Here is a 56342-nt window from a genome sequence, read left to right on the forward strand (position 1 = left end):
CTGCCTGCCGGTGCCTAGCGCTGGGTCAGCATCATGTACATCTGGACCACGACGTCCGGCGAGAACGTGAACGGCACCCAGCCGTAGCCCGTGTGACGGGCGACCAGCAGGCGGTCGCCGTTCGACTGCTTCTGCACGGCCATCATCGGGTTCTTCGTCGTCACGAAGCGCCAGCCGGCCGGGATGCCGGGCGGCGGCTCCGGCTGCATCGACGCCCGCGCATGCGCGAGTTCCTCGATCAACTGGCCCAGTTGCTCCGGATGCAGCGTGATCGATTCGCCGTTGATGGTCAGCGTGAGTTCGTTCTGCGTCGGACGCGACACGTGCAGCGTCGATTTGTCGGACGGCGCCGGCGTGTTGGCGGCGTCGGCTTCGACTTCGGCTTCGACTTCACTTTCAACCGGCGTCTCGGCTTGCGCCGTCGCGACGATTGCCGTCCCGGTGTCGGCCGTTGCCTCCGCCGCTTCGGCCACGGCCGGTGCGGGCGCGTTCACGGCCGGTTCCGCCGCGGGCGTGCCGGCCGGCGCGGGTTCGACGACTTCCGCCGCAACGGCCGTGGCGGCCACCGCGCTCGTCGCGGCTTCCTTGACGACGGCCTCGACCAGCGCCTCGGCGTCGGCGATGGCCTTCGCGTGGTGCTGCGCAGCCGCTTCGGCTTGTGCGATCGCTTCGGTATGGCGTTGCGTGACGGCTTCGGCCTCGGCGGTGGCGTCGGCGTGACGCTGCGCGGCGGCCTGCGCTTCCGCGATCGCCTGCGCGTGCTGCTGCGCGAGCGCTTCGGCTTCGGCGATCGCGGCCGTGTGGCGCTGAGCGGCGGCTTCGGCTTCCGCGATGGCGGCCGCGTGGCGCTGCGTGGCCGCTTCGGCTTCGGCGGTCGCGTCCGCGTGACGCTTCGCGGCGGCCTCGGCTTCGACGGTCGCGGCCGCATGGCGCTGCGCGGCCGCTTCGGCTTCGGTGGCCGCGGCGTGATGACGCTGCGCGGCGGCCTCGGCTTCGGCGATCGCTGCCGCGTGGCGCTGCGATGCCGCTTCGGCATCCGCGTGACGCTGCGCGAGCGCTTCGGTCAGCGCGGTGGCTTCCGCATGGCGTTGCACGGCGGCTTCGGCTTGAGCGGTGGCATCGGTATGACGCTGGGCGGCGGCTTCGGCGGCAGCGGTCGCGCTGGCGTGGCGCTGCTGCGCGGCCTCGGCTTCGGCGGCGGCGGCCGTATGGCGTTGCGCGGCGGCCTGCGCTTCGGTTTCCGCGGCGGCGTGACGCTCTGCCGCGGCCCGGGCTTCCGCTGCTGCGGCGCGCGCGAAGGCTTCCGCGCTGCGGGCCGCCTGTTGCGCGGCGTGGTGATCGTGGAGCAGCTGATCGACGCCCACGGTGAGCGAAGCGATCTGATCGTTCAGGTTCATGCGTGTCTTCTCTGCGTAAGACCCGCGATTTTAACCGCTGCGCCGGTGCCGGGCCGCGCGGGACGTGTAACAAAGTGCGCAAAGCAGCGTGAAGTACGCCGCTTTGTGTTACTTCAGGTAGCCCGCGGAGCCGAACCAGTCGAGCGCATCGCGCAGCCCTTCGCGGTACGGGCGCGCACGGTAGCCGAGCTCGCGCTCGGCCTTCGCGGACGTGAAATACATCTTGTTCTTCGACATCCGCAGCCCGTCCACGGTGACGAACGGCTCCTTCTTCGTGAACTTCGCGACCGCTTCCGCGCCGACTGCGAGTGGGTACAGCGGCCAGCGCGGCAGCGCGATCGTCGGCGCCTTGCGGCCCGTCATCTGCGCGATGTCGGCGAGCATCTGCTGCAGCGGCAGGTTCTCGCCGCCGAGGATGTAGCGCTCACCGATCCGGCCGCGCTCGAGCGCGAGGAAGTGGCCGTGCGCGACGTCGTCGACGTGCACGAGGTTCAGCCCCGTGTCGACGAACGCCGGAATCTTGCCGAGCGCGGCCTCGACGATGATGCGGCCGGTGGGCGTCGGCTTCACATCGCGCGGGCCGATCGGCGTCGACGGATTGACGATCACGGCCGGCAGCCCTTCGTCGGCGATCATCCGTTCGACCGCGCGTTCCGCGAGCACCTTGCTGCGCTTGTAGACGCCGATCGCCTGTTCCGCCGTGAGCGGCCGGTTTTCGTCGGACGGATCGCCGGCACTCGTCACCTTCAACGTCGCGACGCTGCTCGTGTAGACGATCCGCTCGACGCCTTCCGCGCGTGCCGCGCGCATCGTCGCGACCGCCCCCTCGAGGTTCGCGCGCTCGATCTCGTCGGGATCGGGTGCCCACAGCCGGTAGTCGGCCGCGACATGCAGCAGGTAGCGCACGCCGCGCAGCGCGGCGCGCATCGACGCCTCGTCGCGCATGTCGCCGGTGACGATCTCGGCGTCGAGATCCGCCACGTTCGTGCGCGGGCTGGTCGGGCGCACGAGCACGCGCACCGCATAGCCTTTCTGCTGCGCGATGCGCGCGACGGCCGAGCCGACGAAACCGGACGCGCCGGTGACGAGAACGAGATCGCGGGAGGTATCAGTCATGCGTTTCCTTCAGGGCCGCGCGCGGGCGGCGCGGCGGTTGAGCGTCGGCGAGATTGTACGTGGTCGGCGCGCGCGGCGACGCAAGGCCGCGACGGGTGCGGGCATGTACGAAGCGGCCGACGCGACTACAATGCCGGGCTTGAACGCAACGGGAGGACGACGCGATGAGCCGCAATGAACTGGACGAACGGATCGAGACCTACTACGTACGGGTGCGCGGCGTCGTGCAGGGCGTCGGCTTCCGGCATGCGACGGTGCGCGAGGCGCATGCGCTGAAGCTGCGCGGCTGGGTCGCGAATCTCGAGGACGGCACCGTCGAAGCGATGATCCAGGGCCCCGGCGCGCAGATCGACCGGATGCTCGCGTGGCTGCGCCACGGGCCGCCGGCCGCGCGCGTGACCGAGGTGACGTTCGAGGAACGCCGGACCGAGAAGCGCTTCGAGCGCTTCCAGCAGCAGTAAGCGGCACGGAACGATCATGACGGGGTATCCGGAGGCCGGGCGCGGCCTCATGCTGTCGGTGATGGCATCGACGCTGTTCGCGCTGATGTCCGCCTACGCGAAACTGCTCGCGCCGCTCACGGGGCTCGACATCTTCGCGTGGCGCGTGTTGTGGACCGCACCGGGCGCGCTCGCGCTGATCGCGCTGCGCGGCCGCTGGCCGGCGCTCGTCGACCTCCTTCGGCGCAGCGTGCGGGACTGGCGCCTGCTGATCGCGGTGCCCGTGAGCGCCGCGCTGCTCGGGGCGCAGTTGTGGCTGTTCCTGTGGGCGCCGTTGCACGGGCGCATGCTCGAAGTGTCGCTCGGCTATTTCCTGTTGCCGCTGACGATGGTGCTCGTCGGCCGCTTCTACTATCACGAACGGCTCGATCCGCTGCAATGGGCGGCGGTCGCGTGCGCCGCGCTCGGCGTCGCGCACGAAGTGTGGGCGACGCGCGCGTTCGCGTGGCCGACGCTCGTCGTCGCGCTCGGTTATCCGCCGTATTTCGTGCTGCGCCGGCGGATCAACGCCGATTCGCTCGCCGCGTTCGCGGTCGAGATCGTGCTGCTGTGCCCGGTTGCGTTCGCGATGGTCGCGACGAGCGCGACGCGCGTGGCCGGCCATCCCGTGCTGTGGGCCGCGCTGCTGCCGGGGCTCGGCGTGCTGAGCACGCTCGCGCTCGCGAGCTACCTGAAGGCCAGCCGGATGCTGCCGATGGCCCTGTTCGGGATTCTCGGCTACGTCGAGCCCGTGCTGCTCGTCGCGGTGTCGCTGTTGCTGCTCGGCGAAACGCTGAGCGTCGCGAAGCTCGCGACGTACGGGCCGATCTGGGTCGCCGTTGCGCTGACCGCGTGGCACAGCGCGATGCTGATGCGGCGCCTGCCCGCGCGCGGATAGGCGTCGATCGCGACGCGGCGGCGGCGCGGAACGTGGCGCAGATCGCATCGGCACCAGCATCAGCATCGCCATCGCCATCGCCCGGCGGTCGAACCCGTCGATGCTGACCGCAAACTGGCGTCGCGCTGTCGTGAATCTGGCGACGCCGCCTGCTTCGCATCACAAGGCTCGCGCGTGTAATCGAACAGAAGATTCGGTTGCACTTTGTTACTTAGGGTCTCCCCTGATCGGCCATTAGACTGGCCTCACCGACTTCCCTTCGTATGCAGCCTTTCAATGAACGGTCCTCTCCGTGCCTGGCCGGCCGGGTTGGCGCGATGCGGGCATACGCGTATCGCGGCTGATCCCGCGCGCCTTCTTCTTCCCGATCCATTCCCCGGTGCGTGCCGCACCGCTGTCGCGCGGGTGCGCTCATGTCGTTGAGCGTGCCGCCCGCCACGGCTCGGCCGCCGCGCGGCGGCCGCCTGATCGAAGTCGATTTCTTCCGCGGCATCGTGCTGTTGATGATCGTCGTCGACCACATCGGCGCGAGCGTGCTGTCGCGCGTCACGCTGCACGCGTTCGCGCTGTGCGACGCGGCCGAGGTCTTCGTCTTTCTCGGCGGTTTCGCGACCGCGAGCGCCTATGGCGCGATCGCCGAACGGCACGGCGCGCGCGCCGCGCAACGGCGGTTCGTGCGCCGCGCGATGCAGATCTACCGCGCGTTTCTCGCGACCTCGACGCTGATGCTCGTCGTGTCGGCCGTGCTCGACCATTACGGGATCGATGCGCCGAACCTCGCGCTCGACGACGTCAGCGTGATGCTCGCGTCGCCGCTCACGGGCCTTGCCGAGCTGCTGACGTTCCAGCGCCAGCCCTATCTCGCGTCGGTGCTGCCGATGTACGTGCTGTTCGCGCTCGCGTCGCCGGTGCTCGTGCCGTTCGCGCGCCGGCATCCGTGGCTGCTCGTCGCGCTCGGCATCGCGTCGTGGATCGCGGCGGGCTGGCTCGGCCCCGAGCTGCTGGACACCGACGGATTCCGCTGGAGTTTCAATCCGTTCGCGTGGCAACTGATGTTCGTCGCCGGCGTGCTGGCACGCTGCCAGCCGTTCTACCGGCGCATCGCGCTCGGCCGCTGGAGTGCCGCGGCAACCGGGCTGGCTTGCGCGGTCGTGCTCGGCTGCGCGAGCTACAAGCTGTTCTCGGGGCTGCCGCTGCCGGAAGGCGTGTTCAAGCGTGATCTCGCGCTGCCGCGCGTCGTGAGCTTCGCGGCCATCGCGTGGCTGATGGCCGATTGCGTGCGCTTCGGCTGGATCGCGCGGATCGCGCAGGGCGTGCGGCCGGTCGTGGCCGTGGGCCAGCGCGGGCTGATCTGCTTCGTCGCGGGCGCGGCGATCTCGCTCGTCATCGATTCGCTCCTGCACCCGGTCGTGGGCAGTGCCGACCTGCGGCACGTCGGCGTGGGCCTCGTGGCCGACGCGTGCGCGCTCGGGTTGATGATGGCCGTGGCCGGTTCGGGAACGTGGATCGCGCGGTGGCGCGGTGCGGCCGCGTGAGCGGCACGGAACGTGCGGCGCGGCGTCAGTGAGGTGAGCCGATACGGGAGCGGGGAACGGCGGTGGGGTCGTCGGATTCGGCGTCGTCGCGCTCGTCGGGCGCCGGATCGTCGCGTTCCGCGAGTACCGCGTCGGCTTCGGCTGCTGCCCGGGCGGCGCGCAGCGCAGTGCATCGCTGCGCGTACCGGATGTCCGAGAGGATCCGGAGGAGCCTCGTGGTCTTGCTTTTCATGGTCTTCTCCCGCCAGCGCGCATCGCGGCGGATGCACTGCTTTGCAACCAGTGTAGGACGCAATCGCGCAACCGGCGGGAGAATGTGGCGTGCAGGCCGCACGCCGAGGGATAGTCCTTACTGGGCCGTGGCGGCACCCTGCGCCTGCAGCGATTCCTCGCGGCGCTCTTCCGCACAACGTTGGTGCTGGCGCGACAGGCGGTTCATCAGCGGCAGCAGCAGCAGCGCGAGCAGCATGCCGATCGCGGCGAGCCAGCCGAGCTTCTCGAACAGCGACAGGTAGAGCGGCAGCGATTCGGTGGCCGGCAGTTCGTGCGACGGCATCTGCGCGAAGTTCGCGACGACGCTGCCCAGATACTGCGACACGCCCGTCGCGACGAAGTACGCACCCATCATGAAGCCGCTCATGCGCGCCGGCACGTAGCGGGCGATCATCGCGAGGCCGAGGCCGCTCACCAGCAGTTCGCCGAGCGAGTAGAGGCCGTAGCCCCACACCATGAACCACGACGACACGCGGCCGTCCACCGCAAAGCGGCCGCTGATCGTGAACACCAGGTAGCCCGCGGCCACTGCGCCGAAGCCGAGCGCGTACTTCGCGGCGACCGGCAGGTCACGGCCGCCCTTCGCGACGGCGTTGTAGACCCACACGAGCACCGGGCTGAGCAGCATGATCCAGATCGGGTTCAGCGCCTGGAACTGCGCGGCGCTCCACGTGAACAGCGTCGTGCCGAACAGCATGAAGCGCGGATCGACGTTGCGCAGCGCGAACAGCGTCAGCGACGTCGACATCTGCACGTAGAAGATGAAGAACAGGATCACCTGGCCGATCAGCACGAGCGCCGCGATCAGGCCGGCGCGCTCCGAGCGCTCCGATTTCGCGATCATGTACGCGAAGATCGCGAGGATCGCGAACGCTGCCGTCCACACGCTGGCGACGGCGAGCTGCTTGTGCTGCAGCACGTACAGCGTGACCAGCGCGAGCCCGACACCGCCCAGGGCGACCGCGCCGAGGCGCTTCCAGCGGATCGGCTGGTCGTCGGGCAGCGAGCCGACGTGTGCGAGCGTGCGATGCATCAGCATGAAGTTGAGGATCGCAAGCAGCATGCCGCCGCAGCAGACCGCGAACGCGGTGTGCCAGCCCCAGTGATCCTTGATCCACGGCGTCGCGAGCATCGACACCGTCGAGCCGATGTTGACCGCCATGTAGTAGATCGTGAACGCGCTGTCGATGCGCGCGTCGTCGCCTTCATAGATGCGGCGCACGAGGTTCGCCGCGTTGGCCTTGAACAGGCCGTTGCCGACGACGATCACGCCGAGCGACGCGTACATGTACGTCAGCTGGTCGTTCGGTACCGACAGCATCAGGTAGCCGGCGCAGAGCACGGACGCGCCGATGATCATCGTGCGGCGGGCGCCGAGCACCTTGTCGCCGATCCAGCCGCCGATCGACGGCGCGGCATAGACGAGTGCGGTGAACGCACCCCAGGTCAGGTTCGCATGGCTGTCGGTGAAACCGAGCCGGTCGACCATGAAGAGGACCAGGAGCGCGGCCATGCCGTAGTAGCCGAAGCGCTCCCACATTTCGATGAGGAAGACCGTCGTGAACGATCGGGTTTGTGAAACAGGTGGTTGCATCATCAATCTCGTTTGAAACGGACGGCACGGATCGCGCGTCGTCTTGGGGTCGAACTGGCGCCGATGCACAATGGGCCGGGTAAGCTTTGCGCTGGCGATGGAACAGTCGGGCGGTTAGCCCGGGCCGGAGCCTGACTCCGCCTGGTGTGGCGGGGAAGGGCCCCGACCGGCGCGCGCATGGTAACGGCTGCCGGTCCGGTGCGTCTGGTATCCGCCACTTAGGGAAACTCCTAATGTGGCAGTAGCTTTCAGGAACATTCGTCTCATCATTTACTTGTAAGCTTTCATGCCGGCTCTCCGAAGATTCCCGGAGAGCCGCTTGCAGCTTGCCTGTGAAGCCGGCGAGTCTGGCAAGATAGCGCGTCGTTTCGCTCGCTTCGTGTCCCGTTTAGTGCACCGGGCTCAACACCGAAGACGGGTGCGAACCCGAAGACTAAGCTATATCGTTCTAACTTAGTTATTTTCCATCAAACATTTTTTGACGATCACTTTTCGGCCTGCTATGGTTCCCCCCACTGAAAACTCGCGGTCCGCAGATGCTGCCGCCGCTCTGGGCAGCAAGATTCGCGCGTTGCGCCAACGACTCAAGCGCACGCTCGACGACACCGCTACCGCCGCGGGGATTTCGAAGCCGTTTCTGTCTCAAGTCGAACGCGGGCTCGCGTCGCCGTCGCTGACATCGTTGGCCGGTATCGCGCACGCGCTCGGTGTGACGGTGCAGTACTTCGTGGATACGCCGAGCGAGGAGCGCTCGGTCTGCCGAGGCGAGCAGCTGCGCTTCTTCGGGTTTGCCGATTCGGCGAACCTGTTCGCGAGGCTGACGAACGTGTCCGAAGGGCGCCAGCTGGAGGCGATCCTCGTGAGGATGCCGCCGGGGCAGAAGCGGTCCGAGGTGACGACACATGCAGGAGAGGAGTTCCTGTATGTGATTGAAGGGGAAGTGTCGCTGACGCTGGAAGGCAAGACGTTCGTCCTGCAGGCCGGTGACAGTTCGCACTATCAGTCGACGGTCCCGCACAGCTGGGTCAACACCGCGAAGATCGAGTCGGTGGTGGTCTGGGTGGGTACGCCGAGGCTGTTCTAACGCACAGGTATTCCTTCGTTTCGAAGACGGAATACCTGTCGAAAGAAACGTAAGGAATACTAAAATGCAATACGAGAATCACGGGCCTCCTCAATCGCTGCGCCCGTCAGCGTCTCACGCGTAAGCCGCGGCATCCGCCGCGCGACGCTCACCGAACAACCCTTCTCAAGACTGCCACGATGAAATCCTTGCATGCCATGTCGGCCGTGCTGGCCGCGCTCGCCCTGACGCCTGTCGCCCACGCCGTTTCCGTTCCGTCGAACGTCGCGCTCGCTCCCCAACAGGACCTGACGCGCCAGGTGCCCGCCGAAGTCGAGTCGCTCGACCCGGCGCACATCGAATCGTGGACCGGCAACACGATCGGCCTCGACCTGTTCGAAGGGCTGGCGCGCATCGACGCAGCCGGCCAGGTCGTGCCGGGTGTCGCGCTGTCGTGGGAACGCAAGACGCCGACGACGTGGATCTTCAAGCTTCGCCACGACGCGAAGTGGAGCAACGGCCAGCCGGTGACGGCCGCCGATTTCGTCTATGCATGGCAGCGCCTCGTCGATCCGAAGACGGGCTCGAAGTACACGATCCTCGTCGAGTTCGTGAAGAACTCGAAGGACATCATCGCGGGCAAGGCCGCGCCGTCGACGCTCGGCGTGCGCGCCGTCGACCCGTACACGCTGGAAGTGACGACCGACGTGCCGGTCGCGTTCTTCCCCGAGCTCACCGCGATGGTGCCGCTCGCGCCGGTGAACAAGGACACGGTGACGAAGCTCGGCGACGCATGGACGCGCCCGGGCAACATCGTCAGCAACGGCGCCTACCAGCTCGTCGACTGGCAGCCGAACAACCGCATCGTGATCTCGAAGGATGCGAAATACTGGAATGCGCCGAAGGTCGTGATCAACAAGGTCACGTACCTGCCGATCGAGAGCGACGAGACGGCGATGCGCATGTACCAGGCCGGCCAGATCGACTACAGCTACTCGATCCCGTCGGGGATCTTCCAGCAGGTCAGCAAGCAGTTCGGCGGCGAACTGCGCCAGGGCCTGCAGCTCGCGACGTACTACTACTACCTGAACAACAGCGATCCGGCACTGAAGGACAAGCGCGTGCGCCAGGCGCTGTCGATGGTGCTCGATCGCGACGTGCTGACCCAGAAGCTCACGCAGGCCGGCGAGAAGCCGATGTACGGCCTGATGCCGAACGGCACGAAGGGCGTGCAGCCGTTCACGCCGGACTGGGCGTCGTGGCCGATGGCGAAACGTGTCGCGACCGCGAAGGACCTGCTGAAGCAGGCCGGCTATTCGGACGCGAAGCCGCTGTCGTTCACGCTGACCTACAACACCAACGACCTGCACAAGAAGGTCGCGCTGTTCGCGGCGTCCGAATGGCGTACCAAGCTCGGCATCAACACGAAGCTCGAGAACGTCGAGTTCAAGGTGCTGATGAAGCAGCGCCATGACGGCAAGGTGCAGATCGCGCGCGACGGCTGGTTCGCCGACTACAACGACGCGATGACGTTCTTCGACCTGCTGCGTTGCGGCAGCGCGCAGAACACCGTCGGCTACTGCAACAAGCAGGCCGATGCACTCGTCGACGAAGGCAACCAGAAGCTCGACGACAAGGCGCGTGCCGCGCTGCTCACGCAGGCACACGATCTCGCTCTGAGCGACACGCCGATGGTGCCGCTGTTCCAGTACTCGGCCGACCGTCTCGTGAAGCCGTACGTCGGTGGCTATTCGCTGAAGAACGTGATCGACATGCGTGCGTCGCAGGACATGTACCTGATCAAGCACTGAGCGGAGCGATCATGCTGGCCTACGCATTGAGGCGTACGTTGTGGGCGGTGCCGACGATCCTCGCGGTCGTCACCGTCTGCTACCTGCTGCTGCACCTGACGCCCGGTGGCCCGTTCGATACGGAAAAGCAGCTGTCCGCGGCGACGCTCGCGAACCTGAACGCGAAGTATCACCTCGACCAGCCGCTGTGGAAGCAGTACCTGATGTACCTGAACGCGCTGCTGCACGGCGATCTCGGCCCGTCGTTCCGTTACGTCGACTGGTCCGTGAACGACCTGGTGCGCAAGGCGCTGCCGGTGAGTCTCGGCGTGGGCGGCCTGTCGATCCCGATCTCGATCGGGCTCGGCGTGCTGCTCGGCACCGTCGCGGCCGTGCGCCGCGACAGCTTCATCGACCGCATCGTGATGCTGATCGGCAACGTCGGCAACGTCGTGCCGCCGTTCGTGCTCGGCCCCGTGCTCGTGTGGATCTTCGCGATCCTGCTGAAGACGTCGGCCGGCAACGGCTGGCTGCCGGCGGGCGGCTGGGGCGACGGCGGCTGGCAGTACCGGCTGCTGCCGATCGTGCTGCTGACCTTCATCAACATGTCGCTGCTCGCGCGCGTGATGCGCGGCTCGATGATCGAGACGCTGTCGAGCAACTACATCCGCACCGCGCGCGCGAAGGGCCTGCCGGGCTCGACGATCGTGCTGCGCCACGCGCTGAAGCCCGCGCTGATGCCGGTCGTGTCGCTGGTCGGCACGGTCTGCATCTCGTCGATCACCGCGGCCGTCGTCACCGAATCGGTGTTCGCGCTGCCGGGCCTCGGCCAGCTCGTCGTGAACGGTGCGATCAACCGCGACTACACGCTCGTGCTCGGCCTCGTCGTGCTGACCACCGTCTGCGCCGTGCTGTTCAACCTGCTGGTCGACCTCGCATACGCGTGGCTCGATCCGCGCATCCGTTATTGAGCGAGGCACTGCGATGACTCCGACTACTCCCGTCGTCGGCCTGCCCGTGCAGACCGACACGCCGCCGCGTTCGCGCTCGCCGCTCGCGCTTGCCATGGCGCGCTTCCTTCACAACCGTGCGGCCGTGTTCAGCCTCGTGCTGCTCGCGCTGATCACGATCGCGTGTTTCGTCGGCCCGTGGCTGCTGACCGCCGATCCGGCCGCGAGCGACTGGGGTGCGATCAGCCTGCCGCCGACCTGGACCAACCAGCACTGGTTCGGTACCGACGAGCTCGGCCGCGACCTGCTCGTGCGCACGCTGATCGGCGGACGCGTGTCGATCGAGGTCGGCGTGCTCGGCACGCTCGTGTCGGGCCTGTTCGGCGTCGCGTGGGGCGCGACCGCGGGCTTCGCGGGCGGCCGCACCGATGCCGTGATGATGCGCGTCGTCGACATGATGTACGCGATCCCGTACCTGCTGATCGCGATCCTGATGATGACCCTGTTCGGCCGCTCGTTCATGCTGGTCGTGCTGACCATCAGCGCGTTCTCGTGGATCGACATGGCGCGTGTCGTGCGCGGCCAGACGCTGTCGCTGCGCAGCCGCGAGTTCGTCGATGCGGCGCGCGCGATCGGCGTGTCGCCGGCCACGATCGTGCGGCGCCACGTCGTGCCGAACCTGCTCGGCGTGGTCGTCGTGTACGCGACGGTCTCGGTGCCGGGCATCGTGCTGACCGAATCGGTGCTGTCGTTCCTCGGCCTCGGCGTGCAGGAACCGATGACGAGCTGGGGCGTGCTGATCCAGGACGGCGCGCAGAAACTGGAATCGATGCCGTGGCTGCTGCTGGCCCCGGCCGTCATGCTGTGCGTGACGCTCTACTGCGTGAACTTCGTCGGCGATGGCCTGCGTGACGCGCTCGACCCGAAGGATCGCTGAAATGGGTGCACTGCTGGAAGTAGACAACCTCGGCGTGCGCTTCACGCGCAAGGACGCGCCGCCGGTCGACGCCGTGAGCGGCGTGTCGTTCTCGCTCGAAGCCGGCAAGACGCTCGGCATCGTCGGCGAATCGGGCTCGGGCAAGAGCCAGACCGTGATGGCGCTGCTCGGCCTGCTGGCCGGCAACGGCACGACGTCGGGCACCGCGCGCTATCGCGGCGACAACCTGCTCGAGATGGATGCGCGCGCGCTGAACAAGGTGCGCGGCGACCGGATCGCGATGATTTTCCAGGACCCGATGACGTCGCTCAATCCGTTCCTGACGATCGAGCGGCAGATGACCGAGACGCTGCAGCTGCATCGCAAGCTGTCGCGCAGGGAAGCCACGAAGCGCGCGATCGAGGCGCTCGAATCGGTGCGTATCCCCGACGCGGCGCGCCGCATCCGCATGTATCCGCACGAGTTCTCGGGCGGGATGCGCCAGCGCGTGATGATCGCGATGGCGCTGCTGTCCGAGCCGGAGATCCTGATCGCCGACGAGCCGACCACCGCGCTCGACGTGACCGTGCAGGCGCAGATCATCGACCTGCTGCGCGAGCTGAACCGTGAGCGCGGCACGGCGATCGTGCTGATCACGCACGACATGGGCGTGGTCGCGGGCCTCGCGGACGACGTGATGGTCATGTATGCGGGCCGCACCGTCGAATACGCGCCGGCCGAATCGATTTTCGCGGCGCCGTCGCATCCGTACACGATCGGCCTGCTCAACGCGCTGCCGCGCCTGACCGACGCGGACGATGCGCCGCTCGTCGCGATTCCCGGCAATCCGCCGATGCCCGGCACCGCGCCGGCCGGCTGCGCGTTCGCGAAGCGCTGCACGTATGCGGAAGAACGCTGCGGCGCGGCGCGCCCCGCGCTCGAAACCTATGGCGCCGTGGGCGCGGTGCGCGCATGCCACCGGCCCGTGGCCGATATGACGGGAGGTCTGCGATGAGCGTCGATGAACGCCGCAATACCGGCGCGACGGACGACACGCTGCTGTCCGTCGATGGGCTGAAAGTGCATTTCCGTGTGCCGCTCGGCGGCTATCCGTGGTCGCCGAAGGGCACGCTGCGCGCCGTCGACGGCGTGTCGTTCGACGTGAAGCGCGGCGAGACCGTCGGGCTCGTCGGCGAATCGGGCTGCGGGAAGTCGACGCTCGCGCGTGCGCTGATCGGGCTCGTGCCGATGACGGCCGGCGTCGTGAAATGGCGCGGCGAAGCCGTCGCGCCCGATCACCTGCGCGGTACCGCGATGCGGCGCGAAGTGCAGATGATCTTCCAGGACCCGCTCGCGTCGCTCGATCCGCGCATGACGATCGAACAGGTCGTCGCGGAGCCGCTCGTCACGCACCAGGCCGGCCTCGGCCGCACCGAGGTGCGCCGCCGCGTGGTCACGATGCTCGAACGCGTCGGCCTGAACGCGCACCACCTGCTGCGCTATCCGCATGAATTTTCCGGCGGGCAGTGCCAGCGCGTCGGCATCGCGCGCGCGCTGATCAGCGAGCCGAAGCTCGTGATCTGCGACGAACCCGTATCGGCGCTCGACGTGTCGATCCAGGCGCAGATCGTGAACCTGCTGCGCGATCTTCAACGCGAACTGTCGTTGTCCTATCTTTTCGTTGCACACGATCTCGCCGTGGTGAAGGCGATCAGCCAGCGTGTGCTCGTGATGTATCTCGGCCGCGTGATGGAGTTCGGCACGCGGCATGACGTGTACGGCGTCCCTCAACACCCGTACACGAAGGCGCTGCTCGATGCGGCGCCGACGCCGGAGCCGGCGCGCGAGCGTGCTCGCCGCCCGATGCTGCTGGCGGGCGAGATGCCCTCGCCGCTCAACCCGCCGTCCGGCTGCGCATTCCGCACGCGCTGCCCGGTCGCGATCGACGCGTGCGCGCAGGACGTGCCGCTGCCGGAAGTTCGGCAGGGGTCGGCGGCGCGTGTCGCGTGCATCCGCGCGGGTGTGGCGTGAGCTGAAGTGACGCAGCAAACATAACCAAGGCAGGTCAACAGGGGTAGGTGCGGCGCGAACGATCTTCGCGCCGCGGGTACAGGCGCGTCCTTAACCGGGCGCGCCGGGGGGCCGGGAGCGGATCGCAGCCGGCGTGGACGATATCAACACAAGACGAGAATTACGATGAAAAAACAGAAAACGATCGGGACAGCATCGAAAATGCTGCTCGCATGGGGGCTGCCGGCACTCGCCGGTGTTTCGCTGACGGGCGTCGCGCACGCCGACGACGCGGCCCCCGCACCGCTGACGGTCGCACAGGCCGCACCGGGCACGACCGTTGCGCAGGCAACGACCCCGAACGCCGTCATCAACGCCGAAGCGAACCAGGCCGTCACGCCGCCCGACGAGCCGTCGGCGCAGTCGCAGTCGAAGGGCTTCATTGCCGACAGCCATCTCAACTTCCTGTTCCGCAACTATGCGGACGTGCTCGACGCCAAGGGCGGCCCGCATCGCCACGCGTGGGTCCAGGGCGCGATGGCGAACTTCGAGTCGGGCTATACGACGGGCCTGATCGGTATCGGCTTCGATGCGTCGCTGTATGCGGCGCTGAAGCTCGACGGCGGCCAGGGTGCCGGCAGCATGGTGCACATCGCGAAGGGCGGCGGTGGCGGCAACCAGCTCGCATGGGCCTATCCCGGCATCTACGACGTGAAGGCGCGCATCTCGAACACGGTGGTCAAATACGGTCTGCAGGCCGTCGACAACCCGTTCATGGAGCAGCACGACAACCGTGCGCTGCCGCCGACGTTCCTCGGCGCGACACTCGTCAGCAATGAATTCAAGAACGTGATGCTCGAGGCCGGCAGCTTCACGAAGACCGACGCGCGCGGTCACACGACGCTCACCAACCTGACGACGCAGTACGGCGGCACGCGCATCAATCGCCTGTCGTACGTCGGCGGCACGTGGGATTACTCGCCGAACGGCGAAATCGCGCTGTACGCGAACCAGGCCGACGACGTGTGGCACCAGTACTACGCGTCGGTTAAGCACAGCATCGGCAGCCCGCAGACGATCAAGTGGACGGGCTTCGGCAACGTCTACTCGACGCACGACACGGGCGATGCGCTGCAAGGCAAGATCAACAACAACGCGTACAGCCTGTCGCTGGCCGCGCAGCACGGCCCGCACGAGCTGCTGCTCGGCTTCCAGCAGGTGCTCGGCGACCAGTTCTTCGACTACCTGAACGAAACGAACGGCATCTTCCTGACCAACTCGATGGACGTCGACTACAACGCGCCGCACGAAAAGTCGCTGCAGCTGCGTTACACGTTCTACGGCAAGGAAGCGGGCCTGCCGGGCTTCAAGGCGATGGTCTGGGGCGTGACGGGCTGGGGCGCGGACGGCAGCGCGAGCGCGGCGCTCGACCCGAGCAAGTCGAGCATCTACTGGAGCAACGGCGCGCCGGTGCAGGGCCGTCACCACGAGTTCGGCTTCATCCCGTCGTACACGTTCCAGAGCGGCAAGCTGAAGGACACGAAGGTCACGTTCATCGCGATGTGGCACGCCGGTTCGGCGCACTACTCGGATGCGACGAACACCGAGTACCGCCTGGTCGTGAACCTGCCGCTGCACGCGTTCTGATCGAAGGGGGCATGCGCCCCCGCTTCGCACGGCCGGCTTTCGATCGAAACGATCAGGCCGGCTTGTGCAGCCCCGCGACCGGATCGTTCGCGGCCGGCATGTCTTCCACGAGCGACGTGAGCTGGCGGCCCGTATCGCGCCAGGCGTCGAGGCCGCCGCGCAGCGCGAGCGCATCGGTGAAGCCGGCGTCGAGCAGGCGCTTCGCCATCAGGGCCGCCGTCACTTCGTTCGGGCACGAGCAGTACACGACGAACTTCTGCGAGAGCGGATAGCGCGCGACGATGTCGCCGATCCGGCGATCGTCGGCGAATTGCGCGCCGGGGATCGTGAACGGGTCGAGCTTGCGGTGCTCGGGCGAGCGCACGTCGAGCACGACCGGCGCGGTGGCGTCGCGCAGCAGCAGGTCGAGTTCGTCGACGCTGATCCGCGCATTGGCGAGCTGGCGGATCAGCGCGCGGCGGCGCATCCAGCGGATGGCCGCATACACGGCGAGCAGCGCGACGATCACCAGCAGCACCGCGCGGCCGAGGTGGCTCGCGCCGGCGAACAGCCAGTCGATCTGCCGGTAGAACACCAGCCCGGCCACCAGGCCGACGATCGTCCACAGGGCGGCGCCGAGGGCATCGTAGCCGGCGAACGTGCGGTAGCGCGTGCCGAGCGCACCGGCCATCGGCACCGATACCAGCGACAACCCGGGAATGAAGCGCGCGACCGCGAGCACGCGCACGCCGTAGCGGCCGAAGAAGCGTTCGGTCTTTCTCACGCAGGTATCGCGCGACAGCGACAGCCGGCAGATCGTCTTCAGCGTCGTGCCGCCGTAACGGCGCCCGGCGACGTACCACACGGTGTCGCCGATCAATGCGCCGAGCACCGACAGCGCCACCACCGTCACGAGTTGCGAGCCGATCATCTCGGGATGCATCGCGGACATCGCGCCGAACAGCACGAGCGTCGGCATCGCGGGCACCGGCAGGCCGATGGCCGCCGCGAGCACGTTGGCGAAGACGAGAAGCGGCCCGTATTGGGCGACGAGGTCACGGAGCATGACGGCTGGCCGAAAAGGACATGCGTGGGCAGGAAACGCAGATGGGCCGATTATCGGCCTTTTTCAAGACAACGGCGGGAATGACGGAAAGCGCCTGACGGCGGCAGGGGCACGGTGAGCCGACGCGCTGCGAGCGGCTCACCGTTCGGAATCAGGAGGAGGTGCGGGCGAGCGACGCGGCGCCGTGGTTTTCGCCGGGCAGCTCGGCGCCGTGCGAGCGGATCGCCGCGATCAGTTCGGCCGGCGTGATCTCGTAGCGGACTTCGCGATGGATGCCGGGCTTGCGTTCGTCGATCTCGATCAGCAGCACGCTTTTGCCGTCGCCGGTTGCCTCGAGCCGGAGCGAGCGCAGTTCGCGGCCGTCGGCCGGGTCGTGTTCGGTGAGCAGGGTCATTGCCCCGGATGAGCCGGTAGTGCGCATCGAACCTATCCTCGTATCGTGGATGCCGTAGTGGCGAAGATGTCTTTGTTGAATGCAGCCTGACGCAGTTTAACGCGAACGGGCCGCAAGTCGGAGCATTTTCGCGCGCTGAAATGAGGGCTGAACCACCGATCCTTCTGATGTTTGAGCCGCGCGGGGCGGGCGTTTGCGCCGGATCGGGGCCGGCCGCGGCCGGCGCCCGAGCGTCGTTCGCGGCCGGCCCGGCGCGGGCGGCGACACGCGGCGCAACGTGGCGCAACGCGTGTCGCCGCGGCAGCATCAGAAGCGGTCGGCGAGCCCCATCGCCGGGTCGCTGACCGAGTGGCGGCCGGTTTCCACGCGGCCGGCGACGCGGCGCGAGAAACCCGGGTCGCTGTCCGCGGTGACGATGAAGTCGTACCAGTGGCCGGTCGAGTCGAGCTTCCAGTCCAGTTCGGCCTGGTCGCCGGCGCGTACCGTGACCGTCCACGTGGTACCGGTGCCGCGACCCTGGCCGTTGCCGTCCTCGATGCCATGGTCATGGCCGTGACCGTCGTGTGCGCCGCGGCCCGGGAGCGGCCCGTAGACCTGGTTCGACTTCACGGTGAAGCGCACCGTGCCGCCGCCGTGGTTGCGCAGCCGCAGGTGGAGGTTGCCGCTCGCGCCCGCATAGCCGACGCGGACTTCCGGATGGGGCGCGCGGGCACCGGCCAGGCGGCTCAGGTCGCCGGTGAAGCGGCGGTGATAGCCGTTCGGGCCCAGCACCCACAGGTCATATTTGCCGCCGTCGTCGGCGCGCGCCGCCCAGTCGCCGTGCAGCGTCTTGCCCGGTTCGACGACGTAGCGCCGCGGCAGGCGGTCGAGGTGCAGCTTGTCATAGACGTGGAACACGGCGGCGGCGCGGCCCGTATTCGCGAACTTCAGCGTGAGCGTGCCGTTGCCGGCATCGGCACGCGCGCTCGCATGCAGTTCGTAAGGCAGCGCGCGCGACGGGCGCACGCCGGTCGCCTGCGCCGGCAGCGACGGCGCGGCCGGCGGCACGATCTTCGGCGCGGCCTGCTGCGCGGCGCTCAGCGCGTCGACCTGGCTTTTCGTCGTATGGCCCGCGAGCGTCGGCAGCGGTTCGTTGTTCGGCGAGCGGAAGTTGAACGCGCTCGTCAGGTCGCCGCACACCGCGCGGCGGTACGCGCTGATCTGCGGCTCTGCGACGCCGAAGCGTTTTTCGAGGAAGAGCAACGTCGACGTATGGTCGAACACCTGCGAGTTGACCCAGCCGCCGCGGCTCCACGGCGACACGACCCACATCGGCACGCGCGGGCCGGGGCCGTACGGGCGGCCGTCGATCGCCGGCTGGCTCGACGTGGTCGGCGTGAAGTCGTGGTACTCGACCGCGACGTCGGCGTCCCGCAGCGTATGCCCGCCCGCGAGCGTGCCGTCGGCGTTGCGCGACGGCACGGCCGGCGACGGCATGTGGTCGAAGAAGCCGTCGTTCTCGTCGTAGTTGACCAGCAGCACCGTCTTGCTCCACACCTCCGGGTTCGCCGTCAGCGCATCGAGCACCGCCTGCACATACCAGCCGCCCTGCGCGGGGCTCGACGGCCCCGGGTGTTCGCTGTACACGGACGGCGGGATGATCCACGACACCTCGGGCAACTTGCCGTTGCGGATGTCGTCGCGCAACGTTTCGAGGAAGCCGTACGGCATCGTGTTGCCGAACCCCTTCGCGAGCGGGCTCAGCGGATCGTCGATCGCCGGATCGTAGAACGCGCCGGCCGCCGTCACCGGCTGCGTGATGTCCGTCGACGCGACGTAGGCGGGCCGGCGCGCGGGCGGCATCTGCTCGATCGCCGCGCGCCAGTGGCGGAAGCTCATCATCTCGTTGCAGCCGAAGTTGTCGATCAGGCTCTGGTAGACCTTCCAGTTCACGCCGGCCTGCTGCAGCCGGTCGGCGTAGGTGGTCCAGGTCCAGCCCTGGCTCGACGGGCCGATGTCGTTGCCGCCGTTGAACTGGTTGTTCAGCGCGGCGATCTTCACGCGGCTGCCGTCGGCCGGGCTGATGCCGTTCGGGCCGTTGGTGCCGCTCCAGTAGAACAGGCGGTTCGCGATCGTGCCCGTGTGCATCCCGCAGTGATAGTGGTCGCACAGCGTGAACGCATCGGCGAGCGCGCGCTGGAACGGGACTTCCGCCGCGTCGTAGTAGCCCATCGACAGCGGCGTCTTCGCGTCGGGCCAGCGGTTCATCCGCCCATGGTCCCAGGCGGCCTGCGCATCGGCCCACGTGTGCGGCGTGCCGCCCGCGCGCTGGGCGTTGCCCTGGCTCGCGTCGAGGTGATACGGCGTGACGGTGGCGGCGGGCGTCGGCTTCGTGTACGTCTGGTAGAACACGTTGCGGCCGTTCGGCGACGGCACCGCAAAGCGGTCGCCGTAGCCGCGCACACCCTTGAATGTGCCGAAGTAGCTGTCGAATGCGCGGTTCTCCATCATCAGCAGCACGACGTGCTTGACGTCCTGGATGGTCCCCGTTTCGTGAAACGCGGGAATCGCGAGCGCGCGGCGGATGCTCGGCGGAAACGCGGCGAGTGCGGCGGCGGCGAGGCCGGTAGTGGCGGTCTGCTGGAGGAATGTGCGGCGTGACGTCATGGCGTTCGGGTCCTGTGATGATGGGAGCGTTCGTGACTTCGTCCGGCGGTGCCCGTGCGTCGCCCGCCGGGGCGATGCGCGCGGCATGGGCGGCCGGGTGCGGCGGCCGCGCGTGGCGGAAGTGCGCGCATCGCGCACGATCCGTGGTGTCGCGCGGATGCCTGGGCCGGTGCCGCGATCCTGCGCGACGCGCGCTCGTGATGCGCGGGCCAGGACGTCGGCACGCACCGGCCCGGTACGTGCCGGATTGGGCGGCGCCCAGTCTAGGGAGCCGACGTGACGTCGACGTGATGAAGGCATGACATCGCGTGTCGCGCGCGTGACGTTGCGTGCGCAACGATCGATCGGGAAGCATCGGGAAGCGATGCGTGACGGAAGCGGGTAAGGAATTACCGGTCCCCGGTCGCCGGGCCGGTCAGATTTTCCCTGCGCGTGGAGGCGTGGCTTGAGCGCCGGTCGTTGCGGGTGCAACGGCATCGCATGACGCCGATGTTTCAAATGCGTGAAATCGGATAAGCTCGATCCGTTGCTGCGCATGTGCGCAGCCCGCGCCGCGGGCGCGACTTTTCGGAACCGGCCCACCCATGACCGACATCAAGATCCGGCACAGCGAGACGCACGACGTCGACGCGATCCGGCAGATCGCCGCGCACCCCGCGGTGTACATGTATACGCTGCAGTATCCGTTTCCATCGCTCGAAAAATGGCAGAAGCGGCTCGCCAACGCGCACGAGCGCGGCGCGAGCCTCGTCGCCGAAATCGACGGCGCGGTGGTCGGCCATCTCGGCCTCGAGTTCGAACCGAATCCGCGTCGGCGCCATGCGGCAGGGCTCGGCATGATGGTCGACGCGACACGGCACGGGCGCGGCATCGGCAGCCGGCTGCTCGCGGCCGCGATCGATCTCGCGGAAGGCTGGCTGAACCTCACGCGCCTCGAGCTGACCGTGTTCACCGACAACCGCGCGGCGATCGCGCTCTACGAGAAGCACGGCTTCCGGATCGAGGGCGAATCGCCGGGTTATGCATTGCGTGACGGCGTGCACATGTCCGTGTATCACATGGCGCGGATCAAGGGCCGAGAGTGAACGCGCGGCGACGATGCCGCGCGTCATATTCATTCAAGAATTCGTTCGTTTCCCGCCGGCTGCGCGGATCGTATCGTTGAAGGATTTGCCGGCCGCTTCGCGCGGCGTTGACGGTTGCCGCATCGATGCGCGCGGCTTGCGTCGGCGCACGCCGGCTTGCGCCGCGCCGCACGCCGGTGCGCTTCATCGCTTCATGAATCTCGCTGCATGGGCGTCGCTTCAGGTCGTCGCTTCCCGTCGTCGCCTGGCGCGCCACGCCTTCCCGCAACCTTCTTTTTCAACGGACCCGCTTCGATGAAAACCGCTCTCCGGAATCTGACTGCCGCCTGCCTGCTCGCTGCCGCCGCGGGTGCGGCGTTTGCCGCCGCCGCGCCCACGGGCACCCCGGTCGCGAGCGCATCGCCCGACGGCGCGCACCTGCCGCCCGGCATCGCGTGGCAGCACGGCGACGTCGACGCCGCTTTCGCGTTGGCGAAGCGCACCGGCAAGCCGCTGCTGCTCTACTGGGGCGCGGTGTGGTGCCCGTCGTGCAACCAGGTGAAATCGACGATCTTCAGCCAGCAGGCATTCAAGACCCGCTCGTCGTTCTTCGTGCCCGTGTATCTCGACGGCGATACCGAAAGCGCGCAGAAGCTCGGCGAGCGCTTCAAGGTGCACGGCTACCCGACGATGATCCTGTTCCGTCCCGACGGCACCGAAGTGACGCGGCTGCCGGGCGAAGCCGATCTCGACCGCTACATGCAGGCGCTGTCGCTCGGGATGACGGCCGCGCATCCGGTGCGGCAGACGCTCGCGACCGCGCTGAAGAACGGTGCGTCGCTGACGCCGGACGAATGGCGCCTGCTGGCCGACTATTCGTGGGATACCGACGGCGCGCTGCCGGTGCCGGCCGATCGCGTGGCCGAGACGCTGCAGTCGCTCGCGCAACGCGCGCGGGCGGCCGGCGCGAAGGCCGAATCGGCGCGCTTCGCGCTGAAGTCGGCCGTGGTCGCCGCGTCCGACGATCCGGCGCAGGCCGGCGCGCTGGACAAGACGGCGCTGGCCGATTCGCTGCGCACGGTGCTGCAGGATCCCGCCTTGTCGCGGGCCGATTCGGACGTGCTGGTCGCCGCGCCCGCGCGTGTGGTCGCGTATCTCGGTGGCGGCGACGCGCAGCGCGCGAAATTGCGCGGCGCGTACGACACGGCGCTTGCGCGCCTGTCGACCGACACCACGCTGTCGTCGATCGACCGGCTGATGGCGCTGCACGGCCGCGTGCTGCTCGCGCGCGGCGATGCACGCAAGGGCGCACCGCTCGCCGTGCCGGCGCTGGCCGACACGGCGCGCAAACAGATCCTGGCGTCGGTGCAGGGCGCCGCGAACGCATACGAGCGGCAGGCACTCGTCAGCGAAGGCGCGGACACGCTGACCGACGCGGGGCTGTACGACGAGTCGGATGCCTTGCTGAAGGCCGAGTTGCCGCGCTCGTCCACGCCGTACTACTTCATGTCCGGGCTGGCCGCGAATGCGAAGGCGCGCGGCGACAAGGCCGCGGCGCTCGACTGGTACCGCAAGGCATACGATGCGGCGAGCGGGCCGGCGACGAAGCTGCGCTGGGGCGCGACCTATTTCGCGAACGCGGTCGAACTGGCGCCGGACGATTCGGCGCGCATCGAAGGGATCGCCGCGAGCGTGCTCGCGCAGGCCGACAAGACGCGGGACGCGTTCTACGGCGCGAACCTGCGCGCGTTGACGAAGGTCGTCACGCAGTTGAACCGCTGGCGTGGCAGCGGTGCGCACGACGCATCGGTCAGGTCGATCGCGAAGCAGTTCGACGGCATCTGTGGGAAACTGCCTGCCGGCGATCCGCAGGCAAGCGCCTGCGAGCGCCTGATCCAGCCGGTCAAGGCATAGATCCGGTAGCACTGCGTGGGCTTTCGGGATGCCGGCCGGCGCATTTCCCGATACCGACGAGGCCACCGACCCCATGCCCCACCTGACGCTCGAATATTCCGCGAACCTCGACGGGTTCGACGCCGGCGCGACACTGCGCGCGCTCAATGTTGCGCTTGCCGCGTCCGGCCATTTCGACGAGCGCGATATCAAGAGCCGCGCGCTGCGGCTCGATACATTTGCGGTCGGCACGTCGCCGGCGCCTCGCGCGTTCGTCCACGCGAAGCTCGCGGTGCTGAGCGGCCGGCCGACTGACGTCAAGCGGGAATTCTCGGAGCGGGTGCTGGCGGAACTGAAGCGGCACGTCGTCGCGCCGCCCGGCATGCACCTGCAACTGTCCACGGAAATACTGGAACTGGAACGCGAGTCGTACGCGAAAGCGGGCATCGAGCCGCGCTGACCGTGCAGCGCGGTGCGCGCTGCACGCGCCGGGAACGCGGCGCTGACGCGAGCGCAGCCCGCTGGCTTGAAACCGGACTATTGGCCCGTGGCGGACGCGCCGCGATTGCCGTAGCCGGCGCCCGCGGCCCGCGGCGCACCTTGCTGCCGGGCGATCTTCGCTTCGGCGGCCTGGATGCTGGCAGGGTAGAACCAGTCGCTCGGCTGGAAGCCGGCTTTTCTCAGTGCAACCACTTCGGAATGCACTTCGGCGCGCGTGAGCGGCTGGGTGGCTTGCGCCTGCGCGGCGACGGGAGCGGCGAATGCGGCCACGAGGGCGAGTGTGCGGAGCAGCGGGTTCATGAGCGGATACCTCCAGGTTTTCGACGGCGCCGATCACGTACGGTGACCGTCGAAAGCAGTGTAGGCCTCGCCTGACGCGCGAAAAATGCCGCTGCGCCCAACGTAGTGTTCTCCGGAAGACAACAATGAGCGGCCGGCGCGCGCACCTGGACGGTGCCCGGCAAAAAGGGGAGGAGCGGGGGAGAAGCCGGCCGCAGCGACGTGGCCGGCGGCCGGCGGGCAGCGGCCCGGAGACGGGCCGCCGCATGCGGGGGTATTACACGAGGCCCGTCGTGTAGTACACGGCGATCACGAAGAACACCGCGAGCGTCTTGATGATCGTGACCGCGAAGATGTCGCGATACGACTCGCGGTGCGTGAGGCCCGTGACCGCGAGCAGCGTGATCACCGCGCCGTTGTGCGGCAGCGTGTCCATGCCGCCGCTCGCCATCGCGACGACCCGGTGCAGCACGTCCAGCGGGATATTGGCGGCCTGCGCGCCCTTGATGAACAGGTCCGACATCGCGGCGAGCGCGATGCTCATGCCGCCCGACGCCGAGCCCGTGATGCCGGCGAGCGAGCTGACCGACACGGCCGCGTTGACGAGCGGGTTCGGGATGCTCTTCAGGGCATCGCTGACGACGAGGAAGCCCGGCAGCGCCGCGATCACGCCGCCGAAGCCGTACTCCGACGCGGTGTTCATCGCGGCGAGCAGTGCACCGGCGACGGCGGCCTTCGAGCCGTCCGCGAAGCGCCCGCTGACGCGTTTGAACGCGGTCAGCACGACCAGCACGATGCCGAGCAGCAGCGCAGCCTCGACCGACCAGATCGCGACGACGGTCTTGATCGACGTCGTGACCGGCGCGTGCACGCCGGGCAGCACTTCCGGCGCGACCGTGTACGACGCGGCGCCGTACCACTGCGGAATCAGCTTCGTGAATGCGAAGTTCGACACGCCGACGAGGATCAGCGGCAGGATCGCGAGCGCGGGATTCGGCAGCGACTTCGCCTCGACGCGCTCCGGTTCGTTGACGAGCGACGTGCCGTAGCCTTCACCCTTTGCCATCGCCGAACGGCGGCGCCATTCGAGATACGTGAGGCCGACGACGATGATGAACAGCGAGCCGATCGTGCCGAGCGCGGGCGCGGCCCAGGCGGTCGTCTTGAAGAACGTGGTCGGGATGATGTTCTGAATCTGTGGCGTGCCGGGCAGCGAATCCATCGTGAACGAGAACGCGCCGAGCGCGATCGCGCCGGGCATCAGCCGTTTCGGGATGTTGCTCTGGCGATAGAGTTCGGCCGCGAACGGATAGACCGCGAACACCACGACGAACAGCGACACGCCGCCATAGGTGAGCAGTGCGCACACCGCGACGATCACCGCATTCGCGCGTGAGCGGCCGATGTAGCGGATCGCCGCATGGACGATCGACTCGGAGAACCCGGAGAGTTCGATCACCTTGCCGAACACCGCGCCGAGCATGAACACCGGGAAATACAGTTTGACGAAACCGACCATCTTCTCCATGAAGATGCCGGAGAAGACCGGTGCGACGGCGGCGGGTTCGGTCAGGAGCACCGCGCCGAGCGCGGCGATCGGCGCGAACAGGATCACGCTGTAGCCGCGATACGCGGCGAACATCAGGAACGCCAGCGCGGCGAGGACGATCACGAAAGACAAGGGAGTCTCCTAAAAGCTTGGAATGGCTTTGGTTGTTGTTCGATCGCGCGATGCGCCGCGGACCAGCTCAGGTTCGTGCAGGTTTCGTGCCATCGGCCGGATAGCGCCGCCGGACATGGGTCCGCCGGGGACCGGCGGGCCCGCGCCGGTCGTTGTCTGACGATTCTACATAAAACGTCTCCATCCGGAGACGTTTTGGCTATCCGGCCAAGCCTCGACATCGTGCAGGGCTTTACCCGACAACGTATTGCAGCGTGTCTCCGGAGTGAGATAATCCGTCTCGTTCCGGAGACAGCCGGTCGACGATACACGGAGACGAAGACACGATGATGAACGACTGGGCCCGCCTGCCCGTCAACTACGGCGACGTGCTGCGGCGCGCCGCCGAGTCGCTGTTCCGGACCTTCGAGGATTCGAGCGCGGGCACGGTGGTCGTCGATCGCGATGCACGCGTCGTGTGGATGAACGAGCGATATGCGGCGCGCTTCGGTTTCGCCGATCCGCAACAGGCCGTCGGCCTCGACTGCGAGGCCGTGATCCCGAACAGCCTGATGCGCGAGGTCGTGTCGACCGGGCAGCCGATCCTGCTCGACATCATGGAGACGGGCCGCGAGCCGCTCGTCGTCACGCGCCTGCCGCTGAAGAACGAGGCCGGCGAGACGGTCGGCGCGATCGGCTTCGCGCTGTTCGACCAGTTGAAGACGCTCACGCCGATCTTTTCCCGCTACGCGCAGCTTCAGCAGCAACTGATCGCGACGCAGCGTTCGCTCGCGCAGGCGCGCCGCGCGAAATACACGTTCGCGAGTTTCGTCGGCACGAGTGCGGCGAGTCTCGAAACCAAGCGCCAGGCGCGCCGCGCCGCGCAGGTCGATTCGCCGGTGCTGCTGCTCGGCGAGACGGGCACCGGCAAGGAACTGCTCGCGCATGCGATCCACGCGGCGTCGGCGCGCGCACTCCAGCCGCTCGTGACCGTCAACGTTGCCGCGATTCCCGACACGCTGCTCGAAACCGAATTCTTCGGCGCCGCGCCCGGTGCTTACACGGGCGCCGACCGCAAGGGGCGCGTCGGCAAGTTCGAGCTGGCTGATCGCGGGACGCTGTTTCTCGACGAGATCGGCGACATGCCGCTGCCGCTGCAGGGCAAGCTGCTGCGCGTGCTGCAGGACAAGGAGTTCGAGCCGGTCGGCTCGAACCGGATCGTGCGCGCGGACGTCCGGATCATCGCGGCCACGAGCGCCGACCTGCCGGCGCTGGTCGCGGCCGGGCGTTTTCGCGCGGATCTCTATTACCGTCTGAACGTGCTGACGATCCACGCGCCGCCGCTGCGCGAGCGCGCCTCCGACATCGCGGCGCTCGTCTACGCAACCCTCGAGGAACTGGCCGCGCAACACGGGCGCGCGGCCCATTGCGAGCTGACCGACGATGCGCTGCGGATGCTGTGTGCGTATCCGTGGCCGGGCAACGTGCGCGAGTTGCGCAATACGCTCGAGCGCGCGCTGATGCTGTCGGACCGGTCGGTGATCGATGCGCGTGCGCTCGCGCCGTTCCTTGGGCCGGTGCGCGTATCGACGGACGGCGCAGTACCGGCGCAGCCGGTGGCTGTGCAGACGGTCGAGCGGCGCGCGGGCGAAGTGCGGGCTGCGCCGGCAGCGTCGTATGCCGATGCATTGGCGGCGTGGGAGCGCCAGTTCCTGACCGATGCGCTCGCGGCTTGCGACGGCAAGGTGGTGGAAGCGGCCGCGCGCATCAGGATCGGCCGCGCGACACTGTACAAGAAGCTGGCGGCGCTGGGCATCGACCGGTAGGCCGATCGGCAAGGCCGATGCGGCCGGACGTGCGGCATCGAACAGGAGATCACGATGAAACGGATCGGCATCGCAGGATGGCTGACGCTGTTGCTGGCGAGCGCCGCGCTCGCGCAGTCCGGCGACGCCGACGCCCCCGAGGCACGGCGCAACTGGTACAACGATCCGTTCATCGCGCTGTCGCGGGACGTAGCCGAATGCCCGCTGCCGCTCGGCCCGTGGATGACCCGGGCCGAGATGACGGACGACGCGCATTACCGTGCCGAACGCGGCACCACGTGCTGGCTCGCGCACCGCTGCACGAAGCCGAACTCCTACATGTATGACGCACCGATCGCCGACGCCGTGAAGGCACACTTCGCCGGCTCCGATCGACTGCATGGCACGAGCCTGTGGATCACGGTGCAGCGGCGTTTCATCTACGTCGAAGGATGTGCCGATACGGCGTTCGACCGGCAGGCATTGCAACGTGAGCTCGAGGCGATTCCGGACGTCGAGCAGGTGTTCGTTCGCATCACCGACGATCCGCGCAAGCGCTTGCCGTACAAGGCGCGCGGGCAACCCGGGCGCACGCCGGACTGACGGAGAAAGGGCCGCGCATGGCATACTCGCGACATTCAAAAAAAGGTTGACGGGAAGAACAATGAAACACATGCTTGCGTCGGTCTGTCGGTGGCCTCGGGCGGCCGTTGTGCTGGGTCTGGTTGCCGGGCTCGGCGGGTGTGGCGGCAGCGCACCGCTGTTCACTTCGGACGGGCGTCCGACTACCCAGGTGCAATGCACCGGCAGCGACTGGAGCAATTGCACGGACAACGCCCGGGCGATCTGCAACGGGGATTTCGAAGTGCTTCAGCAATCGAGCGATGACGCCACGCGAAATCTTCTCTTCGCGTGCAAGAAAAAGAGCGGTTATTGACCTCGAAATAACCGGCTGAGGAGACCACGATCGGGCGAAGCGCTTTTCTGTTTGCTGAGAGTCACCTATTTTTCACGAATAACACTCACGGAGTCCCATCCATATGGCGACCTACAGGCAACTGACCGCGCAGCTTGAACGGCTTCAGCAAAAGATCGACAAGGAACGCGAAAAGGCGATTGCCGATGCGATTGCCGATATCCGCGCGAAAATCGAGGAATACGACATTACGCCGGAAGAGCTCGGGTTCCGTGCGGCAGGGGCGGCGGCTGCCGCCGCGAAGCCGAAGCGTACGTCGCCGCCGAAGTACCTGAACCCGAAGACGGGTGAAACGTGGAGTGGCCGCGGACGGTCGCCGACGTGGCTCGGCAAGAATCGCGCGCGTTTCCTGATCAAGGACTGACTCCCGAAAATTCTCACCTTTCGCGTGCCGACCGACGGTGCGAACGGCCATGCGGCCGTCGCACCGTTTTGTTTTTGTGCATTCCCGGCGCGATTCCCGACGGCGTATTGAACTGCGATGCCGCGCAATTAACGGATCCCGTTTTGCGAATTCGCTGCGATTCGGCTGCATATCGCGGCGATTTTCGGTAAACAGCGCCGCAATTTCACCGCATATCCGCATTGGCTCGCGCCATTCTCGCGGTGCACGCGCGCCGCGAATTCCGATCACCTTTCGCGTGTTTGCGCGTCGCGCCGTGCAATTCCCGAATTTACTCACCATAGCTCCTGTAAATCCTCACCTTTGACGAAGCGGACACAGCGGCGCGCCGAATGCGAACGCCGCCCGCGTCGAGCGAATGTGGACGCCCGGCGTGCGGCGACGGCTTTCGTGCTCGTGTCACAGGCCCATGGTGCGTGCGTTGACGTCTGTCGAATAGTCGGCCGTCCGGCATATAGGCAGCCGCATGCGCTTCGCCTATGCTTGGGGTTCGCGTCGATCGGTGTACGGCCTGTCCGTGCCGCATGCCGATCGGGTCGTCTTTCGTTACCGCAGGGAGCCGATGTGACCGTTCGCCATCTCGATGCGTTGTTCCAGCCCAAGTCCGTTGCGGTCGTCGGCGCGTCGTCGCGCGCGGGCAGTATCGGCGCGATGGTGTGGTCGCGCGTGCTCGACGGCGCGTTCCAGGGGCCCGTGTGGCCCGTCAATCCGAAGTATCGTGACCTGCACGGGCATGCGGTCGTTGCCGATGTCGACCGGTTGCCCGCACCGCCGTCGGTTGCCGTGATCTGCACGCCGCCCGCGACCTGGGCCGGCATCGTGCGCAAGCTCGGCGAGCTCGGCACGCGCGTGGCGGTGATCGTCGGCGAGGCGCGCACGGATGCCGATCGCGCCGCGCTCGATCGCACACTGAAGGCGGCGAAGCCGTTCGTGCTCCGTATCGTCGGGCCGGGCAGCCTCGGCGTGCTGTCGCCCGCACGGCATGCCCATTTCGGCGCGCCGGCCTATACGGCGCGATCCGGCGGTGTCGCGTGGGTGTCGCAATCGAACGCGCTGACGAACGCGGTGCTCGGCTGGGCCGACGCACGGGGCCTCGGGTTTTCACATGTCGTCGCGCTCGGCGGCGAGTCCGACGTCGATGCGGGCGACGTGCTCGACTATCTCGCGAGCGACCCCGGCACGCGCGCGATCCTGCTCGAACTCGATACCGTGCGCGCGGCGCGCAAGTTCATGTCTGCCGCCCGCGCGGCCGCGCGCAACAAGCCGGTGCTCGCATTGCGCACCGGGCGCGCCGATCCCGGCGACGCGCTCTATACGGCGGCGTTCCAGCGCGCGGGGATGGTGCGGGTCGATGCGCTCGACGATCTGCTCGACGAGATCGAGACGCTCGGCGTCGGCCGCGTCACGGCGCGCGGCGCGGCCACGCTCGTGACGAGCGATGCGGGGGTCGCGAAACTCGCGGTCGACGCGGTGTCCGAAGTGCGCGACGTACTGGCCGCCTGGCCGCCCGCCGCCACGTCGGCCGTCTCGGCCGCGCTGCCGCATCTCGCATCGCCCGGCAATCCGCTGACGCTGGGCGACGATGCGCGGCCCGAGCATTTTGCCGCGGCGGTCAAGGCGCTTGCGCCGTTCCCGCAAACGGGCACGCTGTTCGTCGTCCATTCGACTTCCCACAGCGCGCCGGCCGATGCGGTTGCGCACACGCTGATCGAAGCGCGGCAGCACGCGCATCGCGGCATCCTCGCGTGTTTCTTCGGCGCGGTCGACGCGGCGACGCGCGATGCATTGCATGCGAACGGCATTCCCGTGCACACCACGCCGCAGCGGCTCGCACGCGCGTATGCGCGTCTCGTCGACTACAACCTCGGGCGGCAACTGCTGATGCAAACGCCCGAGGGCACGCCGCTGCAGCCGGCCGAGTGCGTTGCATCCGCACAGGCCGACGCGCGCCGGATGGTCGAAGCCGGCGAGCATGAGCTGACCGGCGAAGCCGCGCTGGGCTGGCTGTCCCGTTTCGGCCTGCAGGGCGAGCAGGCCGCCGAGCCGGCCGGCACGAAAGTCGTCGATGTCACGGTCGACATGTACGACGATGCAAACTTCGGCCCGGTGTTTCGTTATGCCGTGCCGCCCGCGGACGGCGTATCGGCGCCGTTCGTCGTCTATGGCCTGCCGCCGCTGAACACCGTGCTCGCCCGCGCGGTGATGGAACGCTCGCCGTATGCACGCCGCACACCCGTCGAGCCGACGCTCGACGCATTGACGGCGCTGTCGCAGGTCGTCTGCGACGTGCGTGAAGTCGTTGCGATGTCGGTTACGCTGCGCGTGCTGTCCGACCGTGCGCAAGTGATCGCACCGCGTATCACGCTGGCCACGGGCCGCAGCCGGCTCGCGATCATGCCGTATCCGCGCCACCTCGAACAGACGCTCGAGTGGCGCGGCGAGACGGTGACGATCCGCCCGATCCGTCCGGAAGACGAGGCCGCGCACAACGAGCTGCTCGGCGCGATGACGCCGGACGATCTGCGGATGCGATTCTTCGGTGCGGTGCGCAGCTTCGATCATTCGCAGGTGGCGCGCATGACGCAGATCGATTACGACCGTGAGATGGCCTTCATCGTGTCGTTCACCGATGTGTCCGGGCGCGACCACACGCTCGCGGTGGCGCGCGCGGTGGCCGATCCCGACAACGAGACGGCGGAGTTCGCGATCGCGGTACGACCCGACCAGAAGGGCAAGGGGCTTGGCCGGCTGATGATGAACCGGATCATCGACTACGCGCGTTCGCGCGGAACCGCATGGATGATCGGCGAGGCGCTGCGCGAGAACTCGGCGATGATCGCGCTTGCGAAGTCGTGCGGTTTCGCCGTGTCGACGACGGAGGAGCCCGGTGTCGTCGGCTTCAGGATGAAGCTGCAGCCGTAGCGTCCGTCTGCGGCTCGGCGCGTACGGACGCCATATGCCGTCGATGTCCCCGGCTTCCCGGCACGCTGCGGATGTTTCCGGTCACGAATGCCGGGCATTCGAACCGGTCTTGTGAGCGAAACAACGGCGAACGTGTCGCTGCCTGTTCGCGATGGAAACAACGACGCGCATACGGCAGGTATCGCGAGACGCGTTTCGTTTACCGCGATATCGGTCCCGCGTAACAGTTTTCCGCGAGGTACCCACACGTATTTGCCGCTGTATTTGAGCCTCGAAAATTCGAGTCTACCCAAAAGGTGAGATTTTTCAGGAGCCGCCGGTGAGCTTCTCCGGGATGGTCGAGGTGAGCCGATACGGGAGCATTCGGTGAGCCTTCCCGGGAGTGGCCGGTGAGTACCTGCGGGAGGCGTCGGTGAGCCTTTCCGGGGCGCATCGGTGAGGGGCTGCGGGACGTGTCGGTGAGCACATCCGGGAGGCTTCGGTGAGAGTTTCCGGGAGCCTTGGTGAGCTTTTTCGGGAGGGGCGGGTGAGCGCTTGCGGGACGCCAAGGTGAGACTTTTCGGGAGTGTCCGGACGCACGGCTTGCGCAAGCGCAACGCCGGCCAAGGTCGGCGTCATGCAGGGCGCGGGCACGCATGAACCGTGCCCGCACTTACATTCAGGCAGCGAGTTTCGCCGCCGCGTCGTTCACCTGGTCACGCGAAATCGCGAGTTCCTCGAGGTGCGGATCGGCATAGACGGCGCCGGTTTCGCGCTCGAGGCGGGCGATCGTCAGTGCGCAGCGCGCGATGTCCTTCGGCATCGCGATGAAGCGCTTGACCGATTCGCCGGACGTGAATGCTTCGAACAGCGCGCCGCGCACGTCGTCCGGAAGCGTCTTGGTCCATTGGTACGGCTTGCCGTTGAACGTGATCGTCGGCGGCAGCGTGCGTTCCTTCTTGGTCGCCGTGATGAGCCCGTAGGTGCGGGCCGCGTCGCCGATCTGCTCGGGCGAGAAGAGCTCGTCGGGCGTGATGTCGAACTGCTCGATGTAGTTCTCGATCGCCTGCATCGCGGCGGCACGATCGTCGCGCTTCTTCTGCGCGCGCGCGACGATATCGCGCAGTTCGTCCGCCTCCTCGGGCGTGATCGTGAAGCTTGCCTGCTTCTGCTGAAGTTCGGAGAAACGCTGGAATTCTTGATCGTTCAGAAGTTTGGCCATGACATCCATCGGACACGACGGCCGCGACAACCGGCCGCCGTAGTTTTTGAGAGGGCCGCTATTTTAGCGTAGCGCCGTGGACGCACGATATGGCACCGTCCGTCGCGCCTCGCGCTTCGCACCGGCGTGATCGTGGGCGGCCGGGATCGGCGCGATCGCGCCGTACCCGGTGCGTTCCGACGAGCCTGCGTGTCGGCAGGGTCGGCTATGTCAGCAGGTTTCGGCGCGGCACATCGACAGATGGGCGGCCGTTTCGCGCAACCCTTCGACGACCGCGTCGACCGACGGCGCCATGTGCGCATCGATCCGGCGCATGTACGGGCAGGTCAGCACCGCGATCGCATGGCCGGACGGCCCGAGGATCGGCGCGGTCAGGTCGGTCACGCCGTACGCCTGGCGGCTGTCCTGGCGCAGGTAGCCGGCTTGCCGGATGGACTGGCACGCGTACGCGAGTTCCTGCTCGTTCAGCGGCGCTTCGCCCTTGACCTTGCGGTGCTCCGCGAGCATGTGCGCGCGCTGCTCGGCGCCCTGGAACGACAGCATGACCCGCCCCGATGCCGTATCGGCGAGCCCGATGCGCGAGCCGAGCCGGACCGACACCCCCCACGGGCCGGGCCCGTCGACTTGCGCGATCACGAGCAGGTTGCCGCGATCGTAGACGGACAGGTGGCACGATTGTTCGGAGGAATCGGCGAAGCGCTGCATCGGCGGCAGTGCCTCGGCGATCAGCCGGCTCATCGGCGGATGCCGGTGCGCGAGCGAGAACAGCTTGAGGCTGAGCGTATAGCGGTCGCCGCCGGTCGAGCGCATCACGTAGCGGCGCGCGACGAGGCGTTCGAGCATCCGGTAGATTTCGCTCGCGTTGCGGCCGAGTTCCTTCGTGATTTCGGTGCGGGTGAGGCCTTCTTTCTGCTCCGACAGGAGTTCGAGGATGTCGAGACCCTTGTCGAGCGCGGGTGCGCGATAACGGTCGATTGCGCCCATCGATTCCCGTGCGTCGCAGCCGGGAAGCAGGTCGTTGGTTGTTTGCATTGTCGGTGTGAGGTTGGGGGATGACTGTCGATCGATTGGCGACGCACGCTGACCGATTCTGCACTTCGCCTGTGTCGGGCTCGCGTGTGGCGACGCACGCCATCCGGTCGAGCTTAACAACAAACAATTAGTGTGCAATGCAGCGTCTTTTTACCGATCGTTACCTGACAAGAACGGATCAATTCGTTTTCAGGATGACAGGGAAGCCCCGAATACCCGGTATTCATGACAGGTGGCACCGGTTCAAGGTATTCGAAAGGAACTCGGGCGGCGGCGCCATCCGCGATGCTGCGCCGCAGCGCCCGCGGGCGCACCAATAGTCGGTATCCGTCGCGTGTCATTTCATCGTGCGCGGCCGATGGTACAAAGACTGGCGGGCCAGCGACGGTGCGGCCGCGCGTGACGCCGGCCGGTACGGGCCGGGCCATGTCGCGGGTGCCGGGCCGTCGTCGCCGATGCGCAGACCGGCGGCCGCCCGTTCGATGCGCGCCATACTTCCGTGTGGCGCCACGATCGCTGCGCCCGCGCGACCCTCGCGCGTCGAACGGCATGCCGGATGCGGCGCCGACGCGCGCAATCGACGATCGACAATCAGTCCGGCACGCGGCCGCGAAGGGCCGCGTTGGCCGGTATCCTGTCCCATTCGACAACAGAGGTTGAGCACGATGAAACTGCTTCGCTATGGCCCGTCCGGCCAGGAAAAGCCCGGTATTCTCGACGCGGACGGCCGGATTCGCGACCTGTCGGCGCATGTGCCGGATCTGTCCGGCGATGTGCTGTCCGACGCGGGTCTTGCGCGTCTGCGCGCAATCGATCCGGCCACGTTGCCGCTCGTGTCGGGCGAGCCGCGCATCGGCGCGTGCGTCGGCCATGTCGGCAAGTTCATCGGTATCGGCCTGAACTATGCCGATCACGCGGCCGAAGCCGGCATGCCGGTGCCGAAGGAGCCCGTCGTGTTCGGCAAGTGGACGAGCTCGATCTGCGGCCCGAACGACGGTATCGACATCCCGAAGGGTTCGGTCAAGACGGACTGGGAAGTCGAGTTGGGCGTCGTGATCGGCGCGACCTGCAAGGATGTCGACGAAGCGCGCGCGCTCGATTACGTCGCGGGCTACTGCGTCGTCAACGACGTGTCGGAGCGCGAATGGCAGATCGAGCGCGGCGGCCAGTGGGACAAAGGCAAGGGCTTCGACACGTTCGGCCCGATCGGTCCGTGGCTCGTCACGCGTGACGAGGTGCCCGATCCGCAGCGTCTCGACCTGTGGCTCGAGGTCGACGGCCACCGCTATCAGAACGGCAACACGCGCACGATGGTGTTCACCGTCGCGCAGCTGATCGCCTATCTGTCGAGCTGCATGACGCTGCAGCCGGGCGACGTAATCACGACGGGCACGCCGCCCGGCGTCGGGATGGGCATCAAGCCGTCGCCGGTGTTCCTGAAGGCCGGCCAGAAGGTACGCCTCGGGATCGACGGGCTCGGCGAGCAGTTGCAGAGCACGCGCAACGCGCAGTAAGCGCGTGCCCGGTGCGGGCGGATCGCGGGGCAATCAGCCGCGAGCCGGCCGCGCCGCCCGGCATCGGCGTGTTTGCCTGCGGCGAGCGTCGCGACCGAACCTCGATGCAGCATAAACAAGGACAAGGGCCCGATTCCGCGCGATGCGGAATCGGGCCCTTGTCGTTCACCCGCGTCGGTGCGAACCGGATCAGACGACGTTGTCCAGCTCGCAATGGGCTTCGAGCCGATATCCGTCGGGATCGACGACGAACGCCGCGTAATAGCCGGGGCCGTAGTGCTCGCGCTTGCCGGGCCCGCCGTTGTCCTGGCCGCCGTGCTCGAGCGCGGCGCGGTAGAACGCGTCGACCTCGACGGGCGACGCGGCCTTGAACGACAGGTGCAGCCCGGAGTCGGGATCGGCGGCGATGGGGCGAACCGCATGCTGCAACCACAGCACCGGCTCGGTCTCGCCGTACCCGATCGAGCCGTCGTCGCTATACAGCCGCTTGTAGCCGAGCGCGCCGAGCGTGCTGTCGTAGAACGTGCGGCTGCGGCCGATGTGGGCGACGCCGAAGGAAAGGTGATCGATCATCTGTGGGCTCCTTGAACTGAAGAGGGGACGTCAGTACGGCAAACCTGCCTACAAGCACCATGCCAGCCGCTTGTAGCGGAGCGCGCCGGGTGCGCTGTCGTCGAACACCCGGCTGCGGTCGTTGTGGATAACGCTGAAAAAAAGGCGATCGATCATCTGTGTCTCCTTGAACTGAAAGGGCGCAGTGCAGCCAACCGTTTTTTAACCACCATGCCGGTTATGTTAGAAAGCGTCCGGATGCTTGTCAACCGGCATGCTGGTTAGATACGATCGCGTCATGAGCAAAACGCAACCTTCCGTCACGACGGACTGCCTGATTCCGGCGCCGCCGGAAACGCTGAGCATCGATTTCGCGAATACGCTGTACTGGCGCGGCGCCGACACGCCGACGGAGACCTTCGGGACGCTGGACGACCTGTTGACGTGGTGCCGCGAGCAGGCGGGCGTACCGGCCGGCCTGGCCGACGCGTGTCGGGTGCGGGACAAGGATGACGAGCCGGCGATGCTCGCGCGCGCGCTCGCACTGCGCGAGGCGCTTTATCGGTTGTTTCATGCGCAGGCCGAGCAGCGCGAGCCGCACGCCGACGATCTGGCGCTGCTCGGCGGCTTCCTGGCGGAAGCGGCGCCGCGCGTTGCGCTGGCGCGCATCGACGGCGCCTATGCGTGGCGGATCGGCGGCGCGGGCGCCACGCTCGAGGCGCTGCTGAGCCCGGTACTGTGGTCGGCGATCGACCTGCTTGGCGGAGCGCGGCTCGCGAAGGTCAAGCGTTGCGCGAACGACGCCTGCCAGTGGCTGTTCATCGACGACAGCAAGAACGGTAGCCGCCGCTGGTGTTCGATGTCGTCGTGCGGCAATCGCGCGAAGGCGTATCGCCACTATCACAAGGTCGACTGACGTTCCTCGTTACGCAGGCGCGCGCCGGCGCGCCGCATCCGGCCTGCCTATTTCACCGACAACTTCCGCCACAGCGTCGTCTTGCTGATGCCGAGCATCGCGCATGCGCGATCGCGGTCGCCGCCGCACGCGTCGAGTACCGCGCGGATCTCGTCGGCTTCCGCACGACGGCGGCGTGCGTGCAGCGTCTGCACATCGTCGGCGTCGGCCGCGTCGGGCGGGGCCGCGAACAACTCGGGCGCGATCGCCTGCAGCGCGTCGGGATCGAGCGTGCCGCAGGCGGCGGCCGGGTCGTTTTCGTCGGCTTCCTCGGCCAGCTCCACCGCGATCCGCTCGATCACGTTCTGCAGTTCGCGTACGTTGCCGGGCCACCGGTAGCGCGCGAGCACGGCCTGTGTCGCGCCGAGCACGCGCGCGGCATCGTCGGCGTCGCGCAGGCGCTCGGTGAGCCGCGGTTCGCGTCGTGCGGCCTGCACGAGCAGCGTGGCCGCGAGCGCCGGGATGTCGGCGGCGCGCTCGCGCAGCGGCGGCAGGCCGACGTTCAGGATGTTGAGCCGGTAATAGAGATCCGCGCGGAACGTGCCGGCCTCGACGGCGGCGAGCAGCGGACGGTGCGTCGCGGCGATCACGCGCACGTCGATGCGGATCGGCTCGGTCGAGCCGAGGCGGATTACCTCGCGCTCCTGCAGCACGCGCAGCAGCCGGCTCTGCAGCGACGGCGGCATCTCGCCGATCTCGTCGAGAAACAGCGTGCCGCGGTGTGCGGCTTCGAACAGGCCGGTCTTGCCGCCGCGCCGCGCACCGGTGAATGCGCCTTCCTCATAGCCGAACAGCTCGCTTTCGAGCAACGCCTCCGGAAACGCGCCGCAATTGACCGCGACGAACGGGTAGCTGCGCCGCGCGGACAGCGCGTGCAGGCTCTGCGCGATCATTTCCTTGCCGGTGCCGCTTTCGCCGAGCACGAGCACGGTCGCGTCGGATTTCGCGTAGCGGCGCACGAGATCGCGCACGCGCGCCATCGGCGCCGATGCGCCGACCACGTCGTCGAGCGCGTAGCGCGCCGCGAACTGCTGCGTGGTGGGCTGCGAACGCAGTGCGCGGTCGAGGCGTTCGACCGCGCGCGATTCCTGGAACGTCAGCACGCTGCCCGACGTGACGCCGCGATCGACCAGCGGCCCGCGATGCACGACGTAGCGCACGCCGCGCACGGTCGCGAGCGCGTCGCCGTCCTCGCCGCGCAGCGTGCGCAGTTCGGGCCGCAGGTCGACGAGCGCGCGGCCGACGGCCGCCGCGGGTTCGACCCCGAGCGCCGACGCGAGCCGCTCGTTGATCGCCTCCACGCGGCCGCGCGCGTCGAGCGCGACCACGCCGTCGCGCAGGTGCTGGAGCAGGTTGTCGAGCCGCTGGCGGCGGAACGCCTCGGCATGCGTCGCGTACGCGACTTCGAGCGCCGTATCGACGGCCTTGCGCACCGACGCGTGCGAATACAGGAACACCGCGCCCATGCCGGCGCTGGCCGCGAGATCGGTGACGAGGCCGGGGCCGACGATCGTCTCGATGCCGCGGTCGCGCAGCTCGTGCACGCAGGCTTCCGCTTCCTGCGCGGTCTGATATGACGCAAACTGCACGTCGAGGCCGTATGCGGCGACGAAACGGCGCACTTCGGGCGGCGTTTCGCCGGCGCTGACGAGCGCGATCCGCGACGCGTCGCGCCGGGCGCGCGCGAGCGCCTGCATCACGTCGAAGCCGGTCGGCGACACGACCACCACGGGCACCTGCGCACGCGTCTTCAGGAAGCCGCCGTTCGAGCCGGCCGCGACGATCACGTCGGGCCGCGCGGTGCCGGCCTCGGCGATCGCGCTGAGCGCATCCTCATAGGCGCGCGTCACGATGCGCACGTCGGCGCGTTCGTCGAATTCGCCGGCGATCTCGCGAAAGAGTTCGCGCAGGCGGCTGATGCCCATCGCCCAGATGCGCGGGCGTGCCGCGCGATCCGCCGGGCCGACGGGCTTGGTCGAGGAGAGGTCCATGACGGTCGATTATGCGCGCGAGATTTCATTTTTGAAACTTGAAATTGCTGAATTGAAATCGCCGGGTGCCGCATCGCCCGTGCCGGTTGCTTAAGAATCAGTGGGTTAGCGACATTCCGCGGGCTGGCCCGGTCCTTGCTGTTATCAGGCATTCCATCAGGAGGCCGTTCATGAGCAATACGCATCTTCAGAGCGCCGGCGCGAAGTTCCGCGCGGCAGTCGCGGCGGAGCAGCCGCTGCAGGTGGTCGGCGCGATCACCGCGTACGCGGCCAAGATGGCGCAGGCCGTCGGCTTCAAGGCCGTGTACCTGTCGGGCGGCGGCGTCGCCGCGAACTCGCTCGGGATCCCCGACCTCGGCATCAGCACGATGGAAGACGTGCTGATCGACGCGAACCGGATCACCAACGCGACCGACCTGCCGCTGCTGGTCGACATCGACACGGGCTGGGGCGGCGCGTTCAACATCGGGCGCACGGTGCGCTCGTTCATCAAGGCCGGCGTCGCGGCCGTGCACATGGAAGACCAGGTCGGCCAGAAGCGCTGCGGCCACCGTCCGGGCAAGGAAGTCGTGCCGACCGACGAAATGGCCGACCGCATCAAGGCCGCGGTCGATGCCCGCACCGACGACCAGTTCGTGATCATGGCGCGCACCGACGCGGCCGCGGCCGAAGGGATCGACTCGGCGATCGAGCGCGCGGTGGCTTACGTCGAAGCCGGCGCGGACATGATCTTCCCGGAAGCGATGAAGACGCTCGACGACTATCGCCGCTTCAAGGCGGCCGTGAAGGTGCCGATCCTCGCGAACCTGACCGAGTTCGGTTCGACGCCGTTCTTCACCACCGACGAACTGCGCGAGGCGAACGTCGACATCGCGCTGTACTGCTGCGGCGCGTATCGCGCGATGAACAAGGCCGCGCTGAATTTCTACGAGACGGTGCGTCGCGACGGCACGCAGAAGGCGGCCGTGCCGACCATGCAGACGCGCGCCGAGCTGTACGACTTCCTCGGTTATCACGAATACGAGCGCAAGCTCGACGAACTGTTCGCGCAGGGCAAGAAGTAACGCGGCCCGCGTGCCGGGCACGATTCCCGGAACGACTTGCATGAAACCGGGCCGCGCGCACCCGTGCCGCGCCCGGCGGACATGACACCCCCGATACATATTGGAGAACGGAAAGATGAGCGAGACGAAAGACGCAGCAGCACCGGCCGCCGCAGGCGCATTCAAGCCGAAGAAGTCGGTGGCGCTGTCGGGCGTGACGGCCGGCAACACGGCGCTGTGCACGGTCGGCAAGACCGGCAACGACCTGCACTATCGCGGCTACGACATTCTCGACGTCGCCGAGTCGTGCGAATTCGAGGAAATCGCGCACCTGCTCGTTCACGGCACGCTGCCGAACCTGACCGAACTGGCTGCGTACAAGACCAAGCTGCGCGCGCTGCGCGGCCTGCCGAACGCGCTGAAGGCCGCGCTCGAGCAGATCCCGGCGTCCGCGCACCCGATGGACGTGATGCGCACGGGCGTGTCGGTGCTCGGCACCGTGCTGCCGGAGAAGGACGACCACAACCTGCCGGGCGCGCGCGACATCGCCGACCGCCTGATGGCATCGCTCGGTTCGATGCTGCTGTACTGGTATCACTTCTCGCACAACGGCAAGCGCATCGAGACGGAAACCGACGACGACTCGATCGGCGGCCACTTCCTGCACCTGCTGCACGGCAAGACGCCGTCGAAGTCGTGGGTCGAGGCGATGCACACGTCGCTGATCCTGTACGCGGAGCACGAATTCAACGCGTCGACGTTCACCGGCCGCGTGATCGCGGGCACGGGTTCGGACATCTACTCGGCGATCACCGGCGCGATCGGCGCGCTGCGCGGGCCGAAGCACGGCGGCGCGAACGAAGTCGCGTATGAAATCCAGAGCCGCTACAGCTCGCCGGACGACGCCGAAGCCGACATCCGCCGCCGCGTCGAGAACAAGGAAGTGGTGATCGGCTTCGGCCACCCGGTCTACACGATCTCCGATCCGCGCAACAAGGTGATCAAGGGCGTCGCGCACAAGCTGTCGAAGGAAGCGGGCGACCTGAAGCTGTACAACATCGCCGAGCGCCTCGAATCGGTGATGTGGGAAGCGAAGAAGATGTTCCCGAACCTCGACTGGTTCAGCGCGGTGTCGTATCACATGATGGGCGTGCCGACCGCGATGTTCACGCCGCTGTTCGTGATTTCGCGCACGTCGGGCTGGAGCGCGCACATCATCGAGCAGCGCATCGACAACAAGATCATCCGCCCGAGCGCGAACTACACCGGTCCGGAAGACCTGCAGTTCGTGCCGATCGAGAAGCGCTGAAACGCCCGCCGCGCGCGCCGGCGCCCGTGATGCGGGCTGCCGGCGCGCGCGGAACGTCTTACCCCGAATTCCGCCCCACATCATGAATACCGCCAACCGCAAACCCCTGCCCGGCACGTCGCTGGACTATTTCGACGCGCGCGCCGCGGTCGACGCGATCGCGCCCGGCGCCTACGACACGCTGCCGTACACGTCGCGCGTGCTCGCCGAAAACCTCGTGCGCCGCTGCGATCCGGCGATCCTCGCCGATTCGCTGAAGCAGATCATCGAGCGCAAGCGCGAACGCGACTTCCCGTGGTTCCCGGCGCGGGTCGTGTGCCACGACATCCTCGGGCAGACGGCGCTCGTCGACCTCGCGGGCCTGCGCGACGCGATCGCCGATGGCGGCGGCGACCCGGCGAAGGTGAACCCGGTCGTGCCCGTGCAGCTGATCGTCGACCACTCGCTCGCCGTCGAGTGCGGCGGCTTCGATCCGGACGCGTTCGCGAAGAACCGCGCGATCGAGGATCGCCGCAACGAGGATCGCTTCCACTTCATCGAGTGGACGAAGAAGGCGTTCGAGAACGTCGACGTGATCCCGCCGGGCAACGGCATCATGCACCAGATCAACCTCGAGAAGATGTCGCCGGTGATCCAGGCGCAGGACGGCGTCGCGTACCCGGACACCTGCGTCGGCACCGACAGCCACACGCCGCACGTCGACGCGCTCGGCGTGATCGCGATCGGCGTCGGCGGGCTGGAAGCGGAGAACGTGATGCTGGGTCGCGCGTCGTGGATGCGGTTGCCCGACATCGTCGGCGTCGAGCTGACCGGCAAGCGCCAGCCCGGCATCACCGCGACCGACATCGTGCTCGCGCTGACCGAATTCCTGCGCAAGGAAAAGGTGGTCGGCGCGTATCTGGAATTCCGTGGCGAAGGCGCGGCGAGCCTCACGCTCGGCGATCGCGCGACGATCTCGAACATGGCGCCCGAATACGGCGCGACGGCCGCGATGTTCTTCATCGACGGCCAGACGACCGACTACCTGCGCCTCACCGGCCGCAGCGACGAGCAGGTGAAGCTCGTCGAGACCTACGCGAAGGCGGCGGGCCTGTGGGCCGATACGCTGAACGATGCGCAGTACGAGCGCACGCTGACGTTCGACCTGTCGAGCGTCGTGCGCAACATGGCCGGCCCGTCGAACCCGCACAAGCGGCTGCCGACGTCCGACCTCGCCGCGCGCGGGATCGCCGGCCAGTGGGAGGAGAAGGCGGGCGAGATGCCCGACGGCGCGGTGATCATCGCCGCGATCACGAGCTGCACGAACACCAGCAACCCGCGCAACGTGATTGCGGCGGCCCTGCTCGCGCGCAACGCGAATGCGCGCGGCCTCACGCGCAAGCCGTGGGTGAAGAGCTCGCTCGCGCCGGGCTCGAAGGCGGTCGAGCTGTACCTCGAAGAAGCGAACCTGCTGCCCGAACTCGAGAAGCTCGGCTTCGGCATCGTCGCGTTCGCGTGCACGACCTGCAACGGGATGTCGGGCGCGCTCGACCCGAAGATCCAGCAGGAGATCGTCGACCGCGACCTGTACGCGACGGCCGTGCTGTCCGGCAACCGCAACTTCGACGGCCGCATTCATCCGTATGCGAAGCAGGCGTTCCTCGCGTCGCCGCCGCTCGTCGTCGCGTATGCGATCGCCGGCACGATCCGCTTCGACATCGAGAAGGACGTGCTCGGCCACGATCAGGACGGCAAGCCCGTCACGCTGAAGGACATCTGGCCGACCGACGCGGAGATCGATGCGATCGTCGCGTCGAGCGTGAAGCCCGAGCAGTTCCGCAAGGTCTACGAACCGATGTTCGCGCGCAGCGCCGATGCGGGCGAGCGCGCGGCGCCGCTGTACGACTGGCGCCCGCAGAGCACGTACATCCGCCGCCCGCCGTACTGGGAAGGCGCGCTGGCCGGCGAACGCACGCTGCAGGGCATGCGCCCGCTCGCGGTGCTCGGCGACAACATCACGACCGACCACCTGTCGCCGTCGAACGCGATCCTGCTGGACAGCGCGGCCGGCGAATACCTCGCGAAGATGGGCCTGCCGGAAGAGGACTTCAACTCGTACGCGACGCATCGGGGAGACCACCTGACCGCGCAGCGCGCGACCTTCGCGAACCCGACGCTGATCAACGAGATGGCGGTGGTCGACGGCGCGGTGAAGAAGGGCTCGCTCGCGCGCGTCGAGCCGGAAGGCAAGGTCATGCGGATGTGGGAAGCGATCGAGACGTACATGAATCGCAAGCAGCCGCTGATCGTCGTGGCCGGCGCCGACTACGGCCAGGGCTCGTCGCGCGACTGGGCCGCGAAGGGCGTGCGGCTCGCGGGCGTCGAGGCGATCGCCGCCGAAGGCTTCGAGCGGATCCACCGCACGAACCTGATCGGGATGGGCGTGCTGCCGCTCGAGTTCAAGCCCGGCACGAACCGGACGACGCTCGGCATCGACGGCACCGAAACCTTCGACGTGATCGGCGAGCGCACGCCGCGCGCCGACCTGACGCTCGTGATTCACCGCAAGAACGGCGAGCGCGTCGAGGTGCCGATGACGTGCCGGCTCGATACGGCGGAGGAAGTGTCGATCTACGAGGCGGGCGGCGTGCTGCAGCGTTTCGCGCAGGACTTCCTCGAATCGTCGCAGGCGGCCTGACGGGCGCACACAGGGATAACGCAAACATGGCTCACATTCCTCAAATCAGGATTCCCGCGACCTATATCCGCGGCGGCACCAGCAAGGGTGTGTTCTTCCGGCTGCAGGATCTGCCGGATGCCGCGCAGGCGCCGGGCGCCGCGCGCGACGCGCTGCTGCTGCGCGTGATCGGCAGCCCCGATCCGTACGGCAAGCAGATCGACGGGATGGGCGGCGCGACGTCGTCCACCAGCAAGACGGTGATCGTGTCGAAGAGCACGCGGCCCGGCCACGACGTCGACTACCTGTTCGGGCAGGTCGCGATCGACAAGGCGTTCGTCGACTGGACCGGCAACTGCGGCAACCTGTCGGCGGCCGTCGGCCCGTTCGCGATCAGCGGCGGGCTCGTCGATCCGTCGCGCGTGCCGCGCGACGGCATCGCGACCGTGCGGATCTGGCAGGCGAACATCGGCAAGACGATCGTGGCGCACGTGCCGATCACGAACGGCGCGGTGCAGGAGACGGGCGACTTCGAACTGGACGGCGTCACGTTCCCGGCCGCGGAAGTGCAGCTCGAATTCATGGACCCGGCCGCCGAGGAGGAAGGCGCGGGCGGGTCGATGTTCCCGACCGGCAACCTCGTCGACGATCTCGCGGTGCCGGGCGTCGGCACGCTGAAGGCGACGATGATCAACGCGGGCATCCCGACGATCTTCGTCGACGCGGAAGCGATCGGCTATACGGGCACCGAGCTGCAGGACGCGATCAACGGCGATGCGAAGGCGCTCGAGAAGTTCGAGACGATCCGCGCGCACGGCGCGCTGCGCATGGGCCTGATCGACACGCTCGATGAAATCGCGACGCGGCAGCACACGCCGAAGATCGCGTTCGTCGCGAAGCCGGCCGACTACGTCGCGTCGAGCGGCAAGCGCGTGAACGCGGGCGATGTCGACCTGCTCGTGCGTGCGATGTCGATGGGCAAGCTGCATCACGCGATGATGGGCACGGCGGCGGTCGCGATCGGCACGGCCGCGGCGATTCCCGGCACGCTCGTCAACCTGGCGGCGGGCGGCGGCGAACGCAACGCGGTGCGCTTCGGGCATCCGTCGGGCACGCTGCGCGTCGGCGCGGAAGCGCAGCAGCAGGAGAACGGCGAGTGGACCGTCACCAAGGCGATCATGAGCCGCAGCGCGCGCGTGCTGATGGAAGGCTGGGTGCGGGTGCCGGGCGACGCGTTCTGATCGTGGCCGGTGGTATCGGCGCGGATGCGGGCGGCTTCGGCCGCCCGCGTCGTTTTCGTCAGCCGTGCAGGAAGCGGCGCAGTGCGTCGTGGCTCAGGCGGCGCGCCGTTTCGGCGATGCGCGCGCCGGGCACGATGTCGAAACCGTGCACGCCGCCGGGCAGCACGTGCAGTTCGGTCGGCACGCCCGCGCGGAGCAGGCGCCGCGCATAGTCGAGGTTTTCGTCGAGGAACAGGTCGAGCGAGCCGACCGACAGGAACGCGGGCGGCAGGCCGTCGAGCCGCGTGGCGCGCGCGGCGGCCGCGTAGGGCGACACGCCGTCGATGCCCGGCGCGTGACCGAGCAGCGAGGTCCACCCGAACCGGTTGTTGGCCGCGTGCCAGACGAACTCGCCGGCATGCGGGTGCGGCGTGCGCGTGCAGGTGCGATCGTCGAGCATCGGGTAGATCAGATGCTGGAACGCGAGCCGGTATTCGCCGCGGTCGCGGGCCAGCAGCGCCAGCGACGCGGCGAGTCCGCCGCCCGCGCTCTCGCCCGCCACGCCGATCCGCGACGCATCGATGCCGAGCGTATCGGCGTGGCGGAAGACCCATGCGAGCGCCGCGTAGCAATCCTCGATCGCGCCGGGAAACACGGTTTCAGGCGCGAGCCGGTAGTCGATCGAGATCAGCGCGCAGCCGAGCTGCGTCACGAGCGACCGGTGCACCGCCTCGAGATCCTTCGCCTTGCCGCGCACGAAGCCGCCGCCGTGCAGGTGGACGATCGCCGGAAGTGGCCGCGCGTGATGGTCGGGCAGGTAGACGAGGACCGGGACGTCCGGCGCGCCGGCGGGGCCGGGTACCGTGCGGCGTTCGAGCGTGCTGCCGGCCAGGTCGGGCGGTGGCAGCGGCAGCACGCGTTCGCGCGACTGCGCGAGGTTGTCGATGCCGAGCGTGACGGTCGGCCAGGTCTCGAGCAGCGGGCGGATTTCAGGGTCGACGAGATGCAGGGTGTCCAACGCATGGCTCCATCGTGAAGGTGGGCGGTGCACGGCGGTCAGAGCGCGCTGCGCGCGATGACCCAGCGGTGCACCTCGGTCGGGCCTTCGAAGATGCGCATCAGCCGCGCTTCGCTGGCCATCTGCTGCAACGGCATTTCCTTCGTCATGCCCATCGCGCCGAGCGTCTGCATCGCATGATCGATGACGCTCGACGCCATTTCGGTGGCGAACACCTTGACCATCGAGATCTGCGTGCGTGCATCCTGGCCGGCATCCACGCGCGCGGCCGCTTCGTAGGTCATGAGGCGGCACGCGTGGATCTGCGTGAGCGCGTCGGCGACCCACCACTGGATCGCCTGGCGTTCCGCGAGCGGCACGCCGAAGGTCTTGCGCTGTTTCGCATGGTCGCACAGCATCGCGACCGCGCGCTCGGCGCGGCCGATGCACCATGCGGCCATTTCCAGACGCCGGTTCGCGAGCCGTGCCTGCATCGGCGCGAAGCCGGCGCCTTCCAGGCCCAGCAGTTGCGCGGCGGGAATGCGGCAGTCGTCCAGCACGATTTCGTAGGTCGACAGCCCGCCGATCATCGGGATCCGCCGTTCGATGATGAAACCGGGCGTGTCGCGGTCGACGATGAACGCCGACATGCCGCCGCGCTTGCCCTTGCTTCGATCGGTGAGCGCCATCACGATCGTCCAGTCGGCTTCGGGCGCATGGCTGATCCAGATCTTCCGCCCGTTCAGCACCCAGCTCTCTCCGTCGCGCACGGCCGTCGTCGACAGCGCGCCCGGGTCCGAGCCGGCGCCCGGCTCGGAGATCGCCATCGCGGCACGCGTGATGCCGCGTGCGTACGGTTCGAGATAACGCGCGCGCTGCGCGTCGTCGGCCACGTCGCACAGCATCCGCAGGTTCGGCGAATCGGGCGGCAGGATGTACGGCGTCACGGTCGTGCCGATCGCTTCGTTGACGCCCACCATCGCGACGGCAGGCAGGTCCGAGCCGCCGGCGTCGACCGGCGCGTCGAGGCCCCACAGGCCGAGCTGCAGGGAACGCTCGTCGAGATGTGCGCGTTCTTCGTCGAGCAGCCCGAAGCGCTGGCCATCGGCCTCGCGGGCCATGACCGCTGCTTCGAGCGGGATCAGCTCGTCCTGCACGAAACGTGCGACGAGGTCGCGGATCATCCGGTGTTCGAGTTCAAGGTCGAAATTCATGGGAGTCGATGAGGGTGGGTAAAGGGAGGTCGATGCCGTCAGCCGGCGTTCGTGCGCGACACCGCGCGGGTGCGCAGCGTGCCGAGCAAGGCGACGGCGCCGGCCGCGAGCAGCGCGGCGTTGAAATAGAGGCCGCCGCGCATCGACCCGGTGGCCGTGTTGAGCACGCCCATCAGGAACGGGCTCGCGAACCCGCCGATCGCGCCGGACATCGTGATCGCCGCGATCGCGACCGCCATCGAGCGCTTCGGCAGCGCGAGCCCCGGCAGCACCCAGAACGCGGGCAGCGCCGCGGCGTGCGTGGCGACCGCGACGCAGAGCGCGATCATCAGGTGAGAAGTGCCGGTGGTGCTCGCCAGCCCGGCGAGCGCGGCCGCGCATGCGAGCATCGCCGCTGCGCCGTGCCCGCGCCATTCGCGCCGCCGCTCGGTGCGCCAGCCCATCGCGAGCATGCCGACGATGCCGCACAGGTAGGGCAGCGCGGACAGCACCCCGATCCGCATCGCGCCATGCAGGCCGCCGCGATGCAGGATCACGGGCATCCAGAACACGAGTGCGTAGCCGGCGGCCGCGATCGCGAAATTGGCCGCGCACAGCAGCCAGAAATCGCGGTGCGCAAGCAGCGGCCGTGCCGCGTTCGCGTCCGGCGTGCCGGCTTCGGCGTGCGCGTGCGCGGCGCGCAGCGCGGCCTTGTCGGCGTCCGACAGCCAGGGCGCGTCGTCCGGCCGGTCGTCGAGAAAGCGCAGCGCGACGAGGCCGAGCACGCTGCTCGGCAGCCCTTCGACGAGGAACAGCCACTGCCAGCCGCTCAGGCCGGCGGCGCCGTCGAAGAACGAGAGGATGGCGCCCGACACGGGGCCGGCGATCAGCCCGGCGAGGTACAGCGCGGTCATGAACAGCGCGAACGCCTTTGCGCGCTGCCGCGGCGGATACCACGCGCCGAGATGGAACAGGATGCCGGGGAAGAAGCCGGCCTCGAATACACCGAGCAGGAAGCGGCACGCGTAGAACTGCGCGGGCGTCGTGACGAACATCGTCGCGGCCGAGCCGAGCCCCCACAGCACCATGATCCGGGCAATCGTCTTGCGTGCGCCGATCCGTGCCAGCAGCGCGTTGCTCGGAATCTCGAACGCCATGTAGCCGATGAAGAAGATGCCCGCGCCGAGCCCGTAGACGGCGTCGGAGAAGTGCAGTTCGGCGGCCATCTGCGCGTGCGCGAAACCGATGTTGATCCGGTCGATGAACGACAGCGTGTAGCAGAGGATCAGGAACGGCAGCAGCCGGCGCGAGATCCGGCGGTAGAGCGCCTGCGTCGCGTGATCGCCGGCGGCGGGCGCGTGCGTGGAAAGGGTCGGGGTCATGGGCACTCCGTCAGAAGCGGTGGGCGATGCCGAGCGCGAACACCTGCCCGGTGCCGCCCGGTTGCGGCTGCAGGCCGACGACGACCGTGTTGCGGGCGTCGCCGCCGTTCTTCACGTACAGATAGCGGGCGTAGAGCGACGTGCGCTTCGACAGCGGATGGTCGTAGCCGACGCCGAGCGCGGTCGCGTCGTTAGCCGAGCCTTTCACGTCGCGACGCACGACCGAGACGAGCACGCGATCGAGCGCGCCGACGTTGATCGACGCGCCGGCGCTCGCGGTCGAGAACGCCGGCAGGTGCGGCGCCGTGCCGACGCCGTACAGGAACGCGGCATACAGCTTGACGCGCGCGAATGCGTAGTTGGCCGCGAACACGTAGTGGCGCGTCGTCGACGGCGAGACGACGGGCGCCAGGTTGCCGGCCGACGTGTCGCCCTGGAAGCCGGCGCCGAGATAGAGCCCGCCGATCCGGTACTGGAGCCCGGCGCCGTAGTTGCGCCCGGCCTGCGTGGACAGCGCGTTGGGCGTCGGAAAGCCGTACGTGGCCATCACGCGCAGGCCGTTCCAGTCGGGGCTCAGATACGACGCCGCCTGGTTGAAGCGCGGAATCGGCGGCGTCGTGTTGCTCGTGATCGTGTCCGTCGACGTCGCGAGCAGCGCGAGCGGCGACAGCCGTTCGTTGAGCCCGAACGGGTCGCCGTCGTACACGATGTAGAACGCGGGCGTGTATTGGCGGCCGAGCCGAAGGTCGCCGTAGCGCGTGTTCTGCAGCGACACGTAGGCCTGCCGGTAGAACAGCGTGCCGCCCTGGAACGATCCGTCGGCCGGCGAGAAGCCGCTTTCCAGCACGAACTTCGTCGACGTGCCGCCGCCGAGATCCTCGACGCCCGTCAGTCCGATGCGGCTCGTCGACGATCCGCCGCCGCTTTGCCGCAGGCTCGACAGGCTGCCGATGCGGTCGAATTCGACGTAGCTGTCGACGATCCCGTACAGCGTGATCGACGATGCGTGCGCCGGCGTGGCGCTCAGCACGCACGCGCCGATCAGGAATGCTTTCCGTTGCATGAAGGTGTCTCCGTTCCATGTCTTGTTGTGGCGCGCCCGCGTTCTGGGAGCGGTTGCGCGCGGGGTGCTGCCGTTCGCGTCGGTTCAGCGCCCCTTGAATGCCGGCTTGCGTTTCTCGAGAAACGCGCGGGCGCCCTCGATCCGGTCCTCGCTCGCGTAGACGTCGGGGCCGACGTCCAGCCGCAGCGCGGCGGCCACCGGCAGCCCCTGGCTGCGTGTCGCGGTTTCCTTGATGCGGCGGATCGTGAGCGGCGCGTTTTCGGAGATCGTCTGCGCCAGTTCGCGCACGGTGTCGTCGAGTGCGGCGGCGGGGACGACGCGGTTCAGCAAGCCGATGCGCTGCGCCTCGTCCGCGTCGAAGCGGCGGCCCGTGAACAGCAGCTCCATCGCGATCGCGCGCGGCAGCAGGCGCGGCAACAGCACGCTCGCGAAATTCGCGCCCATCCCGACGCGCGCCTCGGGTAGCGCGAAGGTCGCGTGATCGGCGGCGATCCGCAGGTCGCACGCGAGCGCGATTTCAAAGCCGCCGCCGACGGCGAAGCCGTTGATGGCCGCGATGGTCGGCTTGCGCAGTTCCAGGATCAGCTCGTGCACGTTGCGGGCGAGCCCGCGCATCGGCCGCATCCCGCGTATTTCGGGATCGCCGAGATCCACGCCCGCGCTGAATGCGCGTTCGCCCGCGCCGCGGATCACGATGACGCGTATCGCCGGGTTGTCGTCGAGCGTGACCAGTTCGTCGCACAGGCGCCGGATCGCGTCGGCGGACAGCGCGTTGGCGACGTGCGGGCGATGGATCGTCAGCCACGCGATGCCGTCGTCGTCGTTGCGCAGGATCGACGGGGCGTCGTCGCCCGTCAGCGAGGAAAATGCGCCCGGCGTGGTCATGATGCGCTCCCGGCAGCATTCGCGCGCGTGTCGTGGAGCACGCCCGCCTGCCGCAACGCATCCCGACGGGCCGCGTCGATACCGAACGCGTCGAGCACGGCGTCGGTGTCGGCGGCGAACGGCTGCGGCGGCCGGCGTATCGATCCGGGCGTACGGGAAAGCTTGGCGGGGATGCCCGCGCCGGTGTACGTGTCGGTGTCGACGAACATCGCGTTGCGAGCGGTTTGCGGATGGCCGAACGCGTCGGCGACGGTGTTCACCGGCCCCGTCGCGACGCCGGCCTGCATCAGCCGCTCGACGACCTCGTCGGCGCGGAGTTCGGCGGTCAGTTGCCCGAGCAGCGTGTCGAGCGCTTCGCGATGCGCGACGCGCTGCGCGTTGGTCGCGAACCGTGGATCGCGAGCCAGCTCCGGCACGCCGAGCGCTTCGACGAGCCGCGCAAACGTGCGGTTGTTGCCGGCGCCGGTCGCGACCGGCTTGTCCTTGCACGGATAGACGCCGTACGGCGCGATTGCGCCGTACACGTTGCCGGTCGCGACGGGAACCTCGCCGGTCGCCATCCAGCTCGTGCTGACCGGATGCAGCATCGACAGCGCCGTGCTGAACAGGTCGATGTCGACGTGCTGGCCGAGACCGGAGCGCGTCCGCTCGACCAGCGCAAGCAGGACGCTCGATACGGCGCTCATGCCGGCCGCGAAGTCGACGACCGGAAACGGCACCTTGAGCGGCATGCCGCCCGGCTCGCCGTTGATCGACATGAAGCCGGCGAGGCCCTGCGCGACGGCGTCGTAGCCCGGAAACCGCGCGAGCGGGCCGTCGGTGCCGTATCCGGAGATCGAGCAGTGGACGAGGCGCGGAAAGCGCTCGCGCAGGCAGTCTGCGTAGCCGATGCCCCAGCGTTCGAGCGTGCCCTGCTTGAAGTTGTCGACCAGCACGTCGGCTGTCTCGAGCAGGCGGAACAGCACGTCGCGTCCGTCGGGATGCGACAGGTCGAGCGCGAGATTGAGCTTGTTGCGGTTGAGCCCCCAGTAGTAGCTGGAGAGGCCGTTCGGCATCGCGGGCCCCCAGTCGCGCGTTTCGTCGCCCTGCGGCGGTTCGATCTTGATGACGTCCGCGCCGTGGTCGGCGAGCGTCTGCGCGCAGAACGGCCCCGCATAGACGCGGCTCAGGTCCACCACACGCACGCCTGCGAGCGCGCCTTCGTTACTGCTGGTCATGACGATGTCTCCTTCGATGGGGATGCGATGCGCCGGCAGACCGGCACGCGCCGGCTGCACGGCCGTGATGCGTCGGGGTTCAGCCGCGTGCGGCAAAGAGTGCGTCGACCGCCGCGCGATGTTCCGGGGTCGCGTGCGCGAACGCCTGGTACGACGCCGACAGGTCGAGCACCGTGTCGAGGCTTGCATGGCGGCTTTCGCGCAGCAGGCGCTTGGTCAGGCGCAACGCGGTGCCTGAGTGGCGGGCGATGCGGCCGGCCAGTTCATGGGCGTGCGCGAGGAGGTCGGCGTCGGGCACGACACGCGACACGAGCCCGCAGCGCAGCGCGGCCTGCGCGTCCAGGGCATCGCCCGTGAACGACATTTCCGCGGCGACGGCGGCGCCGACGATCTGCGGCAGGAACCACGCGCCGCCGTCGCCGGGCACGAGGCCGAGGGCGATGAAGCTCTCGGCGAAGCGCGCGCGGTCGGCGGCGATGCGGATGTCGCACATGCACGCGAGGTCGGTGCCGGCGCCGATCGCCGGGCCGTTGACCGCCGCGATGGCCGGCACCTCGAGTTGCTGGAACGCCCGTGCAAGGCGCTGAATGCCGCGGCGGTAGCTGGACCGGATCGCGGCAGGATCGTGCGACTCCGATTCCATGAAGGCGCGCATCGCCTTCACGTTGCCGCCCGACGAGAACGTCGTGCCGGCGCCGGTCAGGACCAGCACGCGGATCGACTCGTCGCGGTTCGCGTCGTCGCAGCATTCGGTCAGCGCGTCGATCGCATCGGTGTCCGAAATGGCGTTGCGGGTTTCGGGACGGTTCATCGTGACGGTCAGGATCGGGCCCTGCCGTTCACGGATCAGAAAGGCTGCCATGATGTCTCCGTGTGTTCTGTGCCGCGGGGCTTCACGCCGCGGGCCGAAGCCTAGTATCGTCACGACGGTTGGCGGCGGGAAATTCCGTTCCACATATGTGGAAGGCCCGTCCCGGTTGCAGCGGAGAGGGCGGGATGAGCGGAAACGTGGTCAAGAGCGCGGCGCGCGTGTTCGAGGTGCTGGAACTCTTCAGCGCATTGCAGCGGCCGCTGAGCGTGCGCGAGATCGCCACGCGTTGCGGGTATCCGGGGTCGAGCGCGGCGGCGTTGCTGACCAGCATGAAGGCGCTCGGCTATCTTTCGTACGACGACGCAACCCACGCGTATGCGCCGACCGCACGGCTCGTCAACCTCGGCGAAGCGCTCGTCGATTCGGCGGCCGGCAGCCGGCGGCACTGGCATGCCGTCGCGAAACGGCTGGCGCTGCGCACGCACGAGGCGGTGGTGATCGCGGTGCAGAGCGACCTGTACGTGCAGTACATCGACGCGGTCGAGGGCTCGCATACGATTCCGATCCAGTTCTACGCGCCGATCGGCACGCGTCGCGAGATCTGCATGTCGGGGCTCGGCTGGGCGCTGCTGAGCCTTCAGCCGGACAGCACGATCCGCCGGCTCGTATCGCGCAGCATTCGCCGGATCGGGAAATCGGGCAGGACGATCGACGAGGACGTCGTGCTCGACAAGGTCGAACAGACGCGCCGGCTCGGTTATTCCTATTCGGCGCATACGGTCACGCAGGGCGCCGCGATGATCTCGATGGTGATCGCGGACGGCTGGAACGGCCTGCCGCTGGCCATGGGGGTGGCCGGGCCCGTCGAGCGGATCGGCGCGCGTCGCGACGCGATCGTGCGGGCGATGCGCGAGGCGCTGGACGCGCAGCGTCCGGATGCGGCGGCCGGCTAGCCGGACGAGGCCGGCGCGCGCTGGCATTCGCATAGAATCGGGCGGTTTCGCCGCTCTTGTCCCGACTGCATTTCAGCGAGGCTGTCATGTCATTGAACGCGCCGCTTTCCGGCATCCACATCATCGAATTCGAAGGTCTCGGCCCCGGCCCGCTCGCGGGCTGGATGCTCGCCGGGATGGGCGCACGCATCACGCTGATCGCGCGCCCAGCCGGCCGCACGAGTGCGCCGGACGCATTGAAGGCCCGCGACGGCGACCTGCTGCGCGAAGGCAAGACGATCGTCGAACTCGACCTGAAGTCGCCGGCCGGCCGCGAGGCCGCGCTCGACCTGATCGCGCAGGCCGATGCGCTGATCGAGGGCCTGCGGCCCGGCGTGATGGAGCGGCTCGGCCTCGGGCCCGAAGATTGCGCGCGCCGCAATCCGAAGCTCGTGTACGGCCGGATGACCGGCTGGGGCCAGCAGGGCCCGCTCGCGGCCGCGGCCGGGCACGACCTGAACTACGTCGCGCTGACGGGGCTGCTGTCGCTGTCCGCGCCGCGCGACGGCCGGCCCGGGTTGCCGCCGACCGTCGTCGGCGATGCGGGCGGCGCGCTCGGGCTCGCGTTCGGGATCGTCTGCGCGCTGTTCGACGTGCGCGGCGGCGGGCCGGGGCGGGTGGTCGACGGCGCGATCGTCGACGTCGTGTCGATGCTCGGTTCGCTCGCGCTGTGGGCGCGCGCGAACGGGCAGCTCGACGGCGCGCAGCCGAGCCTGTTCCACGATGCGCCGTTCTACGACGTGTATCGCTGCGCGGACGGCGAGTGCGTGACGATCGGCGCGCTCGAGCCCCCGTTCTACGCGCTGCTGGTCGAACGGCTCGGGCTGACCGACGTCGATCCGGCGTCGCAGTACGACCGCGCACGCTGGCCCGCGCTGAAGGCGCGTTTCGCCGACGTGTTCGCGCAGCAGCCGTCCGCGTACTGGCGCGCGCTGCTCGAAGGCACCGACGTGTGTTTCGCGCCGGTGCTGAGCGTGGCCGACGCGGTCGCGCATCCGCACAACGTCGCACGCGGGATCTATCGAACGGACGAGAACGGCAACGTGCGCGCGCGGGTGGCGCCGCGGTTTTTGCCGCTGACGGGGGATGAGGCCGAGTAGCGCGTCGAAGCGCGCGGTGAGGGAGCAAACCCGGCGTTATCTTGAGGGCGTTCAGGGCGGAGCCAAATCGGGTACCGAATAAGGTCTGGCGAAATAACGATCGAATCAGGAGCGGACATGCCCCACACCATTCTGGCCAGCGTGACGGCGAGCGTTTCGGAGCTGAAGCGGAACCCGATGGGAACGGTGGCAGCGGGGGAGGGCTTCCCGGTCGCGATCCTGAACCACAACGAACCGGCGTTTTACTGCATCCGGGCGAAGACGTGGGAGGCGATGGTCGAACGTCTCGAGGATATCGAAGGCAACGCGCTCGTCGATTCGCGCGCCAACGGGAACATCGTCAAGGTCAAGCTGGTTGACCTTTGAGTGCGCGTTGCTCGAACCTGCGTTGAAGGCGTGGAAGAAGCTCGACCGCACCGTTCGCGATCGGTTCGAGGCGAGACTTGCCGAACGGCTCGAAAATCCTCGCATTCCTTCGGCCAGGCCGCGCGGTCAACTGGAGCGCGACAAGATCGGGCTGCGTAGTGTCCGCTATTGCCTCGTGTACGAAGTGCGCGAGGCGGAGGTCGTCGTGCGGGTGGTCGCGATGTGGCGTCGCGAACGCGATGCGGTCTGTCTCGCCGCGATGAAATGCCAGTGCGACACGCGCTGTGGCCTCGGCGTTTCGCGGCTTGTCTCGTCGAACCGGCCGGTGCCGCCCGTCAGGCCGTCTCTTCCGGCGCATCCGGCATCTTCCCGTCGCCGACGCGGTTGATCGTGCCTTGCGCGATCGCGACGAGCCGTTCGTGATCGCCGTCGATGACGAACACGTGACACTGGCAGGTCGCCTGGTGCCGGCCCGCGTACACGAGCTTCGCGCGCGCGACGAGCGTGCCGTTCACGGCCGGCCGCAGGTAGTTGATCTTGTATTCGGCCGTAATCACGCGCGGGCCCAGCACGAGCGCGCCGGCGAACGTCAGCGCGTTGTCCGCCAGGTAGCTGATGACGCCGCCGTGCACGAACCCGTGTTGCTGCCGCAGTTCCTCGCGCACGGGCAGGCACAGCGACACTTCGTTGTCGCCGATATGCATCAGCTCCGTGCCCAGCAGCATGCTGAACGGTTGCGCGCGCAATGCGCCGCGCGCGTGATCCGTGATGTCGGTCATCGAACTTCCTTCGAAATGAGCGCCCGCTTGCGCTGAACTCTAGGAAGGGGGCTGCGGATAAGCAAGGAAATTCGTCCGCATTTCGTGCAAATTCCGGCGCGATGCAACGCGATTATTGCGTCGAATACCGAAGATCCCCCGGTTTGCCGGTGATTCCGCGGGAATGCACGAGCAACGTGAACTTTGCCGTCTCCCGGTCCTAAAGTCCGACGAAGAAATGCCGCTAATGCCGGGGCATTGCCTCATCGTCCGCTTTCCAGGAATCTCCCCCATGTTCGGAAAAATCAAGCTCGCGTCGGGTCTGCTCGGCGTGTTGACCGTGTTCTGCCTTTTCCTGTTCGCGATCGAGGCGCTCGGCTTCTGGGCGCTCACGTCGACGCGCAGCGGCGTCGACGACCTGTCGAACGTCGCGATCACGCAGGTCGGCGCGGCGAGCCAGGCCACCCAGCAGCTGCTCGACGCGCGCATCAACCTGTCGCGCGCCGGCACGCGGATGGTGCGCGGTGGCCCGAAACCGGACGACATCATCCGCCATGCCGGCGCTTCGCTCGCCGAAGCCGACAAGGCGTTCGCCGCGCTGACGGCTGAGCAACCGGTCGATGAGACCAACCGCGCGCGCGTCGCGGCGCTCACCGAGCGTTATCGCGCGCTGCGCGGCGCGCTGGGCGAACTCGTGCAGTTCCTCGACGCCGACAACATCCAGGCATTCCTCGACCAGCCGACGCAGAGCATCCAGGACGCCTATATCGCCGAGCTGCGCCGCTTCACCGACTACGGCGGCACATCGAGCCGCTCGGCGCTCGATACGATCGACGGCGGCATGCTGTG

The 56342-nt window shown here is 68.1% G+C and carries 51 protein-coding genes (1 of these 51 running past the window's edge); 29 read left to right on the forward strand and 22 right to left on the reverse strand.

All coding sequences use genetic code 11. The annotated features are described in order from the left end of the window. Positions 1-14 precede the first annotated feature (14 nt). Both DPV79_RS04440 and hpnA read right to left on the reverse strand, forming a co-directional pair. Positions 15-1397, reverse strand: a complete 1383-nt coding sequence (locus DPV79_RS04440) for a phage tail protein (protein ID WP_113044881.1) — start codon at positions 1395-1397, stop codon at positions 15-17. 108 nt (positions 1398-1505) lie between these two features. Beyond that, positions 1506-2513: a hopanoid-associated sugar epimerase gene (gene hpnA, locus DPV79_RS04445; RefSeq protein WP_011353724.1), complete on the reverse strand. Its 1008-nt coding sequence runs from the start codon at positions 2511-2513 to the stop codon at positions 1506-1508. Positions 2514-2677: 164 nt separating this feature from the next. On the opposite strand from hpnA, the gene DPV79_RS04455 reads away from it, so the two are divergent. The 3 genes from DPV79_RS04455 (at position 2678) to DPV79_RS04465 (ending at position 5425) form a co-directional block, all read left to right on the forward strand. After that, positions 2678-2974, forward strand: a complete 297-nt coding sequence (locus DPV79_RS04455; protein WP_006480292.1) for an acylphosphatase — start codon at positions 2678-2680, stop codon at positions 2972-2974. A gap of 16 nt (positions 2975-2990) precedes the next feature. Next, on the forward strand, positions 2991-3890 hold the full coding sequence (gene rarD, locus DPV79_RS04460; RefSeq protein WP_059487621.1) for an EamA family transporter RarD: 900 nt from the start codon (positions 2991-2993) through the stop codon (positions 3888-3890). A gap of 413 nt (positions 3891-4303) precedes the next feature. After that, on the forward strand, positions 4304-5425 hold the full coding sequence (locus tag DPV79_RS04465) for an OpgC domain-containing protein (protein ID WP_048023798.1): 1122 nt from the start codon (positions 4304-4306) through the stop codon (positions 5423-5425). 25 nt (positions 5426-5450) lie between these two features. Here the strand turns inward: DPV79_RS04465 and DPV79_RS04470 are convergent, their stop codons facing one another. After that, positions 5451-5657 carry a hypothetical protein gene (locus tag DPV79_RS04470; RefSeq protein WP_027790314.1) on the reverse strand — a complete coding sequence of 69 codons (207 nt, stop codon included), beginning with the start codon at positions 5655-5657 and terminating at the stop codon, positions 5451-5453. Between the two features lie 117 nt (positions 5658-5774). Continuing rightward, positions 5775-7295 (reverse strand): peptide MFS transporter, encoded by a 1521-nt coding sequence (locus DPV79_RS04475; RefSeq protein WP_027790315.1) that lies wholly within the window; start codon positions 7293-7295, stop codon positions 5775-5777. Between the two features lie 499 nt (positions 7296-7794). Between DPV79_RS04475 and DPV79_RS04485 the strand changes: the two genes are divergently transcribed. The 7 genes from DPV79_RS04485 to DPV79_RS04515 all read left to right on the forward strand — a co-directional run bounded on the left by DPV79_RS04485 (position 7795) and on the right by DPV79_RS04515 (position 15668). Continuing rightward, positions 7795-8376: a cupin domain-containing protein gene (locus tag DPV79_RS04485; RefSeq protein ID WP_021162455.1), complete on the forward strand. Its 582-nt coding sequence runs from the start codon at positions 7795-7797 to the stop codon at positions 8374-8376. Positions 8377-8555: 179 nt separating this feature from the next. Further along, positions 8556-10166, forward strand: a complete 1611-nt coding sequence (locus tag DPV79_RS04490; RefSeq protein ID WP_042977043.1) for a peptide ABC transporter substrate-binding protein — start codon at positions 8556-8558, stop codon at positions 10164-10166. A gap of 11 nt (positions 10167-10177) precedes the next feature. Continuing rightward, positions 10178-11116: an ABC transporter permease subunit gene (locus DPV79_RS04495; protein ID WP_021162452.1), complete on the forward strand. Its 939-nt coding sequence runs from the start codon at positions 10178-10180 to the stop codon at positions 11114-11116. Positions 11117-11129: 13 nt separating this feature from the next. Next, positions 11130-12032: an ABC transporter permease gene (locus DPV79_RS04500; protein WP_113044882.1), complete on the forward strand. Its 903-nt coding sequence runs from the start codon at positions 11130-11132 to the stop codon at positions 12030-12032. Position 12033: 1 nt separating this feature from the next. Next, the gene (locus DPV79_RS04505) at positions 12034-13026 is read left to right on the forward strand and encodes an ABC transporter ATP-binding protein (protein ID WP_059857142.1); all 993 of its coding nucleotides are present in this window, start codon (positions 12034-12036) and stop codon (positions 13024-13026) included. After that, the gene (locus tag DPV79_RS04510) at positions 13023-14042 is read left to right on the forward strand and encodes an ABC transporter ATP-binding protein (RefSeq protein WP_059495174.1); all 1020 of its coding nucleotides are present in this window, start codon (positions 13023-13025) and stop codon (positions 14040-14042) included. The genes DPV79_RS04505 and DPV79_RS04510 overlap by 4 nt, the downstream gene beginning before the upstream one ends. Positions 14043-14207: 165 nt before the next feature. Next, the gene (locus DPV79_RS04515) at positions 14208-15668 is read left to right on the forward strand and encodes an OprD family porin (RefSeq protein ID WP_113044883.1); all 1461 of its coding nucleotides are present in this window, start codon (positions 14208-14210) and stop codon (positions 15666-15668) included. A 52-nt stretch (positions 15669-15720) separates the two neighbouring features. Here DPV79_RS04515 and DPV79_RS04520 read toward each other — a convergent pair whose 3' ends face one another. The 3 genes from DPV79_RS04520 to DPV79_RS04530 all read right to left on the reverse strand — a co-directional run bounded on the left by DPV79_RS04520 (position 15721) and on the right by DPV79_RS04530 (position 19753). Beyond that, positions 15721-16713, reverse strand: a complete 993-nt coding sequence (locus DPV79_RS04520; RefSeq protein ID WP_059688056.1) for a DedA family protein/thiosulfate sulfurtransferase GlpE — start codon at positions 16711-16713, stop codon at positions 15721-15723. Positions 16714-16864: 151 nt separating this feature from the next. After that, positions 16865-17134, reverse strand: a complete 270-nt coding sequence (locus DPV79_RS04525) for a hypothetical protein (RefSeq protein WP_011353737.1) — start codon at positions 17132-17134, stop codon at positions 16865-16867. 279 nt (positions 17135-17413) lie between these two features. Next, positions 17414-19753 (reverse strand): phosphocholine-specific phospholipase C, encoded by a 2340-nt coding sequence (locus DPV79_RS04530; RefSeq protein ID WP_113044884.1) that lies wholly within the window; start codon positions 19751-19753, stop codon positions 17414-17416. 584 nt (positions 19754-20337) lie between these two features. On the opposite strand from DPV79_RS04530, the gene DPV79_RS04535 reads away from it, so the two are divergent. Then, positions 20338-20838: a GNAT family N-acetyltransferase gene (locus DPV79_RS04535; protein ID WP_113044885.1), complete on the forward strand. Its 501-nt coding sequence runs from the start codon at positions 20338-20340 to the stop codon at positions 20836-20838. Here DPV79_RS04535 and DPV79_RS04540 read toward each other — a convergent pair. Continuing rightward, a complete protein-coding gene (locus DPV79_RS04540; RefSeq protein WP_113044886.1) occupies positions 20822-21106 on the reverse strand; it encodes a hypothetical protein in 285 nt (94 codons plus the stop codon). The two genes, DPV79_RS04535 and DPV79_RS04540, sit on opposite strands and share 17 nt — an antisense overlap. 26 nt (positions 21107-21132) lie before the next feature. On the opposite strand from DPV79_RS04540, the gene DPV79_RS04545 reads away from it, so the two are divergent. Together DPV79_RS04545 and DPV79_RS04550 are read left to right on the forward strand one after the other, a co-directional pair. Then, positions 21133-22731, forward strand: a complete 1599-nt coding sequence (locus tag DPV79_RS04545) for a thioredoxin family protein (protein ID WP_060083836.1) — start codon at positions 21133-21135, stop codon at positions 22729-22731. A gap of 73 nt (positions 22732-22804) precedes the next feature. After that, the gene (locus DPV79_RS04550; RefSeq protein WP_113044913.1) at positions 22805-23170 is read left to right on the forward strand and encodes a 5-carboxymethyl-2-hydroxymuconate Delta-isomerase; all 366 of its coding nucleotides are present in this window, start codon (positions 22805-22807) and stop codon (positions 23168-23170) included. A 77-nt stretch (positions 23171-23247) separates the two neighbouring features. On the opposite strand, the gene DPV79_RS04555 is transcribed toward DPV79_RS04550, so the two are convergent. Then, on the reverse strand, positions 23248-23511 hold the full coding sequence (locus tag DPV79_RS04555) for a DUF4148 domain-containing protein (protein ID WP_059495163.1): 264 nt from the start codon (positions 23509-23511) through the stop codon (positions 23248-23250). Positions 23512-23767: 256 nt separating this feature from the next. Continuing rightward, complete coding sequence (locus tag DPV79_RS04560; protein WP_021159644.1) at positions 23768-25171, reverse strand: GntP family permease; 1404 nt, start codon at positions 25169-25171, stop codon at positions 23768-23770. Positions 25172-25497: 326 nt separating this feature from the next. On the opposite strand from DPV79_RS04560, the gene DPV79_RS04565 reads away from it, so the two are divergent. The 5 genes from DPV79_RS04565 to DPV79_RS04585 all read left to right on the forward strand — a co-directional run bounded on the left by DPV79_RS04565 (position 25498) and on the right by DPV79_RS04585 (position 31256). Next, on the forward strand, positions 25498-26976 hold the full coding sequence (locus tag DPV79_RS04565) for a sigma-54 interaction domain-containing protein (protein ID WP_113044887.1): 1479 nt from the start codon (positions 25498-25500) through the stop codon (positions 26974-26976). A gap of 54 nt (positions 26977-27030) precedes the next feature. Then, the gene (locus tag DPV79_RS04570; protein WP_021159648.1) at positions 27031-27558 is read left to right on the forward strand and encodes a BON domain-containing protein; all 528 of its coding nucleotides are present in this window, start codon (positions 27031-27033) and stop codon (positions 27556-27558) included. Between the two features lie 61 nt (positions 27559-27619). Further along, positions 27620-27892 (forward strand): hypothetical protein, encoded by a 273-nt coding sequence (locus tag DPV79_RS04575; protein WP_048023821.1) that lies wholly within the window; start codon positions 27620-27622, stop codon positions 27890-27892. A gap of 103 nt (positions 27893-27995) precedes the next feature. Continuing rightward, complete coding sequence (locus tag DPV79_RS04580; protein ID WP_027790329.1) at positions 27996-28295, forward strand: H-NS histone family protein; 300 nt, start codon at positions 27996-27998, stop codon at positions 28293-28295. Between the two features lie 603 nt (positions 28296-28898). Further along, complete coding sequence (locus DPV79_RS04585; RefSeq protein WP_113044888.1) at positions 28899-31256, forward strand: GNAT family N-acetyltransferase; 2358 nt, start codon at positions 28899-28901, stop codon at positions 31254-31256. 658 nt (positions 31257-31914) lie between these two features. On the opposite strand, the gene DPV79_RS04590 is transcribed toward DPV79_RS04585, so the two are convergent. Next, complete coding sequence (locus DPV79_RS04590) at positions 31915-32466, reverse strand: hypothetical protein (RefSeq protein WP_042975149.1); 552 nt, start codon at positions 32464-32466, stop codon at positions 31915-31917. 201 nt (positions 32467-32667) lie between these two features. Next, positions 32668-33489, reverse strand: coding sequence for an IclR family transcriptional regulator (locus tag DPV79_RS04595; protein WP_042975150.1), 822 nt, complete (start codon positions 33487-33489; stop codon positions 32668-32670). Positions 33490-34154: 665 nt separating this feature from the next. Between DPV79_RS04595 and DPV79_RS04605 the strand changes: the two genes are divergently transcribed. Beyond that, on the forward strand, positions 34155-35003 hold the full coding sequence (locus DPV79_RS04605) for an ureidoglycolate lyase (RefSeq protein WP_059487600.1): 849 nt from the start codon (positions 34155-34157) through the stop codon (positions 35001-35003). 189 nt (positions 35004-35192) lie between these two features. Here the strand turns inward: DPV79_RS04605 and DPV79_RS04610 are convergent, their stop codons facing one another. After that, positions 35193-35576 (reverse strand): VOC family protein, encoded by a 384-nt coding sequence (locus DPV79_RS04610; protein ID WP_059812065.1) that lies wholly within the window; start codon positions 35574-35576, stop codon positions 35193-35195. A gap of 253 nt (positions 35577-35829) precedes the next feature. Here DPV79_RS04610 and DPV79_RS04615 point away from each other — a divergent pair, with 253 nt between their 5' ends. Continuing rightward, positions 35830-36471: a CGNR zinc finger domain-containing protein gene (locus DPV79_RS04615; RefSeq protein ID WP_059676639.1), complete on the forward strand. Its 642-nt coding sequence runs from the start codon at positions 35830-35832 to the stop codon at positions 36469-36471. A 47-nt stretch (positions 36472-36518) separates the two neighbouring features. On the opposite strand, the gene prpR is transcribed toward DPV79_RS04615, so the two are convergent. Further along, positions 36519-38501, reverse strand: a complete 1983-nt coding sequence (prpR, locus tag DPV79_RS04620) for a propionate catabolism operon regulatory protein PrpR (RefSeq protein WP_113044889.1) — start codon at positions 38499-38501, stop codon at positions 36519-36521. A gap of 170 nt (positions 38502-38671) precedes the next feature. On the opposite strand from prpR, the gene prpB reads away from it, so the two are divergent. The 4 genes from prpB to prpF all read left to right on the forward strand — a co-directional run bounded on the left by prpB (position 38672) and on the right by prpF (position 44750). Then, a complete protein-coding gene (prpB, locus tag DPV79_RS04625; protein WP_048023832.1) occupies positions 38672-39565 on the forward strand; it encodes a methylisocitrate lyase in 894 nt (297 codons plus the stop codon). 115 nt (positions 39566-39680) lie between these two features. After that, positions 39681-40853: a bifunctional 2-methylcitrate synthase/citrate synthase gene (gene prpC / locus DPV79_RS04630; protein WP_031400290.1), complete on the forward strand. Its 1173-nt coding sequence runs from the start codon at positions 39681-39683 to the stop codon at positions 40851-40853. 82 nt (positions 40854-40935) lie between these two features. Continuing rightward, positions 40936-43530 carry a Fe/S-dependent 2-methylisocitrate dehydratase AcnD gene (acnD, locus tag DPV79_RS04635; RefSeq protein ID WP_113044890.1) on the forward strand — a complete coding sequence of 865 codons (2595 nt, stop codon included), beginning with the start codon at positions 40936-40938 and terminating at the stop codon, positions 43528-43530. 26 nt (positions 43531-43556) lie between these two features. After that, a complete protein-coding gene (gene prpF / locus DPV79_RS04640; RefSeq protein WP_113044891.1) occupies positions 43557-44750 on the forward strand; it encodes a 2-methylaconitate cis-trans isomerase PrpF in 1194 nt (397 codons plus the stop codon). Positions 44751-44808: 58 nt separating this feature from the next. Here the strand turns inward: prpF and DPV79_RS04645 are convergent, their stop codons facing one another. The 7 genes from DPV79_RS04645 to DPV79_RS04675 form a co-directional block, all read right to left on the reverse strand. Then, positions 44809-45747: an alpha/beta hydrolase gene (locus DPV79_RS04645; RefSeq protein WP_113044892.1), complete on the reverse strand. Its 939-nt coding sequence runs from the start codon at positions 45745-45747 to the stop codon at positions 44809-44811. Between the two features lie 38 nt (positions 45748-45785). Continuing rightward, a complete protein-coding gene (locus tag DPV79_RS04650; RefSeq protein ID WP_113044893.1) occupies positions 45786-46940 on the reverse strand; it encodes an acyl-CoA dehydrogenase family protein in 1155 nt (384 codons plus the stop codon). Positions 46941-46978: 38 nt separating this feature from the next. Then, positions 46979-48301 (reverse strand): MFS transporter, encoded by a 1323-nt coding sequence (locus DPV79_RS04655; RefSeq protein WP_113044894.1) that lies wholly within the window; start codon positions 48299-48301, stop codon positions 46979-46981. Between the two features lie 10 nt (positions 48302-48311). After that, positions 48312-49364, reverse strand: a complete 1053-nt coding sequence (locus DPV79_RS04660; protein WP_113044895.1) for a porin — start codon at positions 49362-49364, stop codon at positions 48312-48314. An 84-nt stretch (positions 49365-49448) separates the two neighbouring features. Beyond that, a complete protein-coding gene (locus DPV79_RS04665) occupies positions 49449-50249 on the reverse strand; it encodes an enoyl-CoA hydratase/isomerase family protein (protein WP_113044896.1) in 801 nt (266 codons plus the stop codon). Next, the gene (locus DPV79_RS04670; RefSeq protein WP_113044914.1) at positions 50246-51466 is read right to left on the reverse strand and encodes a CaiB/BaiF CoA transferase family protein; all 1221 of its coding nucleotides are present in this window, start codon (positions 51464-51466) and stop codon (positions 50246-50248) included. The genes DPV79_RS04665 and DPV79_RS04670 overlap by 4 nt, the downstream gene beginning before the upstream one ends. 79 nt (positions 51467-51545) lie before the next feature. Then, positions 51546-52328: a crotonase/enoyl-CoA hydratase family protein gene (locus tag DPV79_RS04675; RefSeq protein ID WP_059622095.1), complete on the reverse strand. Its 783-nt coding sequence runs from the start codon at positions 52326-52328 to the stop codon at positions 51546-51548. A 134-nt stretch (positions 52329-52462) separates the two neighbouring features. Between DPV79_RS04675 and DPV79_RS04680 the strand changes: the two genes are divergently transcribed. The 4 genes from DPV79_RS04680 to DPV79_RS04695 all read left to right on the forward strand — a co-directional run bounded on the left by DPV79_RS04680 (position 52463) and on the right by DPV79_RS04695 (position 55123). Further along, entirely contained in the window at positions 52463-53230 is a 768-nt protein-coding gene (locus DPV79_RS04680; RefSeq protein ID WP_059586168.1) for an IclR family transcriptional regulator, read from the forward strand. Between the two features lie 86 nt (positions 53231-53316). Next, the gene (locus tag DPV79_RS04685; RefSeq protein ID WP_113044897.1) at positions 53317-54369 is read left to right on the forward strand and encodes a CaiB/BaiF CoA transferase family protein; all 1053 of its coding nucleotides are present in this window, start codon (positions 53317-53319) and stop codon (positions 54367-54369) included. A 117-nt stretch (positions 54370-54486) separates the two neighbouring features. Then, positions 54487-54735: a type II toxin-antitoxin system Phd/YefM family antitoxin gene (locus DPV79_RS04690; protein ID WP_113044898.1), complete on the forward strand. Its 249-nt coding sequence runs from the start codon at positions 54487-54489 to the stop codon at positions 54733-54735. A 7-nt stretch (positions 54736-54742) separates the two neighbouring features. Continuing rightward, positions 54743-55123, forward strand: coding sequence for a type II toxin-antitoxin system RelE family toxin (locus DPV79_RS04695; protein ID WP_060219981.1), 381 nt, complete (start codon positions 54743-54745; stop codon positions 55121-55123). Here the strand turns inward: DPV79_RS04695 and DPV79_RS04700 are convergent. Continuing rightward, positions 55071-55514 carry a PaaI family thioesterase gene (locus DPV79_RS04700; RefSeq protein ID WP_011353771.1) on the reverse strand — a complete coding sequence of 148 codons (444 nt, stop codon included), beginning with the start codon at positions 55512-55514 and terminating at the stop codon, positions 55071-55073. The genes DPV79_RS04695 and DPV79_RS04700 overlap by 53 nt on opposite strands. A 271-nt stretch (positions 55515-55785) precedes the next feature. Between DPV79_RS04700 and DPV79_RS04705 the strand changes: the two genes are divergently transcribed. After that, positions 55786-56342 carry the beginning of a methyl-accepting chemotaxis protein gene (locus DPV79_RS04705; RefSeq protein WP_059708818.1) on the forward strand. It continues 1063 nt past the right edge of the window, so the window shows 557 of its 1620 coding nt (coding positions 1-557); its start codon is at positions 55786-55788; the stop codon falls past the right edge of the window.

Source organism: Burkholderia reimsis (assembly GCF_003294055.1).
Classification (GTDB): Bacteria; Pseudomonadota; Gammaproteobacteria; order Burkholderiales; family Burkholderiaceae; genus Burkholderia; species Burkholderia cepacia.

What these genes read in the sequence shown, in the direction of transcription:
- prpB (WP_048023832.1), top strand. Translation starts at nt 38,672, where the DNA reads ATGAGCAATACGCATCTTCAGAGCGCCGGCGCGAAGTTCCGCGCGGCA.
- DPV79_RS04615 (WP_059676639.1), top strand. Translation starts at nt 35,830, where the DNA reads ATGCTGGTTAGATACGATCGCGTCATGAGCAAAACGCAACCTTCCGTC.
- DPV79_RS04475 (WP_027790315.1), bottom strand. Translation starts at nt 7,295, where the DNA reads ATGATGCAACCACCTGTTTCACAAACCCGATCGTTCACGACGGTCTTC.
- DPV79_RS04665 (WP_113044896.1), bottom strand. Translation starts at nt 50,249, where the DNA reads ATGACCACGCCGGGCGCATTTTCCTCGCTGACGGGCGACGACGCCCCG.
- DPV79_RS04555 (WP_059495163.1), bottom strand. Translation starts at nt 23,511, where the DNA reads ATGAACCCGCTGCTCCGCACACTCGCCCTCGTGGCCGCATTCGCCGCT.
- rarD (WP_059487621.1), top strand. Translation starts at nt 2,991, where the DNA reads ATGACGGGGTATCCGGAGGCCGGGCGCGGCCTCATGCTGTCGGTGATG.
- DPV79_RS04575 (WP_048023821.1), top strand. Translation starts at nt 27,620, where the DNA reads ATGAAACACATGCTTGCGTCGGTCTGTCGGTGGCCTCGGGCGGCCGTT.
- DPV79_RS04580 (WP_027790329.1), top strand. Translation starts at nt 27,996, where the DNA reads ATGGCGACCTACAGGCAACTGACCGCGCAGCTTGAACGGCTTCAGCAA.
- DPV79_RS04510 (WP_059495174.1), top strand. Translation starts at nt 13,023, where the DNA reads ATGAGCGTCGATGAACGCCGCAATACCGGCGCGACGGACGACACGCTG.
- DPV79_RS04505 (WP_059857142.1), top strand. Translation starts at nt 12,034, where the DNA reads ATGGGTGCACTGCTGGAAGTAGACAACCTCGGCGTGCGCTTCACGCGC.
- DPV79_RS04565 (WP_113044887.1), top strand. Translation starts at nt 25,498, where the DNA reads ATGATGAACGACTGGGCCCGCCTGCCCGTCAACTACGGCGACGTGCTG.
- DPV79_RS04470 (WP_027790314.1), bottom strand. Translation starts at nt 5,657, where the DNA reads ATGAAAAGCAAGACCACGAGGCTCCTCCGGATCCTCTCGGACATCCGG.
- acnD (WP_113044890.1), top strand. Translation starts at nt 40,936, where the DNA reads ATGAATACCGCCAACCGCAAACCCCTGCCCGGCACGTCGCTGGACTAT.
- DPV79_RS04520 (WP_059688056.1), bottom strand. Translation starts at nt 16,713, where the DNA reads ATGCTCCGTGACCTCGTCGCCCAATACGGGCCGCTTCTCGTCTTCGCC.
- DPV79_RS04685 (WP_113044897.1), top strand. Translation starts at nt 53,317, where the DNA reads ATGTCATTGAACGCGCCGCTTTCCGGCATCCACATCATCGAATTCGAA.
- DPV79_RS04500 (WP_113044882.1), top strand. Translation starts at nt 11,130, where the DNA reads ATGACTCCGACTACTCCCGTCGTCGGCCTGCCCGTGCAGACCGACACG.
- DPV79_RS04550 (WP_113044913.1), top strand. Translation starts at nt 22,805, where the DNA reads ATGCCCCACCTGACGCTCGAATATTCCGCGAACCTCGACGGGTTCGAC.
- DPV79_RS04690 (WP_113044898.1), top strand. Translation starts at nt 54,487, where the DNA reads ATGCCCCACACCATTCTGGCCAGCGTGACGGCGAGCGTTTCGGAGCTG.
- DPV79_RS04655 (WP_113044894.1), bottom strand. Translation starts at nt 48,301, where the DNA reads ATGACCCCGACCCTTTCCACGCACGCGCCCGCCGCCGGCGATCACGCG.
- DPV79_RS04485 (WP_021162455.1), top strand. Translation starts at nt 7,795, where the DNA reads ATGGTTCCCCCCACTGAAAACTCGCGGTCCGCAGATGCTGCCGCCGCT.
- DPV79_RS04595 (WP_042975150.1), bottom strand. Translation starts at nt 33,489, where the DNA reads ATGCAAACAACCAACGACCTGCTTCCCGGCTGCGACGCACGGGAATCG.
- DPV79_RS04440 (WP_113044881.1), bottom strand. Translation starts at nt 1,397, where the DNA reads ATGAACCTGAACGATCAGATCGCTTCGCTCACCGTGGGCGTCGATCAG.
- DPV79_RS04605 (WP_059487600.1), top strand. Translation starts at nt 34,155, where the DNA reads ATGAAACTGCTTCGCTATGGCCCGTCCGGCCAGGAAAAGCCCGGTATT.
- DPV79_RS04465 (WP_048023798.1), top strand. Translation starts at nt 4,304, where the DNA reads ATGTCGTTGAGCGTGCCGCCCGCCACGGCTCGGCCGCCGCGCGGCGGC.
- DPV79_RS04680 (WP_059586168.1), top strand. Translation starts at nt 52,463, where the DNA reads ATGAGCGGAAACGTGGTCAAGAGCGCGGCGCGCGTGTTCGAGGTGCTG.
- DPV79_RS04660 (WP_113044895.1), bottom strand. Translation starts at nt 49,364, where the DNA reads ATGCAACGGAAAGCATTCCTGATCGGCGCGTGCGTGCTGAGCGCCACG.
- DPV79_RS04535 (WP_113044885.1), top strand. Translation starts at nt 20,338, where the DNA reads ATGACCGACATCAAGATCCGGCACAGCGAGACGCACGACGTCGACGCG.
- DPV79_RS04590 (WP_042975149.1), bottom strand. Translation starts at nt 32,466, where the DNA reads ATGGATGTCATGGCCAAACTTCTGAACGATCAAGAATTCCAGCGTTTC.
- DPV79_RS04675 (WP_059622095.1), bottom strand. Translation starts at nt 52,328, where the DNA reads ATGGCAGCCTTTCTGATCCGTGAACGGCAGGGCCCGATCCTGACCGTC.
- DPV79_RS04530 (WP_113044884.1), bottom strand. Translation starts at nt 19,753, where the DNA reads ATGACGTCACGCCGCACATTCCTCCAGCAGACCGCCACTACCGGCCTC.
- DPV79_RS04525 (WP_011353737.1), bottom strand. Translation starts at nt 17,134, where the DNA reads ATGCGCACTACCGGCTCATCCGGGGCAATGACCCTGCTCACCGAACAC.
- DPV79_RS04610 (WP_059812065.1), bottom strand. Translation starts at nt 35,576, where the DNA reads ATGATCGATCACCTTTCCTTCGGCGTCGCCCACATCGGCCGCAGCCGC.
- DPV79_RS04670 (WP_113044914.1), bottom strand. Translation starts at nt 51,466, where the DNA reads ATGACCAGCAGTAACGAAGGCGCGCTCGCAGGCGTGCGTGTGGTGGAC.
- DPV79_RS04650 (WP_113044893.1), bottom strand. Translation starts at nt 46,940, where the DNA reads ATGAATTTCGACCTTGAACTCGAACACCGGATGATCCGCGACCTCGTC.
- DPV79_RS04490 (WP_042977043.1), top strand. Translation starts at nt 8,556, where the DNA reads ATGAAATCCTTGCATGCCATGTCGGCCGTGCTGGCCGCGCTCGCCCTG.
- DPV79_RS04515 (WP_113044883.1), top strand. Translation starts at nt 14,208, where the DNA reads ATGAAAAAACAGAAAACGATCGGGACAGCATCGAAAATGCTGCTCGCA.
- DPV79_RS04545 (WP_060083836.1), top strand. Translation starts at nt 21,133, where the DNA reads ATGAAAACCGCTCTCCGGAATCTGACTGCCGCCTGCCTGCTCGCTGCC.
- DPV79_RS04495 (WP_021162452.1), top strand. Translation starts at nt 10,178, where the DNA reads ATGCTGGCCTACGCATTGAGGCGTACGTTGTGGGCGGTGCCGACGATC.
- DPV79_RS04570 (WP_021159648.1), top strand. Translation starts at nt 27,031, where the DNA reads ATGAAACGGATCGGCATCGCAGGATGGCTGACGCTGTTGCTGGCGAGC.
- hpnA (WP_011353724.1), bottom strand. Translation starts at nt 2,513, where the DNA reads ATGACTGATACCTCCCGCGATCTCGTTCTCGTCACCGGCGCGTCCGGT.
- DPV79_RS04455 (WP_006480292.1), top strand. Translation starts at nt 2,678, where the DNA reads ATGAGCCGCAATGAACTGGACGAACGGATCGAGACCTACTACGTACGG.
- prpF (WP_113044891.1), top strand. Translation starts at nt 43,557, where the DNA reads ATGGCTCACATTCCTCAAATCAGGATTCCCGCGACCTATATCCGCGGC.
- prpC (WP_031400290.1), top strand. Translation starts at nt 39,681, where the DNA reads ATGAGCGAGACGAAAGACGCAGCAGCACCGGCCGCCGCAGGCGCATTC.
- DPV79_RS04700 (WP_011353771.1), bottom strand. Translation starts at nt 55,514, where the DNA reads ATGACCGACATCACGGATCACGCGCGCGGCGCATTGCGCGCGCAACCG.
- prpR (WP_113044889.1), bottom strand. Translation starts at nt 38,501, where the DNA reads ATGGACCTCTCCTCGACCAAGCCCGTCGGCCCGGCGGATCGCGCGGCA.